We start from the raw sequence: 55216 nt of genomic DNA on the forward strand, positions 1-55216 counted from the left end.
CAAGGATTGGAGGCGCGTGGCGACACGCTACGACCGTTGTCCCAAGGTATTCCTATCAGCCATCGCACTCGCGGCAACCGTTATGTACTGGTTATGAATCCTGACCCTAAATCGACAAAGCATTGCTTTTACTTGGGAAAAGTGGTGCCCGGGGGCGGAATCGAACCACCGACACGAGGATTTTCAATCCACTGCTCTACCCCTGAGCTACCCGGGCACGGGAACGGCGTTTGCCGTTGGGTGCAGGCCTTCTATGACTTGCCAAACGCGGTGTCCAGAGGCTTTTTCAGATTTTTTCAGTGCGGGCGATCCTTGATTTCGACAGCATCCTGAATCTCATCATCAAGGTCATCCTCGCGCTGCGACGGAACCGCATAGGAGCCGTTCAGCCACTTGGCCAGATCGATATCGGCGCAGCGTTTCGAGCAAAACGGACGAAACTGTTTGACCGTATCTTCTCCGCAGATCGGGCAGCTCATCTTAGGACCTCCGACAATGGGATACGGCCGCGTTTTCGCTGCAATTCGAAATGCCCCAGCGGCGTCCAGCCGGCGAGGATCGTTTCTTCGCTGTCAGCCCTGAAGGCAGCGCGGAGTGCGGATTCGAATCCGCGCCGGTCTTTTTTGGGCATCGGCGCAAGGTCGAGCGTGATCTGCCCGCCCAGCCCGCGCACGCGCAGGGCGCGCGGCAGTTCCTTGGCGCAGGCGAAATTGGCCTTTGTTCCCGCAGCCAGCGAGCCATCCGAACCAGTGTTCACATCCACGGCCACCAACGCCCGGGTGGGTTCGATATACATATGCGCCCCACCCGCCAAAGGATGGGATGCGCCACGTGCGGCGTCCAGCGCCTCGAGCACGCCATGGTCCGCGAACCCGCCCGCCTGGGTCGAGACCTCGGCCGGCTCCACCCATTCGCGCCAGGCGAGAACATGCGGTCCGTCGCCCTCGGACAGCGTTTCCGGTGCGTCTCCGGTGTCGTTCACGACCTGCTCGGCCAGCGCCCGCATGGCGGCGATGTCTTCGGCAATTTCATCGGCATCCGCGCCCCAGCAACCGGAGCGCAGGATCAGACCGAAGGGGCTGCCGTCCATCTGCTCATGGGCAATCACCAGCAGCCGGTCGCGCTCCTCGTCATCGCGGATCGAGCGGGAGATGTTCAGCCCGGGCGCGTCCGGCGTGACGATGGCATAGCGGCTTTTGAACAGGATGCGGTTCGTCACTGGCAGGGCTTTGCCCGGTTCGGCATAACCCGTGACCTGCACCAACAGCATCTCACCCTGCGCCAACCCTTTGACCTGCCGAAGGAAAGCCGGACCATCCGGCGTTGTCAGGAACATCCCGCCCTGCCCCTTGATCGCCCGCTCGGCCCGGGCCCGGTAGATGGTTCCGGGGGCGGGCGCATCGGCAGAGATCAGGAAATCATCCAGTTTGCCATCCACCATCAGGGCCGCGGCTTCGCGGCCTTGAATGTGATCCAGAATGATCGTTCGACCTTTCATGATGCCTCGCGATACAGGGGGTAACCGATGCCTTGCAACAGTCCTGCGGTTTCAGACAAAGGCAGCCCGACGATACCGGTGAACGAGCCCGAGATCCACGGAATGAAGGCGCCCGCGGGCCCTTGGATGGCATAGGCACCGGCTTTGCCCTGCCAATCGCCGGTAGCGAGATAGGCGTTGATTTCCACGTCCGAAAGTCGCTTGACCTTAACCTGGCTGACCACGTCACGCTGCAACATCCGATCGCCGCGACGCACCGCGACCGAGGTGATCACACGGTGGCGACGTCCTGAAAGGGCATGCAGAAATTCGGCTGCCTGTCCCGCACCCTCGGGCTTGCCCAATATGCGTCGACCCAGCGCAACCGTCGTGTCGGCGCACAGGACGATATCGTTCGGGGCCGCCTTCACGGCATGCACCTTCTCGCGGGCAATGCGCGCGCAATACGGCAGCGGAAGCTCGCCCCTTTGGGGGTCTTCGTCAATGTCAGGGGCAGAAATGGCGTCGGGCTGCACGCCAAGCTGAGCCAGCAGGTCCAGCCGTCTGGGGCTGCCCGATCCTAGAATGAACGCCATTGCGGCAGGCGTTACTTGAAGCGGTAGTTGATCCGACCCTTGGTCAGATCATAAGGGGTCATCTCGACCTGAACCTTGTCGCCGGCCAGAACACGGATGCGGTTTTTGCGCATCTTGCCTGCCGTATGTGCGATGATCTCATGGCCGTTTTCCAGCTCGACCCGAAACGTCGCATTAGGCAGGAGTTCCTTCACGACACCGGGAAATTCGAGCGTATCTTCCTTGGCCATGTTGTCTCCATCTTTGCGTTGCCCTGCAGAATCCGCAGGTGGCGCTTAAATGAGCCTATTTCGGCCTTATTTCAAGGGTGGAATCACTTAAAGACGCGACATTGTGACCGATTCGACTCGGGGCGTCTGCTCGGTCCAGTGGGATCGGTTCAGGACATGGCCATCCGCCCGAACTTCGGCGATCGCCGACAGATCGACGTCTGCGTAGGTCCAGCCGGGCTGGTTGAGCACGCCTTCCGACAGCACGCCGGTTTGTGGAAAGCCCTTGTCCGGCGGGCCGAAAACGCCTCCGGTCCCAGTGTTTGCGTCCACGGACTGGGACCATTCATTGTTACCCACCAGCGAAGCCATCACCGTAACGCATTGATTCTCCAATGCACGCGCCATCGCGCCGATACGGACCCGCCAATAGCCCGACAGGGCCTCGGTGCAGGACGGCACAAGAATCACGTCGGCCTCTGACAGGGCACGGCCCAGCAGGGGAAACTCGCTGTCATAGCATATCAGAACGCCGATCCGACCCAGCGCCGTCTCGAAGATCTTTAGCGGTCCGCCCGGTGCGATGTCCCAATCTTCGCGCTCGAACCGGGTCATGATCTGCTTGTCCTGATGATCCTGCGCGCCTGAGGGGGCGTAGAATTCGGCGCGGTTCACCGGGCGAACTGGGCCGGCCTGAACCGGGGCGGACGCACCCAGAATGTACACATTGTATGCGGCCGAGAGGCGCCGATGCAGGATTTGTACATCTTCCATCCGCTCGAATACCGCCTGGATCGAGCGTTCGAGATCCCCCGCAACCTCGGCCCCGGCCAGCGTCGAAAGCTCCATCGCGCCGTACTCGGGAAACACCAGCAGTTCAGCCCCCTGCCCAGCGGCCTGCGAAACCCAAGCGTCCAGCTTGTCTTCGTACTGCGCCCAACTGTCCAGCCAGTCGAGATTGTAGGCGGCGGTGGCGATTTTCATGATGCGGGTTCCAATGCTGTTCTTGCGAAAAAGTAAATAGCGGTTGTTGCCCGGTGTACAGGCCAATCGGGCTGTGCCCTGCAACAGAAACTTTTGGCTCGATGCTTAGCCTTTCAAAGCAAGGGTCCGGGCCGGGTGCGCGCCGGACCCGCACCCGATCTGGACATTGCCGATCGTCCATGCGCACTGTGACCCATGTCGCTGATCGATGACCTGGAGCTCATTCTGGAGACTGTCCTGCCAAACGACCCCAGTTTTCGGCGGATCGAAAGGGCGGCGATAGACAGCTGTGTCAGCGACAGTCGGCGATACGCACTTGAGGGCTCGGTCGAAGCATTTCTGCTGTCGGCGATGCGCCTTCTGGCACTTCCCAACAACGGGCACACAAGGCTGATCCCGAATGATGCAATCTCGGTGTTGCCTCTGCGGTTCGTGAGCGTGGGGCGTTCCGTCCAAGTCCTTGGGTCGGCATCAAGGGTGATCGCCCCACAAGGCAAGCTGCTGGCAGTCAATGGCGCAGCTGTAAGCGAAATCGAGGCCGCGGCGGACAAATTTCTGGCGGGAACGCGCCAGAGGAAGCGGGTCATCGGTCCGATTATCCTGGCTTGGCCGCACGCGTTGGAACGGCTGGGATTTTCGTCCGACGACGGTATGACCGAGTATCACGTGCAGGACGAAAACGGGCAGACAACCAATCTGAAAGTAGCAAATGGAAACACCGTTCCTGCGTCGACGCTCTACCCGAGAAACGAGCACGGCAAAGCCGATCCAGCATGGGAACCCGAGAGCTTTGTGGAGATTGAGGATTGGCAGGCACTTGGGCTTTCAATTCAACTGCCGAGCTTCTTTGACCCAGGCAAAGATGCGCTGCGCAAAGCCATATCCGAGGCAGCGGATCGCGTGCGCGCTTGCTCTGACAAAACACTCTTTATTGACGTTCGCGGAAACACCGGCGGTGATTTTCTTCTGACGATGCCTTTGATCGACGCAATCGCGCAAAGCGCAAATCAGCGGGTCGTCGTGCTTGTCGACAAATTCACGTTTTCAGCAGCGATCGTGTTTGTCGCCATCCTCAAGCATCGCTTGGGTGACAGCCTCAAACTCATCGGGGAAGAAATGGGAGACGGACTGACGTTCTTTGCCGAGGGCGGGTTGCTTGACTTGCCAGCGAGCGGAGCGGTCGTTCGATACTCCTCTGCCTTTCACGATTGGAAGACGGGAACGTCTGACGAAACGACACCGCCCGAAATCGCGCGGCAAATCGTGCCCGCAGGAAATTTGATTTTGGATTGGGAATGGGTCGCAGGGACCTCGGGTCATGCTTCACGAGGCGCGTTTCATAGGCAAGTCCTCAAAGGTTTGCGCGACTAGGCGAACGACCGGTGGGTTCGGACACCGATCGAAGATCGGCGTACAGGCGAGCAAACGCAATCGCATGGCAAGCGCGTCACAGATCCCGGATCCAGAACTGCAGCGGTTTGAGGGTTTCCGTCTCCTCGCCCAGATCTTTCCAAGAGAACTGGGCGATCACTCCGGGCAGAGGCGCATAACCGCGGGCGCGCCAGAAATCATCCAGCGGGCGGTAGGTCGCGGGCCGCATCGGGTGGCCGGCCGGGCGCTGAACGCCGCAAAAGGCGCATTGGGCAAAGCCCAGCGCCCGCGCGTGCCCCTCGCGCAGGTCAAAGAACGCATGTCCGACGCCTTGTCCGCGATAGTCGGGCAGCAAAACGGATTCGGCGCAATAGAAGATCTGCGACAAGTCCAGCCCGGTGCCGTCGAAAGCGGCGGCGAAATCCTCGGCATGGTCGGCCAGCGGCGCGCCGGTCGCGGCCCCTACCAGCCGCTCGCCGTCAAAGGCGCCAACCACGATCGCCCGGTCGCTGTCGCGGTAGGATTGCAGGTATCCGCGCTCATAGTCCAGATCGCCGTCATAGAGATAGGGCCAGTCGCGGAACACCGCGATGCGCAGGCGCGCCACGTCGTCCAGCGCCGCCGACAGGGCCTCGCCGGTCAGGGCGCGGACGGCCGTGACCTCAGCCACCCGACACCTGTTTCACCCAGTCAGCCAGATTGTAATAAGTGGTCACGCGGGTGATCTTGCCGTCTTTGAGGTCAAAGAACGAGCCGGCGGGCAGGCGATAGGTTTGACCCGAGGCCACGGGCAGGCCGGCATCGGTTTCCAGATAGGTGCCGTTGACGATGTATTCGGCGGCCGCGCGGGTGCTGCCCTCGGCCTCGAAGATCACCATGTCGGTCAGGGTCTCGCGATAGCAGCGGTTCATATGCGCGCAGAATTCGGCGAATTTCTCTTTGCCGACGCGGATCTTGCCTTCGTTCACGTGATGGGCCACGTCGTCGGACAGGCAGGCCAGCATGCCGGCCACATCACCGGCGTTGAAGGCATCGAAATAGGCTTGGATGGTCTGGGTCATGCGATCTCCGTAGGTTCCCCCCAGCGATCCTTCAGGTGTTTTATGATCTGATCGCGGGTCTGACGGTAGTGGTGTAGCTTTTCCTCGCGCGTCTCGCCCAGTCCGGTAGGGTCCATTATTGGCCAATAATCGACATCGAGGTGAAAAACCCGCGTCAGCTCCAGCGCCTTGCGCTGGCTGGCAGGCGACAGGGCCACGATCAGGTCGAATGATCCCAGGTCATCCCCCCATTCCTGCATCTCGTCGAACGACCGCGACCGGTGGCGTGACAGTTCCACGTCGATCTCTTGGCAGACGGCGATGCTGAACCCGTCGATTTCCAGGTCGTTGTGTACCCCGGCCGACTGCACATATGTGCCCGTGCCGTAGAATTTCTTCATGATGCCTTCGGCCATGGGCGAGCGCACCGCGTTGTGGTCGCAGCAGAACAGGACCGAATGCGGCAGAGGCTTCACCCGTCAGCCTCCGAAATGAAGCACGCAGATCAGCGTGAACAGGCGGCGGGCGGTGTCTGTGTCGATCTCGGCCTTGCCCTCGAGCCGTTCCTGCAGAACCCGGCTGCCTTCGTTATGGATGCCGCGCCGGGCCATATCGATGGTTTCGATCTGGCTGGGCGGCAGGGTCTTGACCGCATCGAAATAGCTTTCGCAGATCTGGAAGTAGTCCTTGACCACCTGCCGGAACGGACCCAGTGACAGGTGGAACTCGGCGGCTTTCTGACTGTCTTCGGTGGTGACGTCGAACACCAGCCGCTTGTCGCGGATCGACAGTTGCACATGATAGGGGCCGTCGGGCACCAGCCGGTCGTCACGTTTGGGCAGGGCAAACGAGTTTTCCTCGAGCAGGTCATAGATCGCAACCTTGCGCTCCTGCTCGATCTCGGGCGTGGGCGGTGGCAGGTTTCGATCGTCCAGTTCGATATGCGAAATGCGGGTCATGGTCATTGACTTCCGTTCAGGTCAGGCCAGACCTAGCGCACCTATGCCCGCGGGACAACGCGGGAAACGGGCCGGACGCAAGGTCAGATGGGGTACTCGTTGGGGTCGATCCCGTGCTTGCGCAGCAAGGTGTCAACAAGCGAACCGGGATTGATATCGCGATCTTTGAAGATTCTGCGAAACCACGAGCCGTAGAAATGGATCGAGGTTTTGGCACGCCAGTTCAAGAAATCCAGCTTCGAAAGGTCAGGGTCGTTCCAAAGCGCACGATGTCGCGGCGGTATGGCGTAGATTTCAGTGCGCTCAACAGCCATCTGCCGTTCCGTCCCTTTGTAGACGAAATGATACAACATCGGCGGGCCCAGACTGAACAGTGGCAGGCTCCAATAGGTCGATCTGCCAAAGATTTTCAGATAGGCGCGCTGCTGCTCTTCAGGCCACCAGGGTGGAACCAGATCACTGTTAAAGGCAAAATCGCACATTTCGGCCAAGGCGGGGCTGTCGCTGGGAAAGGCCAGCACTCCATTCATCATGCGCCGGGTCTTCCGGTTTCCGAGCGGAAACAGGTACCCTTGTTCAGTTTGAAACGGCCGCAGGGCATAGGCATCCGCATCCACCCATATCTGATCGGTTTGTTGAAGAAGCTTCAGGCGGAACAGGTCCGCATGTACTGCGACCGACCGCGTGATCGGATCGCGGTAGATTTCGGGCGCGTCGAATACTTCGCGCGCATCGCGGGCCTCGACATAGCCCGGAATGTCCTGCAGATCGCCATAGTGATAGACGATCGGCTTCTGATCCAAATCCGCAAAGGATTTCAGGCACAGATGCTCCAGAAAGCTGAAGCGCTCCCCGATCCAGAGGGTTGCGACACGTTCCAAATTCGGCTCCGGGTTTGTCCTAAGACGTCACCGGTTAAAACGCACGGGTCAGACGACCACCGCAAGTGGTTTTGCACGCGCCGCGGCAGTCCCAAGCCGGATGTGACCCCGCCGCCATGATGCCAAGGTCAACCGTTCAGCCGCTTGAGCCGAGCACCCACGGATAGCCCGTGCGCCTCCAGGCTTTCCGACCGCGCCAGTTGCTCGGCCGCCGGGCCGATGGCGCGCAGAGCCTCGGGGGTCATGTGGCTGAGCGTGGTGCGTTTGAGGAAATCCATCACGCTGAGCCCCGACGAAAACCGGGCCGAGCGTGCGGTGGGCAGAACATGGTTCGGTCCGCCGACATAGTCGCCGATGGCCTCTGGCGTATACTGACCCAGGAAAATTGCGCCGGCGTGGATGGTCTTGCGGCTCAGCGCCACCGGATCGGCCACGCACAGTTCCAGGTGTTCCGGAGCGATGCGGTTAGACAGCGCGGCGGCCTCGTCCAGATCGCGCACGGTGATTACCGCACCATAGTCGCGCCAGCTCGCCCCGGCGATCGCGCGTCGTTCGAGCGTCTCCAGCCGTTTTTCCACCGCCTCGGCCACCGCGCAGCCGAAAGCGGCGTTGTCAGTGATCAGGATCGACTGGGCGCTTTCGTCATGCTCGGCCTGGCTGAGCAGGTCCAGCGCGATCCAGTCGGGGTCGTTGTCCTTGTCCGCGATCACCAGAATTTCGGAGGGGCCGGCGATCATATCGATGCCCACCTTGCCGAACACCCGCCGTTTGGCCGCCGCCACGAAGGCGTTGCCGGGCCCGGTGATCTTGTCCACCGGCGCGATGGTTTCCGTGCCATAGGCCAGCGCCGCAATCGCCTGCGCGCCGCCGATACGATAGATCTCGTCGACGCCCGACAGGCGCGCGGCCAGCAGCACCAGCGGGTTGACCTGCCCGTCCGGCGTGGGCACCACGATGGCCAGCCGCTCGACCCCGGCCACCTTGGCGGGAATGGCATTCATCAGCACCGAGGACGGATAGGAAGCCAGCCCGCCGGGAACGTAAAGCCCCGCGGCAGAGACCGCCGACCAGCGCCAGCCCAGCGTGGCGCCCGCCTCGTCGGTCCATTCCTGATCCTGCGGCATCTGGCGCTCGTGATAGGCGCGGATGCGCGCGGCGGCCAGTTCCAGCGCCGCGCGGTCATCGTCGCTGACGGTCGCGATGGCCTGCGTCACCTCGTCGGCGCTGAAGGCCAGCGTGTCCGGCGTCAGCTGCAACCGGTCGAATTTCGCCGTCAACTCGATCACCGCAGCATCGCCGCGCGACCGCACGTCGGCGATGATCTGCGCCACGACGGCGTCGACATCGGGGCTGTCTTCGCGTTTGGCGGACAGAAGGGCTTGGAAACCGGTTTCGAAATCGGCGGATGTCGTGTCGAGGAAAACGGGCATTTGCGTACTCCGGGGCGTTTGAACGGGTCTTATCGCCCGCCGGGGCGGGCCTCAACCCTCAGCCCGGGGGGTGCAGCGATTTGCGCAGGGGGAATTGGGGCATACCGTTCCAGTCCGCGGGCTCCCCTGCAGCGACCCAGCCATACCGGCGATAGAAGCCCAACGCGGTCCGGGTGGACATCAAATGGGCCACGGGGGCCCCTGATGTGGCCAGTTCGGCCTCGAGCCGGGACAGCAACGCGGCACCGACCCCCTGCCCTGCGTGGCCCGGATCGACATAAAGCAGCGAAATCTCGGCCGGTGCGCGCAGCCCACCGACGGCGGCCACATGCCCGTTCCGCTCGGCCAGCCAGATCTGGGCGCCCGACGTGATCCAGTTGCGAACGGTCTGCGGGTCCTTGTTGGCAGTCCACGCTGCGATCTTGTCTGGTCGATTTCCGTGGTCGGCCTCACACAGTCGGGTGATGGAGCGGACCAGAACCTGACTCAACCCGAACACGTCGAACACGGTGGCCCGGCGCAGCGACACGCCGGCCTGCCCCGGAGACAGCGCCTGCGAAATGCCACGCTTGTTCTGCATGTCAGTCCGGGTGCCGAGGCGCCTTGCCCGAAGGCGCACGATAGGGGCGGGTCACATCCTTGAGCGTTGCCTCAACCGCTTCCACCGTCAAACGGATCACGCCATCCCCGGCCAGCACAAGCAGCACCTCGCCTGTGCCATCTTCCGAAGGGTGGAACTCGATATCAAGAACCGAGAGGATCAGGTCCTTGTCGGATCGATCAACCCCCTGGCTGGACACCGACAGGACCGAGTCGAATACCAGCAGCGACTGCACCCGCTCGAATTCCCGACCACGGCGCTCGGCTGCTTCCTTGTCCTCCCACCGGAACCGGTTGAGCAGCAAGGCAAAGCGGCGGCGAGCTGGTTGCCAGGTCATTTCGCTGACCGGAAAAACCGCGTCCTGCGTCAGCGTTGCGATCACCTTGAGGTCCTCGGCATCCAATGCGCCAAGGTTCAGCGGCGCCTCGCGCCCGTCTTCGAATGTTGCGTCTGCCATCAGCCCTTGATCCGTTCTATTTTCGCGCCCACACCTTCCAGCTTGCGGACCACATGCTCATATCCGCGGTCCAGATGATAGACCCGGCTGACGGTTGTTTCGCCCTCGGCCGCCAACCCGGCCAGGATCAGCGAGACCGAGGCCCGCAGATCGGTGGCCATGACTGGCGCACCCTTAAGACGCTCGACCCCGGTCACCGTCGCGGTGCCGCCATGCACCTCGATCTGCGCGCCCATGCGCACCAGTTCAGGGGCGTGCATGAAGCGGTTCTCGAAAATCCGTTCCTCCAGCACCGAGGTTCCCTCGGCCGTGCACATCAGCGCCATCATTTGCGCCTGCAGATCGGTAGGAAAGCCCGGGAACGGCTCGGTGACCACGTCCACGGCGCGCACCCGGCCATTCTTGCGAGAGACCTTCAGACCCTTTTTCGTCTCGGCGACATCCACCCCGGCGGCCGTCAGCTTCTCGACGAAGGATTCGACCAGTGACAGGCGGCCGCCCAGCAGTTCGACCTCACCGCCGCAAACGGCGGGGGCCAGCATGTAGGTACCCAGTTCGATCCGATCGGTGACCACCTGGTGCGTGGCCCCGTGCAGGCGGTCGACACCCTGGATCTCAATGGTCGAGGTGCCCTCGCCGTCAATCTGCGCGCCCATGCTGCGCAGGCATTGAACCAGATCCACGATCTCGGGCTCGCGTGCGGCGTTTTTCAGAACCGTGGTGCCCTTGGCCAGCGTCGCGGCCATGACGATGTTCTCGGTGGCACCCACTGAGGCAAAGCGCATTTCATGCACCGCGCCCTTCAATCCACCTGGCGCCTTGGCGTGCAGGTAGCCGTCCTTCAACTCGATTTCGGCACCCAGTGCTTCCAGCCCCTCGACATGCAGGTCCATCGGCCGCGCCCCGATGGCACAGCCGCCCGGCAGCGAAACCACGGCCTGCCCGAAACGCGCCAATAGCGGCCCCAGAACAAGGTTCGAGGCCCGCATTTTGCGCACGATCTCGTAATCGGCCGTGTGACTGGTCAGATCATGGCTGGACATCGCCAGAACCTGCCCGTCCTGCAGGGCCGACACCTCGGCCCCCAGCGACTGCAGCAGCGCGGTCATGGTCTTGATGTCACTCAGACGCGGCGCGTTGGTCAGCGTCAGCGGATCTTCGCTGAGCAACGTGGCCGGCATCAGCGTCAGACAGGCATTCTTGGCCCCCGCGATCGGAATTTGGCCGTGAAGCGGCCCGTTGCCCGTTACCAGAATCGAATCCATCTGCTCTTAGTCCTTGTGCTGTCCCGGCCGGTCATCCTGTGCGCTGCGCGCCTTGGCCTGCGCCTTGCGCCGCGCCAGGTTTGCCTTGAGGGCAGCCTTGAGCCGATCTTCGCGCGCGGATCCGGATTGTCCGTGTTTTTTGGGTGATTTTTTCTCTGCCATGATCTTTCTCTACAGGAGGCGAAAAAAACCGTCCAGAGACCCTTGCGCCCCGTTTCGTTTGAGTCTAATCACCCGCCCACAGCGCTGCTGTAGCTCAGAGGTAGAGCACTCCCTTGGTAAGGGAGAGGTCGAGAGTTCAATTCTCTCCAGCAGCACCATCTTCCAGTTTTTACCCGGATTCCGCTGCACGACGCCTCGATATCTTTGCAGGCGCAACTTCCCCGACGTCAACCACGCATGGCCGGAAATCACACACATCTGACACCTTCCCGCAATACTAATGCCAATATTGCAATACATAGCGGATCAATCCTGCCGATCCGTTTGATGGTGTTTTTTTTAACGAGGGGGTACTTCGGTAGGACCAGGGGTGAGGCCGAAGCGCCGAATTCAAGACCGGGGCTTCCGGTCCTCCCCCGCCGATTTCACGGGGCTACCCGCCCCGCAACCTCTGCATCAGATAGACTTCGGCACCTTCGGGAATGGGTTCGGACAGACCCGCTGCAATGATCCGGCCATTGACGGCAACGGACACGCCCGCGTCGATCGGCGCCTGCAGTTGCGGATGAAGGCGCACCAGTTCGCGCAGCAGCTCGCCGGTTGTCGCAGCCTGAACCTGCACCACTTCCTGGCCCCCGGTCAGCGACCGGAGACCGGACCAGAGATGGACCTCAACCATTGCCCTTGAGGGCGGCCAGAATGCGCGGCGGCGACATCGGCAGTTGTCGCATCCGCACGCCCGCCGCGTTCGAGACCGCGTTCGCGATGGCTGCCAATGGCGGCACGATGCCGGTTTCACCCACGCCACGCACGCCGAACGGGTGGCCCGGGTTGGGCACCTCGACGATCACCGTGTCGATCATCGGCAGGTCGCTGGCCACAGGGATACGGTAGTCGAGGAACACCGGATTCTGCAGCCGGCCATCTTCGCCGTAGATGTATTCCTCGTTCAGCGCCCAGCCGATGCCCTGCGCCGCGCCGCCCTGGAACTGGCCCTCGACATAAGCCGGGTGGATCGCCTTGCCTGCGTCCTGGATGACCGTGTAGCGGGTGATCGAGGTCTTGCCGGTTTCGGGATCGACCTCGGCATCGACGATATGGGTGCCGAAGGACACGCCGGCGCCTTCGGGGGTCGCCTCGAAATGGCCCGAGATCGGCCCACCTGTGCGCCCCATGTCGGCGGTGATCTCGGCCAGCGGCAGCGGGTCGAAATCGCCCGCGTTGGGGCCGGACGGCACCGCGCAGCCGTTTTCCCATTTCACCGCGTCCACGGGGATGCCCCATTTGGCCGCCGCGCGTTCGCACAGTTTCTCAACCGCGTGCTGCGCCGCCTTGATCGTGGCCAGACCGCTGGCATAGGTCACGCGCGAGCCGTGGCTGACGTCGTTGTAACCCAGCGTGGCGGTGTCGGCGATGGTCACGCGGATGTTCTCGTACGGAATACCCAGCACCTCGGCCGCCATCAGCGCCATCGACGCGCGCGAGCCGCCGATATCGGGCGTGCCGACCATCAGCTGCGCCGAGCCGTCCTCGGACAGGGCCAGCGACACCGAGGTCTCGCCCCCGTGGTTGAACCAGAACCCGCAGGCAACGCCCCGCCCCTGTCCCGGCTTCAGCGGCGCGGAATAATGCGGGTGGGCCTTGGCGGCTTCGAGCGTCTCGACCAGGCCGATCCGGTCATAGGTGGGGCCATAGCTGGCCTTGGTGCCCTCGCGCGCGGCGTTCTTCAGGCGCACATCGACCGGGTCGAGACCCAGTTTCTTGCACAGCTCGTCGATGACCGATTCTACCGCAAACGCCCCCATCGGCGCGCCGGGCGCGCGATAGGCGGCCTGTTTCGGGCGGTTGGACATGACGTCATACCCCACCTGCCGCACGTTGGTCAGGTTGTAGGGCGCAAAGGCGCACATCGCGGTCATGTCGCCCGGCGCGCCCGGAAAGGCACCGCCCTGCAGGCGGAACACGCCCTGGGCGGCGGTGATGGTGCCGTCTTTCTTCATGCCGATCTTGACGTCCATCGAGGCCGAGGCGGTCGGCCCCGTGGCCCGCAGAACCTCGGACCGGGACATCACGATCTTGACCGGACGGTTGGCCTTGCGCGACAGCGCCAGCGCCACCGGTTCGATGAACACGGTGGTCTTGCCGCCGAATCCGCCACCGATTTCCGATGCGGTCACGCGCAGCTGCGCGGTTTCGATCCCCAGCAATGCCGCGCAGGTCTTCTGCACGATCCAGTGGCCCTGGGTGCAGCACCATAGCTCGCCCTTGCCGTCAGCGCCCAGCGAGGCAAGGCAGGCGTGCGGTTCGATATAGCCCTGGTGGGTGGCCTCGGTGACGAAGTGATCCTCGATCACCAGATCGGCCTCGGCAAAACCCGCCTCGACATCGCCATGCCCGCTTTCGTGATAGCGCACGACGTTGGGGTGCATCCCCTCGGGCACCGAATAGTCGGCCGCGCCCTCGCGGATCACCGGAGCGTCGGGCGCCATCGCCTTGTCCACGTCGGTGACATGAGGCAGCACCTCGTATTCGACCTCGATCAGCTTGAGCGCATCCCGCGCCGCCAGCGCCGAGCTGGCCGCAACCGCCGCCACCGCGTGCCCGTCATAGAGCGCCTTTTCCCCGGCCATGACGTTTTCCAGAACGTTCCAGAATTCGCCCTCGAGCCCCGGCTTGAACGGGACATCGGCGAAATCGGCGCGGGTGACCACGGCTTTCACGTCCCGATGCGCCTCGGCCTTCGAGGTGTCGATCCGAACGATCCGCGCATGGGCATGGGGCGAGCGCAGGATGGCGCCGAACAGCATGCCCGGCGCGGTCACGTCGGCCCCGAACCGGGCGCGGCCGGTGACCTTGTCCAGCCCGTCGGGGCGGTTCGGGCGGGTGCCCACGAAGGTGAAATGCGACTTGCGATCGTCGAGTGCCATTACGAAGCCTCCCGCAGCTCGGCGGCCGTGTCCAGAACGGCGCGGATGATCTTGTCATAACCCGTGCAGCGGCACAGGTTGCCGGCCAGCCAATAGCGGGCCTCTTCCTCGGTCGGGTCGGGGTTCTTTTCCAGCAGCGCCTTGGCGGCGACCAGAACGCCCGGTGTGCAGACCCCGCATTGCAGCGCGGCATGGTCGATGAACTTGCGCTGCAACGGGTGCAGGGTTTCGCCCCGGGCCATGCCTTCGATGGTTTCGATCTTCTTGCCCTCGGCCTCGACCCCCAGCACCAGGCAGGAACAGACGAGCCGCCCGTCCAGCGTGACCGAGCAGGCCCCGCAATCGCCGGTGCCGCAGCCTTCCTTGGCGCCGGTCAGGTTTAGCTTGTCGCGCAGACAGTCCAGCAGGGTTTCGCGCGCGTCGCACAGGTATTCGACCGTGTCGCCGTTGACGGTGGTGGTGACGTGATGCTTGGTCATGCGGTCTCTCCCTTGGCGCGGGCATAGGCGATTTTCGCGGCGCGTTTTGCCAGAACGCCGGCCACTTCGGTGCGGAATTCGATCGTGCCGCGCTTGTCGTCGATGGGTTTACAGGCGGCCGAAGCGGCGGCGGCCAGCGCCGCCAGCGCGGCATCGTCCAGCGTGGTGCCGATGATGGCCTTTGCGCAGTCTTCGACCAGCAGGACGGTGGGCGCCACGGCCCCCAGCACAACGCGGGCCTCGGTGATCGTGTCACCATCGACGAGCAGGTTCACGCCCACGCCGACCACGGCGATGTCCATCTCGGTGCGCGGAATGAAGCGCAGATAGGCGTCGCCGCCACTCGCGCCCCGCGCCGGGATGTGCAGAGCCGAGATCAGCTCGCCCTGCGCCAGAGAGGTCTTGCCGGGGCCGGTCGGGATGTCCTCGACCGCCACGACCCGATCGCCCGCGGGGCCGGTCACCGTCGCCGTAACCCCTGCGGCCACCATGGCCGGAACCGAGTCGGCTGCGGGCGAGCCGTTGCACAAGTTGCCCGTCAGCGTGGCACGGCCCTGAACCTGGGTCGAACCGATCAGGTCCATCGCCTCGACCACACCGGGCCACTCGCGGCCCAGTTGGGGATGTTCGCTCATCTCGGCGCCGGTGACGGCCACGCCCAGCGTCCAGCTGCCGTCGGCGTGGCGGGTGATGTCGCGCACCCCGTCGATGGCCTTGATGTCGATCAGGGTGTCGGGGGTCACGATCTCGGACCGCAGTTGCACCAGAACGTCGGTGCCGCCGGCCAGAAACCGCGTGATGCCCGTAGCATGGGCAGCCAGATCCGAAGCTTCGGCAAAGCTGGCGGGGCGGTGATATTGCATGATTGTACCTCGCGCCTGTTGGTCAGGGTTCACTGGGTTTGGGGCGACGTTAGAGCAGCCGCGCGGCGGCGTCCATGGCCCGCGCGACCTATTTTTTCGCCTGAAAATGTCGCTTTCCGACCGGGGTCAGAGGTCGATCTCGACCACCCCGCCCGGCTCGGCCGCGCGGCTCTGGCACAGAATCAGTGCCGATTCCCGCTGTTTGCGCGACAGGACGAAATCGCGATGCTCGACCTCGCCCGCAATCAGCCCGCATTTGCAGACGCCGCAGATGCCGTCGGCGCATTTCACGTCGACATGGATGCCGGCCTCGTTCAGCACCTGTGCCGCGTCTTTGTCGACGGGCACCTCAAGGTCACGCCCTGACCGTGCCAGCCGCAGGGTGAACGGGTGGTTTTCAAAATCGGGCTGCTCGGGCACCGAGAAATACTCCAGATGCCGGGCCTCCTCGGGCCAGCCCTGACATTCGGCAGCCTGCATCACCGCCTCCATGTAGCGGTCCGGGCCGCAGGTATAGACATGCCAGCCGTCGCGATAGCCCGCCAGGATCGCGCCCAGATCGGCGCGGGTGCCCTCGTCCGAGACATGCAAATGCACGCGGTCCGCCCAGGGCGCTGCGGCCAGATCGGCCAGATACCCGGCCTTTTCCCGTGAGGGGATGGAATAGTGCAGGTCGAAATCACGGCCCAGCGCGTGCAGGCGTTGCGCGAAGGCGATCATCGGGGTAATCCCGATGCCGCCGCCCATCAACAGAGTGCGGGAGGCGGTCTCATCCAGTTCGAAATGGTTGATCGGCTTTGACACGAACACCTTGCGGCCCAGCGTGAAGATCCGGTGCAGCAGGGCCGATCCGCCGCGGCCCTGATCCTCGCGCAGGACCCCGATCTGATAGGTCATGCGGTCGGCCGGGTCTCCGGACATCGAGTATTGCCGCAGGAATTCCGGCGCCACCAGCACATCCAGATGCGCGCCGGCCGTCCAATCCGGCAAGGGCGTACTATCTGGTGTGGAGAACTCGTATTTGGTGACGTCTGCCGTCATCTTCTCGACCTTCGACAGCACCAGCTGCATCACCGGCGCATCGCCCGAGATCGTGTAGCGGTGGATAACCGACATGTCTCCGGCGGCCAGACGGGTCTTGTACTCCTCGGCCGTGACCATCGCCTGATAGGCGGCGATCCCGGCCTCGCGGTCCATCGCAAAAGGATAGGGCCAGGGGTGCGGCGCCAGCGGCGCGGGATAGACGGCCAGCGTCTGATCCTCGTATTTCAGATCCAGATCCTTTTGCAGATCGCGCCGGTTCAGCGGGTGCGCGGTGGGGCGATAGGCGCCGTCGGGCTGTAGCTCCAGATCCCACCACCATTTCTTGGTGTCGTTCAGCCCGCCATTGCCCAGCGCATCGTCCAGTTTCGCCAGCGCGGGCGCAGCGGCGGGAATGGTCATCGCAGCCCAGCGGTAGGGGCGTTCGGCGAACAGCCCTTCCAGGTTCCAGGGGCAGGTCTTCATGCAGCGCCCGCACATCGCCCCGCCGGGCGTGGTGATCCGGTAGGTGGCGCATTTCTGGCTGTCGGATTTCCAGATCTCGTAGCCGTTGAACATCAGCTTGGGCCCGGCGGTGATCGCCCCCGAGGGGCATTCGCGAGCACATTTGTTGCAGCTTTCGCAGAACCGCTGCAGGCCAAAGTCGATGGGCTTGTCGTGGGTCATGGGCATGTCGGTGGTCACCACACCCGATTTCAGGCGCGGGCCCAGGAACGGGTTCAGAATGACCTCGCCGATGCGGCTGACCTCGCCCAGCCCCGACAGCAGCAGCAGCGGCGGCTGCAGCACTTCGCCATCCATCACCGTATGCGCCTTGGCCTTGTAGCCCAGATTGCGGATCTGACGGGCCAATACCCCACCCAGCAGCGAGAACCGCAGATAGGCGCGCATCGACTGGGCGACGCTGATCCAGTCATCGCCGGATGCGCCCTCCATCGTCTCATAACCCTGGTCGACGATCATGCTAACGGCCTGATCGTGGGGCGGCACGATTTCCTCGCCGGTAGCGTCGTGGGAATACCACGCCCATTCGGGGCAGCGGCAGAGGCCCACGGCATCGACGCTCAGGAAATAGCTGGCCGCCTTGATGTTCGCCGCGTTGCGCTCGGCATCGGTGGGGCTGGCGACCTCGGCGCTGTCGCCGTCCTGCAGCAGGACGAAGGCCCCCAGCGCGCGCCGTTGGGCAAAGCTGGGCGCGGATTTTCGGACGTAGTGCCCACCCTTCGCCGCGTCCTGCAGCGGTTTGCCCATGTCGCCGAACTGCGCCCGCGCAAACATGTCGGCGCGTTTGGGCACGCGGGCCACGTTCGCTTCGTCGATATAGGTGGTCGGGCTGTCCACGCGTTTGAGCGTCTCGAACGGGTGCGCGCCATCGACATAGCGGCGGCGGGCGAAAGGGTCGCGGTTCAGCGCGCTTTTGGCAAAACCCGCGCCCAGCCACCACGCGGGGCCTTGGGTGCGGAACCACGGCTGCCGGTCGCGCGGGGCCAGCGGTCGATCATGGGCGATTTCCATCTCGGTGGTCACGGCGGCCAGCCCGAACCGGCGCCCCAGCCAAGGGGCCACGGCGGTGCCATCCTCGGCCCAGACCAGCCCGGCTGCGGCGGCAAGGCGCGGCAGGTCCACGTCCGAGGACATCACCGAATGCGCCCGCGCGTCATACCCCAAAAGCCGGATGTAATTGGCGATCACCACCGCGTTTTCGGTGGCCAGCAGGCAGGCGCGGTGGTCCTGCGCATCCAGGATCCACTCGGCGCCGGGCTCGGCCGGATCGGGGTCGCGATGATGTTCGTACAGGAACACGATGGCATGGCGATGGGCGGTGATCGGCCCCGGCTGGGCCGCGACGCTGTCGCGCAGGTCGGCCATGATCACGTCGATCCCCGAGGCCAGGGTCTTCGTCTGCCGGGTCTGCAGCGCATGGGCCAACCGGTCGATATCAGGGTTGCGCCGGGGCTGGTCCAGCAGCGCCTGCGGCGGCAGAGGCCCGCAGCCCATCATCGATGCATCGTTGAAATAGCCGAATGCCTTCAGGTGGTTGGCGCGTTCAGCCGGATCGTGAGGCATCTCGGCCCGGGCCGGATTGACGAAACCATCGCGGATGGTGTCCAGCATCGCCTGAAACTCGCCCATTGCGTTGACGATGCTGTGGGGCTTTTCGGGGCGGTCGAAACTCAGCACCGGCATGGGCGCCAGCGCCGACAGATCGGGCAGCGCATCCTGTCGCCGCAGCCGCTCAAGCGGATAAGGACCCATGTGAACGGGTCGGTTCTTGTCCGAGAAAAAGCGGATCCCCATCGCGTGCCTCCTGTTGCCAAGCTTCCCCTAGCGCGGCATGAACAGCAACACCATTCATGGCGGATCATAAACGGTATGAAGAAAATTGATTTCACGGATCTGGACGGCAAGGTCCTGCGCACCTTCCTGACGATCCTCGAGGAAAACTCGGTGTCCAAGGCCGCCGACCGGCTGGGTGTCACGCAATCGGCCATCAGCCACACGTTGGCCAAACTGCGGCAGGTGCTGGGCGATCCGCTGTTCGTGCGGTCGGGCCAGGGGCTGCGCGCGACCGAGCGGGCGCTGGCGCTGAAAGACCCGGTGCAGAGGGTGCTGGACGGGATGCGCGCCCTGACCGATGAGCGGCCCTTTGACCCGCTGTCAGAAGAGATCACCGTCCAGATCGCCACCAACGACATGCCGCGCGAGCTGATCTTTCCGCAGTTGCTGCGCAGGGCGCGGGCCGATGGGGTGCGGCTGCGGCTGGAGTTCATGCCCTCGGGCGTGCCCGACCCTGAACTGCTGCGCAGCGACCGGTGCCAGCTGATGCTGACCCCGCTGCCGCCGGACGGCCCCGACATCTTTCAAAAGCTGCTGGTGAGCAGCCCCCTGATGGTGTTCTACGACGCCGAACGCCGCGACCCGCCCGCCGACTGGGCCGCCTATTGCACCTCGGACCATGTCGAGGTGCGGTTTCCCGACGGGCGCAACGCGCGGGCGGTGATGCGCGGCGTGGATCAAAGCCAGATCCGCCCGCCCACCGTGACGCTGCCGCATTTCAACGCGATCCCGGCCTTCGTGAAGGGCAGCGACCTGATCTCGACCGACACGGCGCTGATGAAACAGGGGCCTTTGGCGGCACTGGACTGTGCGCCCCTGCCCTTCGATTGTCAGCCGGTGTCGATCTACATGGTCTGGCACCAGCGGTTCGCCAACGATCCCGCCCATCGCTGGCTGCGGGGCCAGATCGCGGCGATTGCCGCCACGCTTCAGGCCTGAGCCCGCAGCCAGTCGCGCATCAGCGCCACCAGATCCGGCTGCCGTGGCTTGCGCGGGGTGACGATATGGAACCCCAGATCATCCAGCAGCACCTGCGCCAGCGGTTGCACCAACCGTCGCGCCGTCAGCTCGGCCGCGACCAGTGGCGCATTGGCCAGCGCAAAGCCCTGCCCGGCCACGGCGGCGTCGATGGCCAGGCTGGTCTGGCTGAAATTCATCATCCTCGGGCGCCCCTGAACGCCGGCGCGTTCCAGAAACAGGGGCCACAGGCCGTGTGAATCGCTCAGCATTACATGCGCCAGCAGGTCCTGCGCCGATGTCACTTGCGCGGCCAGGTCAGGGCTGCCGACGACGACGAATTCGGTGGGGAACAGCGGCTCGGCCACCAGACCGTCGCCAAATGGCGCGCGGCCCTGCCGCACCGCGATGTCCACCCCGTCCGTCTGGAAATCGGCCAGCCGCTCGCGCGCATCGACCTGCACCGAGACATCCGGGTGGTGCGCGGTGAAATCGCCCAGCCGCGGCACCAGCCATTTCGAAGCAAAGCTGGGTGTGACCGACAGGGTGATCTGACGCTGGCCGGACAGGTCTTCGACCGCCTCTTCGATCAGACGGAAAGCGCGGCGCAGGGGCGCGTGGAACCGCCGACCGGCCTCGGTCAGGCGCAGGCCGCGTGGCAGACGGTCGAACAACAGGGTGCCCAGCCGCGCCTCAAGGCCGCGGACCTGCTGCGCCACAGCCCCTTGGGTGACACCCAGTTCCTGCGCCGCCAGCCTGAAGTTCAGGTGACGGGCCGACGCCTCGAAGGCGCGCAGGGCGTTCAGCGGAGGAAGGGCAGCCATGACGCTCACACAATAGATTTTCTACAGCCATAGGGCAGAAGAACTGATTGGTCAAACGGCCGGCCACGCTTCATCTTGGCGGCAGATGGAAACGGAGAACGAAGATGACAGAAAAAGTGGCTCTGATCACCGCCGGCGGCAGCGGCATGGGCGCGGATGCGGCGCGGCGTCTGGCGGCGGACGGGTTCAAGGTGGGCATCCTGTCCTCGTCGGGCAAGGGCGAGGCGCTGGCGGCCGAACTGGGCGGCGTGGGCGTGACCGGCTCGAACCAGTCGAATGACGACCTGCAGAGGCTGGTCGATGCGGCGATGGCCCATTGGGGGCGGATCGACGTGCTGGTGAACTCGGCCGGTCACGGACCCCGCGCGCCGGTGCTGGAGCTGACCGACGAGGACTGGCACCGCGGCATGGAGGTCTATTTCCTGAACGCCGTGCGCCCCACAAGGCTGGTCACCCCGATCATGCAGACGCAGGGGGGCGGGTCGATCATCAACATCTCGACCTTCGCGGCGTTTGAGCCGGACCCGGTCTTTCCGACCTCGGGCGTATTCCGGGCAGGGCTTGCGGCGTTCACCAAGCTGTTCGCCGACAGATATGCCGCCGAGAACATCCGCATGAACAACGTCCTGCCCGGCTTCATCGACAGCCTGCCCGAGAAAGAGGAGTTCAAGGCCAAAATCCCCATGGGCCGCTACGGGCGCAGCTATGACGAAATCGCCTCGGTCATCGCGTTCCTGGCCTCCGAGGGCGGCGGTTACATCACCGGGCAGAACATCCGGGTGGATGGCGGGATCACCCGCTCGGTCTGATCGGTCAGACCCTTGCCTTGATCAGATGGGTCAGCGCCGCGCCGGTCTCGAAAAAGGCGCGGCGCAGGCCTGTCCAGCTTTCGCTGTGCTCAGGCACCGGCGGCAGCGGCAAGCGGGCGGGGTCGCCCGCCAGCAGGCTGTCGGCCATCATGCGGCCGAACACCGTGCCCGGCCCGATCCCGCGCCCGGAATAGCCATGCGCCGACAGCGCGTTTGGCCCGATCTGCACCAGCTTCGGGATATGGTCCGAGGTTATGGCGATGCGCCCATGCCAGCCGTCCTTCAGCGGCTGATCGGCCAGAGCGGGGAAGATCTGCGCCAGTTTGCGCGTGATCCAGCCGCGATGAGCGAAACTGCCCGCGTGGCCCAGATCGCCCATCGCCCCGATCACCAGCCGCCCGGCCTGATCCATGCGGAACGAGGTCATGATCAGCCCGGTATCCCAACAGCCCTCGCCCCCCGGCAGCAGGGTGGCGCAGATGTCCTCGGGCAGCGGGTCGGTGGCGTATTGGAAGTAGTAGACCGGTACATAGGCCTGTCGGGTGTCGGGCAGCCCCGCGTGATAGGCGTTGGTGGCTTGGATCAGCGCCTTGGCGCGCACAGAACCCAGCGGTGTGTCCAGATGCCAGACATCGCCATCATGGCGCAGGGTCTGCACCGGGCTGTTGGCGTGGATCGCGGCCCCGGCCTGCCGCGCGGCGCGGGCGAGGCCCTGCACATAGGCCAGAGGCTGGATCGTCCCGGCGCGCGGGTCGAAGATGGCGCCGTGAAAGGCCTCGCTGCCGGTGCGGCGGGCGGTTTCCTGCGCCGACAGCAGTTCGACCGGCGCGCCGTCGGCTGACAACTGTTGGCGGCGGGTTTGGAGGTCGCGCAGGCCCTTGGGCGAATGGGCCAGGTGCAGGGTTCCGGCCTGCACCGGCTCGCAATCGATGGCGTGGTCACGGATCAGGCGGAACACTTCGGCCGGGGCCTGCGCCAGCAGGGTGATCAGCCGGTCGCCGGCCTCGTGGCCCAGGTGGGCGCGGATCTCGGCCGGGGACAGCCACAGCCCGGCATTGGCCAGCCCGACATTGCGGCCCGACCCGCCATGGCCGATCTCAAGCGCCTCGAGCAGGCAGACCGAAGCCCCCGCCTGCGCCGCGTGCAGCGCCGCCGAGCAGCCCGTATAGCCGCCGCCGATCACGGCAAGGTCCACCGTGACAGGCCCGGTCAGGGGCGGGGCATCCACCCGCTCGCGGCTGGTCTTGGTCCACAGGCTGATTTCCGGGTCGGTGGTCATGGGCGGGATGTCCTTGAATGCGCGCGCAGATTCCCCGAGCGCTTAGCCGATGGCAAGAGGTCTTTGATCCTCGCGCCCCAAAGCGATCAGGAACGGGTCCTGCGCCTGCAGGGCCTGAAAGCTCTCTTTGTCGGACATGCCGCGCCAGTTGGCCAGCACCAGCGATTGCGCCACCGCGCCGCCTAATGTCGCGCCAGGGCCGGTGACGATGAACAGATCGGGTGCGAATTCACGGGCGGCGGTCTGCACCGCGCGGGTGAAATCGTAGGGCTCGGTCACCTGATGGCCCAGCGTGTAATCCCACAGCGCGCCCGTGTCGGTTGCCCCCGGCCACCAGATCTTGCCGCGCCCGTCGATCATCGGCAGGTCGGGCTGGGTGAACAGCGTGGCGGGCAGTTGGCGGCGACCCTCCTGCGCCACGGGGGCCTGCAGGCGCGTGTGAAAGGCCGCGTGATTGGCCAGCCGCATCGGGAACCGTTGCTGCACCACGGGCTGCGCGGCCTCGAACGCCTTGAGCCCGGCCTCATTGCCGGCCAGAACCAGCATCCCGCCCAGGTCGATCGACAGGGCGAGGTCATGTTCCGGCAGAGAGTCGATGCGCGCCACCTCGGCCAAGAGCTCGGCCTTTCGGGCCGGGTCGTCGCGCCAGTCGTCACCGGTGAAGGGATAGACCAGTTGCCCGCCGATCAGGTGGGTCTGCATCAGCGCGCCCATGGTGTTGACCACCCGGAACCCGTTTTCCGGCGACAGCGCGCCAGCAGCGGCCAGCGCGATATACCAGCCCATCGAGTTGCCGGTGACGGCCACCACCTCGATATCCTCGGCCAGCGCCTGCGCATCGGCCAGCGCCGCGGCGTAGATCAGCGGCGAGGCCACGTCGCCGCGGGAATACTTGCTGACCGAGAATCGCGACGCGCCGTCCAGTGCGGTCACCGCCTCCTGGCCCGTCTCGGCGCGGATCGCGTCGAATTCGCGGAACAGTTCCATGCGGTTCGAATGGTGACGGTGCAGATAGCCCAGCTCGGGCTTGTTGTAGGTGCCCCGGCCGGGGCAGATCACGACGGCGGTGCGGGTCATTTTGCGGCTCCGGTCAGGGTCAGGGCGGCGGCCACGATGCCATCCTTCGAGGGCAGCGGCGCGGCATAGGCGGGGCCGGTGGCGATGAAGCAATCCTCGGCCACCACGCGGGCCGTGGGCAGGTCGGTCTGTTCGGCAAAGAGCGTCATCAGCGCCTCGGACTGGCTGCCGGTGCGGCGGCATTCATCGACGATCAGGACGTGTTTGCAGCCCTTGGTGGCCTCCAGCAGCGCCTGTTCCGGCAGCGGCGCCATCCAGCGCATGTCGATGATGCGGGTCTTGAGGCCCGCCGCTGCCAGTTCGGGCAGCGCCTGTTTCGACAGGTAATGGCCGTTGCCGTAAGTCACGATCGCCAGATCGGTGCCATCGCCATGCACGCCCACCTCGCCCAGCGCGATCCGTTCGCCGGGCGCGGGATAGCAGGTCATCCACGCGCCGTCCTGCGCCTGATGCAGGTCGCGCATCGGGTAGAGCGCGATGGGTTCCAGGAACACCACCACCCGCTGCTCCTCGCGCGCAAGGCGCACGCATTCGCGCAGCATCCGCGCCGCGTCCGCCCCGGTCGAGGGGCAGGCGACGATGACGCCCGGAATGTCGCGCAGCACCGCCAGCGAGTTGTCGTTGTGGAAATGCCCGCCAAAGCCTTTCTGGTAGCCCAGCCCCGCGATCCGCACGACCATCGGGTTGGTGAACTGCCCGTTCGAGAAGAAGGGCAGCGTGGCGGCCTCGCCCCGGATCTGGTCCTCGGCATTGTGCAGATAGGCGAGGAACTGGATCTCGGGGATCGGCACGAAACCGTTGTGGGCCATGCCGATGGCAAGGCCAAGGATGGACTGTTCGTCCAGCAGCGTGTCGATCACCCGGTCGGGGCCGAAACGCGCCTGCAGCTTCTGCGTCACGCCATAGACGCCGCCCTTGCGGCCCACGTCCTCGCCCATGCAGACGATCTCGCCATGTTCCAGCATCAAGTCGGTCAGCGCCCAGTTGATCAGGCGCGCCATCGGCTGCGGGTCGTCCATCGCGCGCAGGTCGCTGCCGAAGGCGGCGGCGCGGGCCTCGGCGCTGGGGCCGTTGGTAGGTTTGCAGGGGCGCTTGGGCGGGATGAGGCTGGCCGCGACCTCGGCGGCGGTGGCCAGATGTGGGCGGGTGGCAGCCTGCGCCGCGATGCGGTCGGTGCGGGCGCAGGTCTGTTCATAGATATTCAGCGCCTGTTCGGGCGACAGCGCCCCGGCCTGATCCAGCAGGCGCACCGAATGCAGTAGCGGGTCGTTGGCCTCGTCGGCCTCGACCTCGGCGCGGCTGAGATAGGTGGTGGGCACATCCGCCCCCGCATGGCCATACAGCCGCACGGTTTTCAGGTGCAGGAAGGCCGGCTTGCGCCGGGTGCGGACGTATTCGGCCGCTTGCTGCGCCACCGCGAAGGTTTCATAGATGTCCAACCCGTTGGCCTGGAAATACCTGATGCCCGGACGATACTCCATCGAAGCCTGAATCCAGCCCTTGGGCGTCTTGACCGAGATGCCGATGCCGTTGTCCTCGCAGACAAAGAGCAGCGGCAGCGGGATCGACTGCACGCTGGTCCAGCCGGCGGTGTTGATCGCCCCCTGCGCGGTGGAGTGGTTGGCCGAAGCGTCGCCAAAGGAGCACATCGCGATGCCGTCCTCGGGCAGTTGCCGGTGTTCGGGGTCATGCCGCCGCGCCGCACCCAGGCTATAGGCCGCCCCCACCGCCTTGGGCAGGTGGCTGGCGATGGTCGAGGTCTGCGGCGGGATCATCAGCGCCTTGGAGCCCAGCACCTTGTGCCGCCCGCCCGAGGTCGGGTCCTCCTTGGAACAGGCGAAACTCAGCAGCATGTCCCAGGCGATCTGCTGGCCGGGCACCTGCTCGGCCCGGGCGATCTGAAAGGCGGCGTCGCGATAGTGCAGAAAGGCGATGTCGGTCGGGCGCAGGGCATGGGCCACGGCGGCCATGCCTTCGTGCCCCGACGAGCCGATGGTGTAGAACCCCTGCCCCGCCTTCTGCATCGCCCGGCTGGTGCGGTCCAGCGCGCGGCTGAGGACCTGAGAGCGGAACAGCGAGACCACCTCGGGCGCAGTCAGGCCCGGGCGCGGCGGCGCGCCCGCGGGCAGGTCGCGGTTGGCAACGCGGGTCAGGAAGTTTTCGTGAACGATCTGGGCGCGATCCATCTGGGTTCCCCGGTCAGGTCAGAGTTTGGCCGTGGCGTCGGCAATCCGGCGCAGGCCTTGGGTCAGGCTATCGGGGTCATAGGCAAAGGAAAGCCGAAAATGCCCCGGCATGCCGAAGGCCCGCCCCGGCACCACCGCGATGCCCGCCTGATCCAGCAGATGACGGCAGAACTCGGGGTCCGACGGCATCGCGGCAGGCGTCTGCGGAAAGACGTAGAAGGCGCCGCAGGGCACTGGGCAGTCCAAACCGGCGGCCTTCAGGCCATCCACGACCAGATCGCGGCGCGCACGCATCGCCTCGCGGCGTTCGGCCAACAGATCCTGCGGGCCGGTCAGCGCGGCCTGCGCTGCCGCCTGCGCGATGGAACAGGCACCCGAGGTGATCTGCCCCTGTACCGCCGCCATCGCCTTGATCAGCGGCGCGGGGCCGATCCCCCAGCCGATGCGCCAGCCGGTCATCGAATAGGCCTTGGACACGCCATTCACCGTCAGCGTGCGGTCGGCCAGCGCCGGAACCGCCTGGGTAAAGGGCGTGAAGGGCACATAGGCGAGGTGCCGATAGATCTCGTCCGAGGTTACCCAGACCTGCGGGTGCTGTTCCAACACAGCGCCCAGCGCCTGCAATTCGGCCTCAGAGTAAACCGCCCCGGTCGGGTTCGACGGTGTGTTCAACAGCAGCCAGCGGGTACGCGGGGTGATCGCCCTCTCCAGCTGTTCTGGGGTCAGCTTGAAGCCCTGTTCGCGCGGACAATCCAGCACGACCGGCACGCCGCCCGCCAGTTTCACCATGTCTGCATAGCTGGTCCAGAAAGGCGCGGTGGTGATGACCTCATCGCCCGGATCGAGCGACGCGAGGAACGCGCCGGCCAGCACCTGCTTGGCCCCGGTCGAGACGACGACCTGCGCCGGCTCGACCCCGGCCTGTTCTGCGATAGCGGCACGCAGGGCCGGCGTTCCGGCGGTGGCGGGGTATCGGGTCTGCCCTTCCAGCGCCGCCTTGTGGGCGGCCTCGACCACGTGCGGCGGCGTGGGAAAGTCGGGCTCGCCGGTGCTGAGCGCGATCACGTCCACACCCTGCGCACGCAACAGCGCGGCCCGTTCCGAAATTTGGACGATCTCGGACAATTCGATCCCGTCGAGTCTCCCTGCCCGCCGAAATCCGCTCGAACTGTTCTGAATGGTCATGATCGCCCCGCTGCACTTTTCTACCGCTGCGCCTTTTTGCTATTGGGTTGGAGGATCCACCAGTGATATTCCCTCCAAAAGCCATGAGGAAAAATCATATGCTGGCGCCGCGTCGATTTCTGCCGTCTATTTCTTCCCTGTTGGCGCTCGAAGCCGTCGACCGCCTGGGCAGCGCCTCGGCAGCTGCCGATGAGCTCTCGCTGACCCAAAGCGCGGTCAGTCGCCAGTTGAAGGCCGTCGAAGAACAGCTGGGCGTCGCACTGATCCAACGCGACCGAATGCGCCTGCAACTCACACCCGCTGGCAAGGAATACGTGGAAACTGCCCGAACGGCGCTGCAGCAACTGGCGCAGGCCTCACTGAAGCTGAAGGCCAACCCTTCCGGCGGCTCTTTGCAACTGTCGATCCTGCCCGCCTTCGGTATGCACTGGCTGGCGCCACGGCTTCAGGATTTCGCGCAACGCCACCCCGAAGTGACGATGAACCTCAGCACACGGCTCAAGCCATTCGACTTCGGCACCGAACCCTTCGACGCAGCCATCCACTTCGGCCAGCGCGACTGGGCTGGGGTGAACTATCTGCCGATCATGTGCGAAGAGGTTCTGCCGATCTGCGCGCCAGCCCTGCTGCCAGCCGAAGCCCCGAACGCTGAATGGCTGGTCGACGCACCACTGCTGCATCTGGATACCCGGCCCGATGCGTGGGAACGCTGGTTCGCCGCGCAAAGCACCCCTGTCGAGGGCGTCCGAGGCATGCTGTTCGACCAGTTCTCGACCATGATCCAGGCTACGATCCATGGGTTGGGCGTAGCACTGCTGCCCAGCTACCTGATTTCAGCCGAGCTCGAGGCCGGCCGGTTGGTTCCGGCCTGTGCAGCTCCGCCGGTCAGCCTGGGCGACTACTATCTTGTCTGGCCGCAAAATCGCACGGAACCGGCCCCTCTTGTCTCGTTCCGCGCATGGCTGCAGGGGCAGCTGCCTTAGCCGATCCGCCTCCGCCGCAGCCGAGCATCGCTCGGGCGCGGCCGGGCCCAACCGGAGGAGGCGGCCCGCAAGGGCCGTTGACGACGGGCGGGAGCGCCCGGTCAGACGTCGATCGAGCGGGCGATGAGTTCCTTCATCACCTCGTTGGTGCCGCCATAGATCATCTGCACCCGCGCATCCGCGTAAAGCCGCGCGATCGGGTATTCCATCATGAAGCCATAGCCGCCGAACAGCTGCAGGCATTCGTGCATGATCTCGTTTTGCACCTCGGAGCCCCAGTATTTCACCATCGAGGCGGTGGCCGCATCCAGCTGACCGGACTCCAGCTTGGCGATGCAGTCATTGACGAAGCTGCGCAGCACCTCGGCCTTGGTCTTGCATTCCGCCAGCTTGAAGCGAGTGTTCTGGAAGTCCATCACCCGTTGGCCGAACGCTTTGCGCTCTTGGGTGTATTTGACCGTCTCGGCGATGGCGAAGTCGATCGCGCCCAGCGCCATGATGCCGATGGTCAGACGTTCCCACGGCAGTTGCTTCATCAGCTGATAGAAACCCTGACCTTCTTCGGAACCCAGCAGGTTGGTCATCGGCACCTTCACGTCCTCGAAGAACAGCTCGGCGGTGTCATTGGCCTTCATCCCCAGCTTCTTGAGGTTGCGCCCCCGGCGGAAGCCCTCGGCCCCTTCGGTCTCGACCGCGATCAGCGACACGCCCTTGGCGCCCAGCGACTTGTCGGTTTTGGCGGCCACGATGATCAGGTCGGCGGTCTGGCCGTTGGTGATGAAGATCTTGGACCCGTTCATCCGGTAGGAATTGCCATCCTTTTCGGCTGTGGTGCGGATCGCCTGGACGTCCGAGCCGGTGCCCGGTTCGGTCATGGCCAGCGCGCCGACCATCTCGCCCGAGGCCAGTTTGGGCAGCCATTTGCTCTTTTGATCCTCGCTGCCATAGGCGGTGATGTAGTGGGTCACGATCGACTGGATGCCATAGCCCCAGCCCGCATCCCCGCGCGAGGTCTGCTCATAGATCGTGACCGCATCAAAACCCATGCCGCCGCCGACGCCACCGAATTCCTCGGGGATGGCCCCGGCCATCAGCCCGGTTTCCCCGGCCTTCCGCCAGAAGTCGCGATCGACCACGCCCTGCTCGGCCCAGGCTTCGATGTTGGGCACCAGCTCATCATCCATGAACCGTCCGGCCATTTCGGCAAACATGCGGTGTTCGTCAGTGACCCAGGAAGCGGTCGAAGTAAAAAGCGACATGATTGGTTCTCCGGAATTCTGTTGGCGAAAAGGGTAGCTTTTGCCGCCGATTCCGCCAATCCGGGTGACGCCGCGTCGGTTTGCGCTGCTACGCAACGTCCTTTGGCGTCAATGCCCTACGCGGTGCCGGGCGCCGGGCGGCGGCGGCGTTTCCGGGGCGCCGGCGAAACACTGGGCGATGGCCATCCACTCCTGCGCGACCTGCCCCTGCACCGACAGGCCGGTATCCGCCACGTTTCGGGTCTGGGTCACAACGCGGGCGAAATCGACGGCCGGCCCCTCAATCTCGTCGGCGCCGGGCGTACCGAACTCCCACAGCGCCCCCGACGGCGCGATCAGGCGCAGATGGGGTGCCACCGGCGGCACCGGGCGGCCATGCACCGTGTAGGTCCAGCCAAAGGTGTTCACCCCCAGCACGACGATGTTGCGGATCCGGTCGGTCTCGGGCCGGGTCAGGCCAAGAATGTCGAATACCTCCTGTCCATGCGCCCAGGTCTCCATCTGCCGGGCGGTCATCGAGGACCGCACCGACATGTCCGGCCCCACCCATTTGACCCGCGACTTGGGGTCCAGCCCCGACCAGTCGCGGCCCATTCGGCTGCATAGATCAGACCATGCGGCGCGCAGATCATGTCCTCGTTCGGTGATTGCAGCGTTTTCCGTCGCGCGAAATCCCTCGGCCTGGATACGCGGCATCACCTGCTGCACCCGGGCTTGGAACGCATCCGGGTCGCGTTGTGACAGGTCGGCCATTTGGTTCCAGAAATGCAGGTGCACCAACACGTCGTCGATCGTCCAGTCTTTGAACTGGGTCACGATCTGCCAGTCCGCGGCACCCAGCCCCGTCAGTGCGTCATCAAGAACCTGACATTCTTCCAGAAAATCCGAAGCCTGCTGCATATACCCCCCTTTTACCTGCTTCAGGGACTAAAGCGGGTTTTCATGGGTCAAGCCAGCGCGTTTTTCAGCAAGACGACAGCCGCCTCCTTGGCGTCGCGCGCGGGATCGCCGTTGCGAAGCAGCACGGCGGTGACGATCGCGCCCTCTTTCAGCAGCAGCAGCTGGCAGGCCAGCTTGTCCGGGTCCCGCGCGCCAGCCTTGCGACACAGGTCGGTGAAATATTCCAGCAGCAGGCGCTTGTGCTCGCCCGCCTGCACATGGATCGGGTGGTCGGGATCCTGGTATTCGGCCCCCGCCTTGATGAACATGCAGCCGCGGAAATTGTCCTCGCGGAACCATTCGCCCAGCGCATCGAACGCGGCCAGCAGTTGATCGGCGGGGGTGTCGGCCAGCTCCTCGATCCGGCGCACGAACCAGTTGCGGAAATTCTCGTCCCGCAGGCGCAGCACCGCCAGGATCAGCTCCTCCTTGGTGCGGAAATGCTTGTACATCGAGGTCTTGGACACGCCGGTTTCGACCACCAGCCGGTCCATTCCGGTGGCGTGAAACCCGTCGCGGTAAAACACCTGCAGTGCTTTGCGGACCAGCTCGTCCCGTTTGTTCGGACGCATGATTCGGCTCCCTCATGTACAGATCAGTACATAATGCCTTTGCCGCGCAGGTGCAATTCACACCGGTGAAGCCACTGTTTTTAGGTATTATTTTCCATGACGGAGGCCAGAACGAAAAACTTTTTTTGACCCAAGGGTTGAAATAGTTGACCGATCTGTACACTTTCTCAGCACAGTTTACTGATCTGTACACCCAAAGGATTTGACCGATGCGACGCCGCGCCAGCCCATTTCCCGCAAGCTATGTTCCCTTCCTTCTGACCGTGGCCCTACTGGCCGCCACCCTCGCCTGAAGGCCCTGACCATGCCGCGCCCTCCCCTGCCCCCGTTCACGACGCAGACCGCCATCGAAAAGGTTCGCAAGGCCGAAGACGCCTGGAACAGCCGCAACCCCGACATCGTGACCCCGGCCTATACCGAGGACAGCCAGTGGCGGAACCGGTCCGAGTTCCTGACCGGCCACGCCCAGATCCACGCCTTTCTGACCCGCAAATGGCGCACGGAACTGGACTATCGCCTGATCAAGGAGCTGTGGGCCTGTGACGGGAACCGCATCGCGGTGCGCTATGCCTATGAGTGGCATGACGACAGCGACCAGTGGTTCCGCTCCTACGGTAACGAGAACTGGGAGTTCGCCGCCGATGGCCGGATGGCCCAGCGACATACGTCCTTGAACGATCTGCCGATCACCGACGCCCAGCGCCTGTTTCACTGGCCCCTGGGGCCACGGCCCGCCGACCATCCCGGCCTGTCCGATCTGAACCTGTGAAAGGAGGCACCCCATGCCCCGCGCCTTTTCCGAACTGACCTTCACTCCCGCCGTCCGCGCCCATCAAGAGCGGATGGGGTCCGCCGCCTCCTACGCCAAGTTCATCGACGGCGGCCCGCAGCAGGGTCACCTGATCGGCCCCACCGAGCAGGCCTTCATCGAGGCGCGCGACGGGTTCTATCAATCCACCGTGTCCGAGACCGGATGGCCCTATGTCCAGTATCGCGGCGGCCCGGCGGGGTTTCTGAAGGTGCTGGACGACCGGACCATCGGCTATGCCGATTTCACGGGCAACAAACAGTATATCTCGCGCGGGAATCTGGACGGCAATGACCGGATCGCGCTGATCCTTATGGACTATGCCAACCAGCGCAGGCTCAAGATCCTGGGCCGCGTGGACTTTCGCGAAGGGGCCGAGGCCGCGCGCGACCTTTTCCCTGACGCGGCCGAGGCCGAACGCGCGGCGATCATCCAGGTCGCGGCGCTGGACTGGAACTGCCCGCGCCACATCACTCCCCGCTTCACCGAGGCCGAGCTGCGCCCGCATCTGAACGCGCTTGGCCGCCAATTGGCCCAGCTGCAGGCCGAGAACGACCAACTGAAGCAGGCCCTGGCCCGGAAAGCCTGAGCCACCCCCAAGACCCCGAACCCGTCAGCAACAGGAGTATCAATGCCATGCTACGCGCGATTACCAACACCCTCGCCACCCTGACCGCCGGATCGGTCTTTGCCGTTTCGGTCGTGACCGTCGGCTTCTACCTCTCGCCCGAGGCCGTGCGCGCCGCCGAGCCCGACCCGTTTCAGACCCAGTTCCGGGCACAGACCATCGAAGCGATGCAGAGCGCTTATCCCGTGCTCACCCCCTACACAGAATCCAAGGCGCAACCAAAGCCCGAGTCTTCACCCAAGCTGCCGACAAATTGACAATTGAGGACCGAGATCTTGAATCCCCGCGCGTCTCGGGCACCGCCCGCGCTATCGACTGAGCCGAGCGCGGCCCGAGTGCACCATTGCCTCGATCCCCGCGGCGCAGAATTCGACCAATTGGTCGATCCCGGACAGATCGCCCCCCTGTGACAGTGCCTGCACCCGCCAGGCGCTGTTGAGATGCGCCAGCATCGCCGAGACCGAATAGACCTGGCCAGTGGCCAAAAGCGCCGGGTCGGCCTGCGGATACAGTGCGGCGATCTCACGGATGAAGAGCTGAGCGGTGGGGTCGAAACACTCGGCCGCAATATGGCGCCAGCGCGGATCGACCGACACATGCGCCACCAGCCGCCCGTAGGCCATCCAGCCCGGGCCGCCGGATTCGGCAAGACTGACATAGGGGCGGATGAAACAGTCCAAAATACCTCGCAGGGTCAGCGGGCCTTGCGCACGCTGATCCTCCAGCGCCTGCATCCGGATCCGGGCAAGCTCGTCGGCTCGGCGTGCGACGGTCTGGAAGAACAGCTCTTCCTTGCCGCCGCCATGGTGGTGGACCAAACCCACCTGCACCCCGGCGCGCGTGGCGATGTCGCGGATCGAGGCGCCCTCGAATCCCCGTTCGGCAAACAGCGCCTCGGCCGCGTCCAAAATCCGCGCCTTGGTTTCCAGCGACCGGGCCGACGGCGCCCTTTGCCTTTGTTTTTCAATGTATTTCGCGCTCATGTTTTTCATCTTGCCTTATTTTGGACGATCGTTCAAGTTAAGCGCCACGAGCAGGGGAGGGTTCATGACACAAGCGCGCAAGGCATATGCCTTGATCGGCGCAGGTCCGATGGGGCTGGCGGCGGCCAAGGTGCTGAAGGAACAGGGCATCCCGTTCCAGGGGTTCGAGCTGCATTCCGATGTGGGCGGGTTGTGGGATATCGATGCGCCACGGTCGACCATGTACGAATCCGCGCATCTGATCTCATCCAAGTCGATGACCGAATTTGCCGATTTCCCGATGGGCGACGACGTGGCCGAATACCCCTCGCACCGGCAGATGCGCGACTATTTTCGGGCCTTTGCCGATCATTTCGGACTGCGCGATCACTACAGGTTCAATGCCGAGGTGATCGACGCGTCGCCGCTGGGTGCGCCGGGCGATGGTTGGCGGCTGACCTGGCGGGACGACCAGGGAACGCATAGCGGTGAGTTTGCCGGGGTGCTGATCGCGAACGGTACCCTGTCGGAGCCCAACATGCCCGATTTTCCCGGCAAGTTCGACGGCGAGTTGATCCACGCCTCGCAGTACCGCTATCCCAGCCAGTTCGACGGCAAGCGGGTGCTGGTCGTGGGCGCGGGCAATTCCGGGTGCGACATTGCGGTGGACGCCATCCATCACGCCGCGCAGTGCGACCTTTCGATGCGGCGGGGATACTATTTCGTGCCGAAATACGTCTTTGGCAAACCCGCCGACACGCTGGGCGGGATGATCCGCCTGCCCATGTGGCTAAAGCGCCGGATCGACGGGATGATCCTGCGCTGGTTCGTGGGCGACCCGCAGAAATACGGCTTTCCCAAGCCTGACTACAAACTGTACGAAAGCCACCCGGTGGTGAATTCGCTGGTCCTGTACCACGCAGGCCACGGCGACCTGCGCATTCGCCCCGATATCGACCGGATCGAGGGCCGCACCGTTCACTTCAAGGACGGCAGCGCCAGCGACTATGACATGATCCTGGCCGCGACCGGGTACAAGCTGCATTACCCGTTCATCGACCCCAACCTGCTGAACTGGCAGGGCGACGCGCCGCATCTGTACCTGAACGCCATGCATCCCGAACGCGACGACCTGTTCGTGCTGGGCATGATCGAGGCCACCGGGCTGGGCTGGCAAGGTCGCCACGAGCAGGCCGAAATGGTGGCGCGCTATATCAAGGGTCTTCAGTCCGGCTGCCCCGTGGCCGCGGCGCTGAAGGCGGAAAAACTAGAAGACTATCAGCGCGCCACCGGAGGCATGCAGTACCTGAACCTGCCCCGCATGGCCTATTACGTCGACAAGGCGACCTATCGCAAGGCGGTGACGGATTGGATCGCGCGGTTCCGGAAAGCCCGCGCATGACCGGCATCGACGAGATCACGCTGAATTTCAGCCCCGGCTCGCTGACCCTGCTGAACGCGATTCTGGCGATCGTGATGTTCTCGATCGCCATCGACCTGTCGCCACGCGACTTCGACCGGCTGCGGCGCGCGCCCAAGCCAGTGGTGGTGGGACTGGCCTCGCAATTCCTGGTGCTGCCGGCGCTGACCTTCCTGCTGGTCTGGCTGACCGAGCCGCGCCCGTCGATCGCCTTGGGGCTGATCCTGGTCGCGGCCTGCCCGGGGGGCAACATCTCGAATTTCATCACCCATCGGGCGGGCGGAAACGCGGCGCTTTCGGTGTCGATGACCGCCTTCGCCACCATCGGGGCCATCGTGATGACCCCGTTCAACATCGCGCTGTGGGGCGGGCTGTATCCGCCGAGCCGCGCCATTCTGCAGCAGACCCAGATCGACCCGGTGCAAATCGCCATCATCGTCGGGCTGATGCTGATCCTGCCGCTGGTTCTGGGGGTGACCCTGAACCAGAAGCGCCCCGCCCTGACGGCGCGGCTGCGCGGGCCGCTGCAGATCCTGTCCATGGCCATTTTCGTGGCTTTCATCGTGCTCGCCCTGGCGGCCAACTGGAGTTTCTTCCTAGGCTACGCCGGGGCGGTCGCCGGGCTTGTGATCCTTCACAACGCACTGGCACTGGGGGGCGGTTGGGTTGTGGCCACTCTGACCCGGCTGTCCCCCTTTGACCGGCGTGCAATCACGATCGAGACCGGCATCCAGAATTCGGGCCTTGGACTGGTGCTGATCTTCGCCTTTTTCAACGGCTTGGGCGGCATGGCCGTGGTGGCCGCCTTCTGGGGGATCTGGCATGCCATCTCGGGGCTGGCTCTGGCGCAGTTGATGGCCCGGACCGAGGCTGCCCGATGACCCGCATTCTGATCACCGGCGCTGCGGGGCTGGTCGGCCGCGCCCTGCTGAACGAGCTGAGCGACCATGAGGTGTTTGCCACCGACCTGCGCCGCCCGGACATGCTGCCGGACGAGGTTCCGTTTCTACGCATGGATGTCACCACGGGCGACCCGGCCCGGGTGATCGCCAAGGTGAAGCCCGAGGTGGTCGTGCATCTGGCCTCGATCGTCACGCCTCCGCCCGGCATGTCGCGGGCCGAGGCCCATGCGGTGGATGTGGGGGGCACGCGCAAGGTGGTCGATGCCGCGCTGGCCCATGGCGTGCGGCGGCTGGTCGTCACCTCGTCGGGAGCGGCCTATGGCTATCACGCGGACAACCCGGTGCCGCTGCGCGAAACCGATCCGGTGCGCGGCAACCCCGAGTTTCCCTATTCCGACCACAAGCGGCAGGTCGAGGAATTGCTGGCCGAGGCCCGAACCGCCGCGCCGCAGCTGGAGCAGGTGGTGCTGCGGGTGGGCACGGTGCTGGGCGACGGCACCGACAACCAGATCACCGCCCTGTTCCGCAAACCCCGCCTGCTGGCGGTGGCGGGCAGCGACAGCCCCTTCGTGTTCATCTGGACCCGCGATCTGGCCCGCATCCTGAAACGCGCAGCCACCGATGGGCCGCCCGGGGTGTACAACGTGGCCGGGGACGGCGCGCTGGGCGTCGACGATCTGGCTCGCGCGCTGGACAAACCCGTGCTGCGCCTGCCGGCGTGGGCGCTCAAGGCGGCGCTGGCCGTGGCCCGCCCTCTGGGCCTGTCGCGCTATGGACCTGAACAGGTGCGGTTCCTGCAATACCGACCGGTTCTGGACAATACGGCGCTGAAGACCGTGTTCGGCTATGTCCCGCAGAAGACCAGCGCCGAGGTGTTCGACCTTTGGAAAAGGAGTGTGGGCCTATGAAAACCGCAGTGATCTCGGGCGGGGCCGGCGGGCTGGGTCAGGCGCTCTCGGCCGCGCTGCAAGAGCGTGGATGGCGCGTGGTCCTGCTGGATCTGAAGGTGGATGGGGTGCAGGACACCGCTACGCAAATGGCGATTGCCTGCGATCTGACCGATCCGGCGCAACTGGCGCGCGCCGTGAACGATACGCTTGCGCATTGCGGCAGCATCGACCTGGTCATCTACAACGCCGGGATCACCCAGATCTGCGGGTTCGATCAGTCCGACGACGCCAGCCACCGCAAGGTGTTCGAGATCAACTATTTTTCGGCCGTCTCGATGGCCCGCGCCTTTCTGCCCGCGCTGCGCCGGTCGCGAGGTGCGCATCTGGCGATCTCGTCGGTGGCGGGATTTGCGCCGCTGTATCACCGCACGGCCTATGCGGCCTCGAAACACGCGCTGGAAGGTTTCTTCAAATCGCTGCGGTCCGAAGAACGCCCCCATGGCGTGCGGGTGCATATCGCGGCGCCATCATTCGTGGCGACCAACCCGGGCCGGGCTGATCGGCAGCCGGATGGCACCGCACGCCCCGGATCTGCCAGCGACGGCATGGACGAGATGACCCCCGAGGCGGCCGCCCGCGTGATCCTGCAAGGGATGGATCGCGGGCGGCCCGTCATCCCGGTGGGCCGGGTGGCGCGGCTGGCGTGGTGGCTGAACCGGCTGGCCCCACGCCTGTACCAACGCCTAATGGAGCGCAATATCAGCGGCGCGTGACGCACGGCCATTATTTGCGGCCTGTCTCCCGGTGCGGGGTTGCCCTTTGGCCGCGGCTTTGCTTTGTCTCTGGCAAGCATTCCGGCCATTGGACGTTTCATGTCCCGGACCGGTCACAGGGAGGATCTCGAAAATGGCGAAAGTTGCATTCCTTGGCCTGGGCGTCATGGGCTATCCGATGGCCGGGCATCTGCAGGCGGCCGGGCATGACGTGACCGTCTACAACCGCACCGCGGCCAAGGCGGAGAAATGGGTGTCGCAGCATGGTGGCCAGATGGCGACCACGCCGCGCGGTGCCGCCGAGGGGGCCGAGTTCGTGATGGCCTGCGTCGGCAACGACGACGATCTGCGCATGGTCTGCACCGGCGAGGACGGCGCGTTCGGCGGCATGGCGGAAGGCTCGGTTTTCGTTGACCACACCACCGTTTCGGCCAAGGTCACGCGTGAGCTGTACGCGGCCGCCAAGGCGCGCGGGATCTCTTTTGTCGATGCGCCGATCTCGGGCGGTCAGGCCGGGGCCGAGAACGGGGTTCTGTCGATCATGTGCGGCGGCGATCAGGCCGCCTATGACCGGGCCGAGCCGGTGATGCAGGTCTATGCCAAAATCTGCCGCCGCATCGGAGACAGCGGCGCGGGCCAGATGACCAAGATGTGTAACCAGATCGCCATCGCAGGGCTGGTTCAGGGCCTGAGCGAAGCGCTGCATTTCGCCGAGAAGGCCGGGCTGGACGGGCGCGCGGTGGTCGAGGTGATCAGCCAGGGGGCCGCCGGCAGCTGGCAGATGTCGAACCGGTACGAGACCATGCTGGACGACCATTTCGACCACGGCTTTGCGGTGGGCTGGATGCGCAAGGACCTGGGTATCTGTTTGGACACGGCGGACGAGACCGGGGCATCGCTGCCGGTGACCGCGCTGGTCGATCAGTTCTACAAGGATGTGCAGAAGATGGGCGGTGACCGCTGGGACACTTCGTCGTTGATCAAGCGCCTGCGGGCGATGGGGTAAGGCCGGGGGCTTTCTGCCCCCATCGCGCCAAGGCGCGATTCCCCCCGAGGATATTTTTGGCCAGATGAAGAGGGCCCCGGCGCGCACGGGGCGGATGTTTGAATGAATGATGTCAGTGCTTTTTGGGCGGCCGCGCTGCGGCGGGTCTGGGGGCTGGACGCCCGGCTGTCGCGACTGGATGGCGAATATGACCTGAATTTCCTGGTGCAGGCCACCAATGGGCAGGACTACGTTCTGAAGGTCATGCGGGCCGGGTGCGACCCGCAATTGGTGGATCTGCAGATCAAGGCGTTGGAGCATATCGCGGCCGAGGCCCCCGGGCTGCCGTTTCCCAAGGTGATCCCCGGGCTGGACGGCGGTTTGCTGCCGCAGATCGACGACGACGCGGGACGGCCGCGGCTGGCGTGGCTGTTGGAGCGGCTGCCGGGCCGGTGCTATGCCAAGGCTGCGCCGAAATCCGAGGACCTGATCCTGAAACTGGGCCGGGTATTGGGGGCGACCGATCGGGCGCTGGAGCGGTTTTCGCATCCCGGCCTGGAGCGGCCGGAGTTCAAATGGGAGCTGACCCAGGCCGGCTGGATCGCTGACAAGCTGGATGCCGTTGCCGACCAGGATCGTGCGGCCCTTCTGCGCGAGATCTGTGCGCAGTTCGATGCCGTCTCGAACATGCTGGCCGAGCTGCCCCGGCAGGCCATCCACAATGACGTGAATGACTACAACATCCTGATCGAAGGAGAGCTGTCGGAGCGCCGGCAGGTTTCGGGCCTGATCGACCTGGGCGACATGTGCGCCGGGCCGCGGATGTGTGAACTGGCGATCGCCGGGGCGTATGTGGTGCTGGATCACCCACACCCCGAGCGGGCGCTGGCCGCGCTGGTGCGGGGCTATCACGCCGCAAACCGGCTGCGCCCGCAGGAAGTGGACCTGATCTGGCCTCTGCTGCGGATGCGGCTGGCGGTGTCGGTCGTCAACTCCACGCTGATGGCCGCCGAAAACCCGGACGACCCCTATGTGACCATCAGCCAGGCTCCGGCGTGGCGGTTTCTCGAGGATGGTTCGGTCAATGGCGAGCTGATGTCGGCGCGGCTGCGGGCGGTCTGCGGGCTGCCCGTCACCGACGGGGCCGAGCGCATTCACGCGTACCTGTCAGAACATCGCGGGCAGTTTGCGCAGTTGTTGGGACAGGACCTGTCGGACGTTCCGATGGGTTCGCTGTCGGTCGAAAACTCGACCTGGCCGCAGAACCCGTTTCACATGCCGCTGGAGGAAGCCGCGCGGGTGGGCGCGGAATTCGGCGACGGGTTGTGGCTGGGCTATTACAACGAACCGCGCCTGATCTATGCCGAGCCTGCCTTCCGCAAGGGTCCGTGGAAAGCGTCGGACCGGCGCACGGTGCATCTGGCGGTGGATGTGTTCGCGCCGGCGGGGACGCCTTTGCTGGCGCCGCTGAGCGGTCGGGTCGAGGCGGTCGAGAACCGGGCGAACCATCTGGACTATGGCGGCGTGGTGATCCTGCATCACGAAACCCCCGAGGGTGACGCGTTCTATACGCTGTACGGGCATCTGGACCCCGAGGTCTGTGACCGGTTGAAACCCGGAGACCCGGTGGCGCAGGGGGCGGCATTCGCCCGGCTGGGCGATGCCGGCCAGAACGGCGGCTGGGCGCCGCATGTGCATTTCCAGCTGGCCCTGACCACGGCCGGCATGCAGGCCGACTGGCCCGGCGTCGCCGACCCGGACGAGCTGGACCTGTGGCATGCGGTCTGCCCGAACCCGGCGGCCCTGCTGAACCTGCCGGACGAGAAGGTCTATTATCGCCCGACCGACAAGGCCGAGATCCTGAACAAACGGCGGGCGCATTTCGGCGGCAACCTGAGCCTGACCTATGACGACCCGGTGATGCTGGTGCGTGGGTGGAAACATCACCTGTTCGACGAATGGGGGCGGCCCTATCTGGACGCCTACAACAACGTGCCGCATGTGGGGCACGCGCATCCGCGCATTCAGGCCGTGGCGGCGGATCAGTTGAAGCGGATGAATTCGAACACCCGCTATCTGCATCCGGCGCAGGTGGAGTTTGCCGACAAGCTGCTGTCGAAACTGCCCGAACACCTGCAGGTGTGCTTCTTCGTCAACTCGGGCACCGAGGCCAACGAGCTGGCCCTGCGCCTGGCGCGGGCGCATAGCGGGGCCAAGGGCATGGTGACGCCCGATCACGGCTATCACGGCAACACCAACGCGGCGGTGGCCATTTCCGCCTACAAATTCAACAAGCCCGGCGGCGTGGGCCAGGCCGATTGGGTCGAACTGGTCGAGGTCGCCGACGATTATCGCGGCCGGTTCAAACGTGACGACCCCGACCGGGCGCAGAAATATGCCGACTTGGTCGACGACGCGATTGCAACCCTGCAGCGCAAGGGGCATGGGGTGGCCGGTTTCATCGCCGAGACCTTCCCCTCGGTCGGAGGGCAGATCATCCCGCCAAAAGGCTATCTGCCAGCGGTTTACGAAAAGATCCGCGCCGCCGGCGGCGTCTGCATCGCCGACGAGGTGCAGACGGGCCTGGGCCGGCTGGGCGAGTACTATTTCGGCTTCGAACATCAGGGCGCGTCCCCCGATATCGTGGTTCTGGGCAAACCCATCGGCAACGGCCACCCCCTGGGCGTGCTGGTCACCACGCGCGAGATCGCCGACAGTTTCGACAACGGGATCGAGTTTTTCTCGACCTTCGGCGGCTCGACCCTGTCCTGCCGGATCGGCAAAGAGGTGCTGGACATCGTCGATGACGAGGGCCTGCAGGAGAATGCCCGCGTGATGGGCGCACGGCTGATGGATGGTCTGCGCGCGATCGAAGCCGAGTTCGCCTGTGTGGGCGACGTGCGGGGCATGGGCCTGTTTCTGGGGGTCGAACTGATCAACCCCGACGGCTCGGAAGGCACCGAGATCTGCCGATACGTCAAGAACCGGATGCGCGACCACCGCATCCTGATCGGCAGCGAGGGGCCGAAGGACAACATCCTGAAGATCCGCCCGCCTTTGACCATCGAGGCCGAAGATGTGGACATGATCCTGTGGGCGCTGCGGTCTGTGTTGGCCGAGGTGGGCGACTATGCCCCTGCCCCGGTGTGCGACCACAGCCATCACCATGACGGGTGCGGCTGCTGCTGAGAAACGCCCCGGCCGAATTCGGCCAGGGCACTGAACCGCGCTGTCAGTGCAGCACGGCCGAGGGGGTCTGATGGCCGGTGGTCGGCAGTGGAACGGCGGAGGTCATGCGCCGCAGGGCCAGCCCGAACTCTTCGGACAGTGACGCCAGCGCGGGCGCGAAATCGGGGCGTACGATCAAGGCGGCCAGCATCATCGCATCCTCGCGCGCCCCTTCCGAGGCCGCGGCGATCATCTGCGCGAAACAGCTTTCGTCCGCGCCCAGACAGGCGCAGCCCAGCCCGTGCCGGATCAAGGGGCGGCGGGCGTGATGGGCGCACAGGCTGCACAGACGATCCAGCGCCAGCATGGCCAGCTGCCCATGATCGGCGCCCAGCGCGATGTCGAAGTCATGTGCGGCGTCGGCACGGCCGGCGGCCCCGTCACTCCACATCCGCAGGTACATGACGGCGCCAGCCTCGATCGGGGTCAGATCGGCCAGCCGTCCGACCGGGGCGCCGCCCCGGGTCGATGCGCCGCTCATTTTGTCAGGATCAATTTACCCGCGCGGGTGATGCGCAGGGTATACAGCTGGTCGCCCAGTTCGATATGGGCCAGGTTGCCGCCCTGCGTCAGGTCCTCGGCCTTGTGGGCCGGCAGCATCGAAACGGCATAGGCTTGGGTCGGATTCGGGTTCTGCGCGTTCATCGGGTCATCTCCGGTTGTGTTCAGGCAAAGCGCCTTTTCCGTTCAACTTTCATGGATCTGGCTGGCCCGGAACCGGGTTGGCTGCGTGTCTTCATGCTTAATCTGATAAAAATACTAAGGTATGTCAAGTGCCGGTTTCCTGCTATTCGCACACCGAACCATTGCGCCCTTGCGGCAGGCCCGTTAGGCCGGGTCTCGGCACTTAGAGACGGGAGCGGAGATGACGGCGGCAATCGTGTTTGATCTGGATGGCACGCTGGTGGACAGCCTGGCCGACATTGCGGCAGCAGCGAACCGGATGCTGGCCGATCAGGGCTATGCGCCCCTGCCCGAAGAAACGATCCGGGGATTCGTCGGCAATGGTCTGCCAAAACTGGTTGAGCGCGTGATCCTCCACTGCGGACTGAGCATTGAGCGCCATTCCGAACTGACACAGGTCACGCTGAACCATTACAGCCAGGCATCAAGTGCGATCACCAGGCCTTATCCAGGTGTCAAAGACGCTCTGCGACGACTGCGGGCTGCAAATATCGCGCTAGGGGTCTGCACCAACAAACCGGAAGCGCCCGCGCAGCATATCCTTGAGGTTCTGGATCTGGCGCAGTTCTTCGACGTGGTAATCGGCGGAGATACAGTAAAATCCCGCAAACCCGACCCCGCCCACCTGACCGCCACGTTCGAAGCACTGGGCACAAACGACGCGCGAGTCTTTGTGGGCGACAGCGAAGTGGACGCAGAAACCGCCCAACGTGCCCAAGTCCCATTTATTCTGTATTCGGAAGGGTATCGAAAGTCGCCGGTCTCGGAACTTCCCCATTTGGCCAGCTTCGACGACTTTGCGCGCCTCCCCGATCTGGCAATGCGCATCACAGGCTTATCTGGCACCGGGCTCTAAGGCTTTGGCTGCCGGGGGATTCAACTGATTTTCTGGGGTTTTTGAGGGGCCAGCTGAGGGGGTAGGTAGCCAGCCCCTCTTCGGGGAAAGTGGTAGGCCAAGTTTGACCTTGGTTAACCAGACAATAGCCCAGCCCACCTATGCCCGAAATTGGGGGTTTCCCGTAGAGAGACATTTTTTGCGAAAAATTCGCAGGATTTCCTTCGCTGACGTCCAGCGCCTGATCACTCAAGCCCCGAACCATCGGCCGGGGGCGGCGCTGTTGGGCTCGCTTTGTCCAATAGCGTCTCGTACATGTGCGGATAGACGAAGCGAGCAGCCGCACGGGCGATCACCAGTTCCTCGTTGGTGGGGATGACCATGACCTGAACCCGGGACAGCGGTGTCGAGATAATCCGGGCGTGGTCCGTATTGGCATCATGGTCCAGTTCAATCCCCAACCACCCCATATTGACGCAAATCCTTTCGCGCACCAGCGCAGAATTCTCGCCGATCCCACCCGTGAACACCACCGCATCCAGCCCGCCCAGCACAGCCGCAAGGGCACCGAGTTCACGCCGCGCACGGAAATTGAAATAGCTGATGGCCCGGCGCGCGCTGCCGCTGTCGGACTTTTCCAGAGTTCGCATGTCGCTGGACAGACCGGACAGACCCAGCAGACCGGATTTGCGATACAGAAGTTCGGTGATCTCATCCACGCTTATGCCCTTCTGGTCCATGAGGTAGAGGACGACACCGGGATCCAACTGGCCGCATCGGGTTCCCATAGGCAGACCGTCTATGGCCGAGAACCCCATGCTGGACCCGACCGAGCGGCCGTGGATCATACCGCACATCGACGCGCCGTTGCCCAGATGCGCCACGATGACCCGGCCGCCATGCAGCAGCGGCGCGGTCTTGGCCAGATGGCCCGAGATGTATTCGTAGCTGAGGCCGTGAAACCCATAACGGCGAACGCCCTTGTCATAATACTCGGTCGGCAAGGCAAACGTATCGTTGACCCAAGGGTGACTGCGATGAAAGGCGGTGTCGAAACAGGCAACCTGCACCGCATCGGGGAACCGCTCGACCGAGGCACGAACGCCGCTGAGGTTGTAGGGCTGGTGCAACGGCGCGAACGGCGAGAGTTCGTCAAGCGCTGCAAGGCTTTCAGGTGTCAGCAAGATCGGTTGATCGTGGTCAGGACCACCGTGAACGATGCGGTGGCCGACGGCTGCAATATTGGCCGCGGGAAATTGCTGGACGATCAGGTCCAGAACATGGTTCAGGGCCTCGTTATGATCGGCAATCCCGTCTGCCACATCACCGCCCAACGTGCGGCCATCCGACGTTTTGGCGCGGATGGTCGCGCCAGCGGCGCTGATGCGGTCCACGATTCCGGTGCAGATTGCAACCGGGTCATCGGATGGCAACGAAAACAGCCCGAACTTCAGAGACGACGAGCCTGCGTTCAGCGTGATGACATGGCTCATGACCGCCCCCCGGCAATGCGGGCGGCGTGCAGGGCAGCCACGGCGCAGGATGCCAAACGCGCCTTGTCGTCATCCGCGCGGCTGTTCAGGATGATCGGCACCTTCGCCCCCAGAACCACCCCTGCCGCTTCGGCGTTGGCGATATATGTCAGCTGTTTGGCCAGCATGTTGCCCGCATCCAGGTTCGGAACCACAAGTATGTCGGCCTGTCCGGCCACTGGCGAGACGATCCCCTTGATCCGTGCTGCGGCCATGCTGACCGCATTGTCCATGGCCAGCGGACCGTCGACCAAGCCTCCTATGATCTGGCCCCGTTCAGCCATTTTGGACAGCAACGCCGCGTCGATCGAGGACCGAATGGCCGGGTTCACCGTCTCGACCGCCGACAGAACGCCGACCTTGGGCGTTTCCATCCCGATCGAGATCGCCAGATCAATCGCGTTCTGGGTAATGTCGATCTTGGTTTGCAGATCGGGCTCGATATTGATCGCGGCGTCGGTCACCAGCAGCGGATGCGGTTGCCCGGGCACGTCCATGACGAAAACATGGGTAAAGCGCCGGCCCGCGCGCAATCCCTGATCCTTCCGCAATGCGGCCCTCAGCAGATCATCGGTGTGCAGATGCCCCTTCATCAGCGCCCCGGCCCGGCCTTCGACCACAAGGTCGACGGCGATGCGGGCGGCTTCGCTGTGCTCTTCCGCGGCGACAATTTCGAAACCATCCAGCTTTTCGCCCAGTTCCTGCGCCGCCTGCCCGATCAAGTCCGGGCGACCGACAAGTATCGGCTCAATGATCGTTTCCCGCGCAGCCAGGATCGCGCCGCCCAGCGAGTTCGGGTCCTCCGGCGCGACGACGGCGGTCGGGATGGGATCCAGCGGCCGGGATTTCTCCAGCAACGCGTCGAAGTGACGGTGCCGCTGAACGATCAGGCCGGGAACCTCGATTTCGCGGAACGACAGGGCGCGGTCCGGCGCTATTACCACGGCTTTGCCGCTGACGATGACCGCACCATCCCTGCATCGGGTGACGGTGGTATCCAGGACCACCTCGCGGTTTGCACGCTTTTCCGTGACGACCACGCGCGCCAAAAGCTCGTCCCCGGCCATGGCACGGCCCACGAAGTCGAACTGTTGCGATTTGTAAAGCGTCCCGGCCCCGGGAAGGATGTTTCCCAGAACCGCCGAGATCAGCGCGCCCACGAACAGCGATGGCGCCACCGCCTCGGGCCGGTCGTCTCCATCCCCGTCCTCATGGGCCAGGTGCAGCGGGTTGTGATTGCCCGAATTCGCGGCGAAGGCATAAAAGTCATCCTCGGTGCACAGACGTTTCAGTTCGGCCGTGTCCCCGATGTTGAGCTGATCGTAAGGTTTGTTGTGATACTGCATCTGGTTCAACCTGCGAATGCTGCGCGCCGAACGCGGCCATGGCTGGGCCGAGCGACCGGAGCTGTGTTGCCCGGAACCTGATGGATTACACGCGAAATGTCCAACTCATACCCCAGCACGTCACGTCATTTTGGCGCGCAGGAAGACCTTGCACGAGCGATGCAACAAGACGTTGACAGCCACCCGGTTTTTTTGACGCGCCCGCCATCTGGCTTGGGAAAAGGCGATGGAACGCGGCACAACCAAGCGCCAGAGTTGAACGGGATACCGCTGATTGGTAAATCTGAGCGACCTTGGATGCCGGTACACATACCATGATCGCCCCTCAGCGATTGAACCCCCACCAGCGGCGTCCCGACGAGCACTAGCGAGGCCGAACCGTTCCCTTGACGACCGAGTTGCAGAATACGTTGATCCTGTCCGCGGTCGTGGTGGTCTTGGCCATTCTGGTTTGGCCACGTGTCGCCAATTCCCGGATGTGGAGAGCCTCGATCACCCCGCTGGCGTCGATCATCGGCAGCGGGTTCCTTGTTCTTGGTCCAATCCTGGACGTCAGTTTTGGCGATCTGGCGCCGCTTGCCATGCTGGGCCTCTGCGCCGCGGCCTGGGGGTTTGGAAGCGCAATTCGATACAACATCCGCGACATTGCGCACAGATCCGACCGGGGTGCCGGTATCGAGCGGGCCGAAAGGGTCGCGTCGGCAAGCCTGTCTTTTGCCTACTTCATTTCGGTCGCCTACTACCTGAACCTGTTCGGCTCGTTTGGCGTGAGCTTGACCCAGGTGGATGACGCGTTTCATGCCCGCCTTGTGACCTCGGGCGTGCTTGTGCTGATCCTTTTCGTTGGCTGCACCCGGGGGTTTTCCGCGCTGGAACGGTTGGAGCAGATTTCAGTCGGCCTGAAACTGGCAATCATCGCCGGGCTGCTTGTCGGACTTGCCACGTATTTCGCCGAGCAATACAGCCACGATGCGCTTGTCTTTGACCCGCCGGCCGAGCGCGGCTCGCACGCGTTCATGTTGTTGGCGGGCCTGATCGTAACAGTGCAGGGATTTGAAACCTCGCGTTACCTCGGCCACGCCTATGATGCGGAAACCCGCATTCGCTCCATGCGGTGGGCCCAGTTGATCGCAAGCGCGGTTTACCTGGCCTATATCGGCCTGTTGACCTATTCGGTCGAACCGGGCGGCTTGGTTCTGGACGAAACGGCGATCATTGACCTGATGCAGGTCGTCGCCCCGATACTGCCTGTTCTTCTGGTTATTGCGGCCCTGTCGGCCCAGTTCAGCGCCGCCGTCGCGGATACCAGCGGGTCCGGTGGACTGCTGTCCGAGATTTCAGGCGGGCGCATCTCTGAACGGACCGCCTATACCGTTCTGGTTGGCGTCGGGTTGATACTGACCTGGACATCGAATGTCTTTGAAATCATCAGCTATGCGTCGCGCGCCTTTGCAGTCTATTACGCGCTGCAGGCCGGCATCGCGGCCCGGTCGGCGTCTCAGCAAAATCTGCCCTTCCGCGCGTTGGTGTTTGCACTGTTCTGCATTCTTGGTGCAGCAATCGCGGTATTCGGATTGCCCGTCGAATGACGCTCTGACCTTACCCAGCCAAAAACCGACCCACAGACTCCCTGTCAGCCGCGTCCCGCGATCAGATCGCTGGCTTTCTCGCCGATCATGATGGCGGGCGCATTGGTGTTTCCGCTGACGATTTCCGGCATGATCGAGCAATCTGCAACGCGCAACCCCTCGATCCCCTTCACCTTCAAATCAGGTCCGACGACGGCCGCGTCGGTCGCGCCCATCGCGCAGGTTCCGGTCGGATGATAGATCGACACTGAATTCGAACGCGCCCAGTCCAACGTACCTTCATAGTCGTCACAGGACAGATCGGCCGTCGGTCGGTACTCCTCGGAGATCTTTGAGGCCAACGGATTATGGCGCGCAATGTTGCGAGCGATGTTGACGCCCGCGACAATCGTACGGCAATCGGTCTCTGTCGACAGATAATTCGGGATGATTTTGACATAGCTGGCAGGGTCCGGTCCATCCAACCGCAACTCTCCACGGCTTTCCGGCCTGAGTTGGCAGACCGACATCGTGAAGGCCGAAAACGGGTGCACGCCTTCGCCAGGGCTGTCCGCCGACCAGGGCTGGACGTGAAATTGGATGTCCGGGGTTTGAACATCGGGACGGGTCTTCATGAAACCAGTTGCCAGACTGGCCGCCATGGTCATGGGACCGGCCCGGAACAACGCGTATTTCAGCGCGATGCGGGCCTGGTTGAACAGGCTTCGCACTTCATCGTTCAGGGTCGGCTCGTTGCACTTGAATACCAGGCGCGCCTGCAGGTGATCCTGCAGCCCCTTGCCGACGTTCGGTAAGGCGTGAACGGGCTCGATTCCGTTTGCCTTCAGATGATCCGGGTCACCGATACCTGACAACATCAGGATCTGCGGAGAGTTGATTGCCCCCCCGGACAGGATGACCTCGCGCCGGGCTTTCACCGTTTTGGTTTCGCCCGACCGATCGCGGTAAACGACGCCTGTTGCGCGCTTGCCGTCCATGGCAACCCGCGTCACCAGCGCGCGCGTGATGATCGTCAGGTTCTGCCGGTTGCGGATGGGCTTGAGATAGGCGACGGCCGCACTGCAACGACGACCGTTGCGCGTAGTCAGCTGAAAATACCCGACGCCCTCCTGGTTGGCACCGTTGTAGTCGGGATTGAACGGATAGCCTGCGGCCTGCGCCGCGGCGACCCAGGCATCGCAGATCGGGCGCTGTATGCGCATATTGGAGACGGACAGCGGGCCACCTACGCCGTGATACTCATCCTCTCCACGCTCTTGGTCTTCGCTGCGTTTGAACAGGGGCAAAACATCGTCCCAGCCCCACCCGACGTTTCCCATCTGGCGCCAGCGGTCATAGTCCTCTTTCTGCCCGCGAACATAGAGAAGCCCGTTCAACGAGGACGACCCGCCCAACACTTTTCCGCGCGGCCAATCAATGGAACGCCCATTCAGGCCCGGGTCAGGCTCGGTGCGATAACACCAATCGACCGAGGGGTTGTGCATGGTCTTGAAGTACCCGACCGGGATGTGAATCCACGGGTTGGTGTCCGGTCCGCCCGCCTCGATCAATGCAACTTTGGTTTGGGGATCAGCACTAAGCCGATTGGCGATGACACATCCCGCAGAACCGGCACCGACAATCACATAGTCCACTTCCATGATCGGCTCCTCCCGAAGTTGCTAAAAAAACCCTATGCAAGATGCATGAATTAAGCTAGCATTTTTTGATACAAAACGTCTCAATAATTGCGAAACGGGAGGATAGCAATGGAGATCGGACGAAAGTTAAGTGGCATTTCACGGCGGGACTTTTTCCGCGTTGCCGGACGCTATGGCATGAGTTCCACTCTGCTGGCAGCAGGGGGTTTCGGTGGGGCCATGAGCCTTGCCAATCTCGCGCAGGCGGCTGAATCCACGTATGAAAAACGGTTCTCGAAAGAGCCCAAGCACACGCTGAAATTCGGTGCGGCAGGTTTCAACACGCGCAACCTTCTCATCGAACGGGCCGGAGCCATCGAGTTCGCCCGCGACCTCGAAGAGCGCACGGACGGTGAGATTCGCATCGAGTTCATCGGCGACAACCAGATCTGTGGTCAGCTGAGCTGTGTCGAGAAAACCCAGCAGGGCATCGTGGACATTTACGCGGCCTCGACCCAGAACTCGGCCGGTGGCGCACCCTATCTGAACGTGTTGGACTATGCCTACATGTTCCCAAGCCGCGCGGCGCAATATCATTTCTTCTACAGCCCCGCCAGCCAGCGCATCCTGCGCGACCCGCTTGAAAAGCGCCACGGGCTGAAATTCCTGTTCACTCACTGCGAATTGCGCGGACTGCAGATGGGGTCGACCTTTGCGGACAAGCCCACTGTCACCAAACTGGAAGAGCTGTTTGGCACCAAGAACCGCGTGACCGGCACTCAGCTGGGTCGGATCGCGATGCAGCTGCTGAACCTGAACCCGGTTCCGGTGGCGTGGGAAGAAACGCTGGATGCGCTGAAGACCGGTCTGATCGATGGTGCCGAAACCTGGGCATCGGCTGTGGCCTATGCGAATATGGCACCGGTCGTTTCCCAGTCGGTCAACCTCAAGTTCTTCTGCGGTACCGAACACACGTCGATGTCGGCCAAGGTCTTCGATAGCCTGGGCGGCGAGCTGCAGGATGCGGTCATGGAATCGTCCTACTTCACGCAGGCCCTGATCCAGGGTGCAAACGAAGCCGCGCTGCTGAACACGGTCGGCTTCTCGGATCCGCAGCTGCCCAACACGATCTTCGCCGAGAACGGTGTGCGTGCGGCCTTCCTGCCGGACGACCAGATCAAGCTGGCCGAGGAAATGTGTGCCCCGAACTTCAACCCGGAACCCTGGGCAGAATGGCGCGAGCGCCTGAACAAGTGGGCCGGCGGCATCGACACCTATCAGGAGATCTACGACATCGCGCGCGAGATCCCGGCAGACACCCTGCCGGAAAATGTCGAGCCGCGCCGTTGGTGGATGGGCCAAGCCTGATAAACTGATTTGAACCGGCCCCGCGTGGGCCGGTTCAACCGAAGACCGACTGGGAGGACGGGGTTCATGTCATTTTGGGCAGACATCGGCGCGATATTCAGCGCCTTTCTCAGCCAGGATTCCTTTGAAATTCAATCAGCGTTGGAGTCCGACGCAGCGTGGGTTGTCGGCGCCGTCGTCGCTGCGCTGGGTGGGCTTCTGGTCATGCTGATCTATCGCAAGGTTCCCTTCATCGAGCGCCATCTGGAACGATCCGTGATGGTGTATTCCTATCTCGCCATTGCGCTGATCATCTTCTGGGGCGTGATCGACAGGTTCGTCTTCAATGACCAGGAACCCTGGTCCACAACGATTCCACCCTTGCTGTTCATGGTGATGGCGTGGTTTGGGGCCTCCTACAACGTGCGCCTCAGAACGCATCTGAGCTTCAGCGAATTCCGGACCGCGATGCCACGTGGCGGGCAGTTGGCCTGCCTGATCCTGGACGCGGTGCTATGGTTCATCTTCGCGGTCATAGTCATCGTGACCACGTCGCGGCTGGTGGCCTTGTCAGCGTCCAACTTCCAGATCGTTCTGGGCACGGACAACATCATGCAGTGGTGGTTCCTGCTGGCTGCACCTTTGTCTTTCTTTCTTATGGTCGGCCGAGTGTTCCAGAACCTGGCGGACGATCTGCGCAACTTCAAAACAGGCGAGCCGCTGATCAAGCAGGCCGTGATCGGGGCAGACTGATGGCAGACGGAACTTGGGTTACTTTGATTTCGCTCGGCGTGACATTCCTGTTCATGTTGGGCGTACCGGTCCTTCTGGTCATCGGCTACTGGGTGATCGGCTGCTCGTTTGTTCTGGGCCTGACGCTCGACAACATGGGCGCCGAGCTTTTGAACGTGTTCAACAAGGGCTTCGCGCTGCTGGCCATGCCCCTGTTCATCCTGACCGGAGACCTGATCAACAAGTCGGGTATCGCCCGAAGGCTCAGCGATTTCGCCTATGCCTGTCTCGGCTGGATACGCGGCGGTCTGGCGATGGCTTCGCTTGGGGCCTGCGGGTTGTTCGCGGCGATCTCGGGGTCGAACTCGGCCACGACAGCCACGATCGGATCGATGCTGCACCCCGAGATGGTCAAAGGCGGCTATGACGAACGCTTCAGCGCCGCCACCGCCGCGGCAGGCGGCACAGTCGGCATCATCATCCCGCCGTCGATCATCTTCATCGTCTACGGTTTCCTGATGAACCTGCCGATTTCCGAACTGTTCGTGGCCGGCATCCTGCCCGGCGCGCTGATGGTGATCGGGATGCAGTTTGCCTGCTGGATCATCTGCCGCATGAACGGCTGGGGTCACCTGATCCCGCTGCAACTGAACCGAGTTCTGAAAACCGCCTTCGGCGCGTGGCTGGGCTTTTTTGCCATCGGGCTTGTGCTGTGGGGCATCTACACCGGCAAGTTCTCTCCGACCGAGGCCGCCGGGGTCACCGTTGGCTTCTGCGTCATCGCCGGGCTGGTGAGTTATCCGATCAACCGGATCATGGGTGCCCGCGACGATGTTTCCCCAACGGACAAGAGCTTTGCCGAAATGCTGGTGGTCGAGGGATTCACGATCCCCGAGATCCCGTCAATCGTCATCCGTTCGGCACAGATAACCGGGATCCTGGCGCCTCTGATTGCCATCTCGGTGGTAATGCAGCAGATCCTTTCCCTGCTGGGGGCCCAGGAAACGATCGGCAATTTCGTGACCTCGATGGGGGGTTACCATGCTGTTCTGTTCACCTCGATGGTGATCGTGTTTTTCTCGGGCATGGTTCTGGAAAGCCTGCCGGTGACCATCATTCTGGCCCCGATTCTGGCGCCGATCGCAGCTTCGGTCGGGATTGATCCGATCCACTTCTCGGTGATCTTCCTTGTCGGAGCATCCATTGGCTTCATCACGCCGCCATACGGGCTGAACCTGTATGTCGCCTCGGGAGTTACAGGCGTGCCGTATTTCCGGCTTCTGCGGTATACGGTGCCTTATCTGGCGGCGTTGCTCTCGGTCTGGATTCTGGTGTCACTGGTGCCTGATCTGGCCTTGATACTACTGCCGAAAAACTAGACTGTAGCCGGATGACCGCGACGGACACACAAGACAAGGACACCCAGATTCCAACGAACCTGCGCCTGTTGCTGATCTTGGAAGAGGTCGCGCGGCGCGGGGTCGCGGTCAAACCGGCAGATCTGATCGAAGCGTTGGGTCTGGCAAAGCCGACGGTCCACCGGCTGCTGCAGACGGCCGAGGCCGAAGGGTTCCTTCAACGAGATCTGGACGGCCGGTCCTATGGGCCCGGCCCCCGGTTGCGGCAGATGTCCGTGAACACCGTGTCGTCCGAACATCTCCGCACGGCCCGCCTGGCCATTCTGCGCGGAGTAGCCGACGAAATTGGTGAGACCTGCAACCTTGCCATCCCCGACCGCGAGGGGATGATCTATCTCGACCGGGTCGAGACCAAATGGCCACTGAGAATCCAGCTGCCGATTGGGACCCAGGTGCCATTCCACTGCACCGCCAGCGGAAAGATGTACCTCTCGACCCTGCGCCGAAACACCTTGGATGGGTTTCTCTCGGCCCGCGGGCTGACCGCTAACACCGAGAAAACCATTACCGACCCCACGGCCATGCGTGCCGAGATCGCCAAAATCGCCCAGAACGGTTACTCGACCGACGACGAGGAGTTCATGCCCGGCATGGCCGCGGTCGCGGTTCCGGTCTTTGACGAGAATGACCGGCTTGCGGCCACTCTGTCCGTGCACGCCCCCACGCAGCGGCACGATCTGACAAGCCTGAAGCAATTCCTGCCACTGCTGCAGTCCGGGGCACTCAAACTGTCGGGTCTGCTTGCTTCATAGGGTGGCGAACACGGAACCGAGCCGAGCGGAGGCGAGTAGTGATCTCGCCCAACCGACTTGAGCAGACACAGAATTGACGCGTAAACTCCGACAAAAAATCAGTTGCCTGCCCGGGCTTCCGCCTCGGTACGTTGGCGTTGAATCGCGCGTTCGCGTTCGGGCCAACTGTCCTTGATGAACGCGAGGATGTCCCAGATATCCTGATCGGACAGGCTGTCGGCAAATCCCGGCATTCCGCTTTGGACCCCCGAGACTCCCATTCGCTTGAGCATCTCCTCGCCGCCCAACTTGGTATAGTCGAACAATAGGCCATCGCCATGATGCCAGGTGTGCCCGGTTCGATCATGCGGCGGGGCTGGCAGGACGCCGTCCGCATCAGGCGTTTGCCAATCGGCTTGACCCTCCAGCTTGGCCCCGTGACACGACGCACAGTTCTCGGCATAAAGCGCCGCCCCACGTAGCGGATCGGCGGATGCACCGTCAGGCACCCCTTTTGACATCCACCATTGAGCGCTGGCTACACCGATGATCACAACGGCCACCGGTGTACCCCATTTCATCATTGGCGAGATCGCTCGGCGCGGCGGCTCCACCTTTTTACCCTTCGTCATGGGCATCGAGCAGATAGGTGGCCATGGCGCGGTGGTCTTCTTCGGTCAGGAAGCGGGTGCCGTAGGTCACGACCTCGCCCATTGCGCCGCCGAATACGTCACCGTCGGGCATGATGCCTGTGCGCAGGGCATAGGCCAGGCTGTCGACCGTCCAGCCCCGCCTCTCCAGGGTTGCAGAGTCGATGGCTGGCGCCTTGTCGCCGCCCGGCAATGCATCACTGCCCCTGAAGCGCTCGGAATCCGATTTGCGGGCACCCAGCAGATTGCGCCCGGTGTGGCAGGCGGCGCAATGGGTGACGCCTTCGACCAGCAGCCGGCCGCGGTTCCACACATCACCTTTGCCGGGGACCGGATCGGTGCGCGGAGGATCAAGGAAAGCCGCGCGCCACAGTTTCAGCCCCCAGCGCTGGTTGAAGGGAAAGGCCATCTCTTGCGCGCGGGACGGCGTGGCCGCCGGGGGCACGGTCTGGAACGCCGCCCACAGGTCGGCGATGTCCTGATCGGTGAATTCGGCGTAGAACGGGTACGGGAAGGCCGGGTAATAGGGCTGCCCGTCCGGCGCCACGCCTTGGCGTACGGCCTTGGCGAATTCCTCGATCGACCAACCTCCGATGCCGTGGTCCGGGTCGGTGGTCAGGTTCGGGGAATACAGCGTGCCAAAGGGTGTCTCGAGCCTGACGCCGCCGGCCAGGGGCGCGCCGCCCTCGGCGAAGTTGGTGTGGCAGGCGATGCAACCGCCTGCCCGCGCCAGGTAGGCCCCGCGGTCAACCTCGCCCGTCAGGTCGGGCAGTTGCGGCGTCAGTCCGATCGGCCACGCGACCACGGCGGCCACCCCCGCCGCGGCCAGAACGGCAGAGGCAAGGCCCAGACGATAGATGCGTTTCATCGTGGCACCCTATTCCGACCGAAACCGCGTGTGACAGGCCGAGCAGGTCTGGCCCAGCATCAGGAACACGCCATCGGCGGGCATCTCGGACAGCTCCGCGCGCCCGTGGGTTCCGCCCGT

56 protein-coding genes, 2 tRNA genes and 1 pseudogene (1 of these 59 cut by a window edge) are annotated in these 55216 nt (G+C 64.0%); 21 read left to right on the forward strand and 38 right to left on the reverse strand.

Annotated elements, in window-relative coordinates; genetic code table 11:
* Nucleotides 1-97: pseudogene (locus tag AC2FML_RS18385) on the forward strand (IS5/IS1182 family transposase); the annotation flags it as partial.
* Nucleotides 98-142: 45 nt separating this feature from the next.
* Here AC2FML_RS18385 and AC2FML_RS18390 read toward each other — a convergent pair.
* The 6 genes from AC2FML_RS18390 to AC2FML_RS18415 form a co-directional block, all read right to left on the reverse strand.
* Nucleotides 143-217: transfer RNA gene (locus AC2FML_RS18390), tRNA-Phe, on the reverse strand.
* A 79-nt stretch (nt 218-296) separates the two neighbouring features.
* Nucleotides 297-479, reverse strand: a complete 183-nt coding sequence (locus AC2FML_RS18395; RefSeq protein ID WP_170337460.1) for a DNA gyrase inhibitor YacG — start codon at nt 477-479, stop codon at nt 297-299.
* Nucleotides 476-1498 (reverse strand): ribonuclease E/G, encoded by a 1023-nt coding sequence (locus tag AC2FML_RS18400; RefSeq protein ID WP_480633493.1) that lies wholly within the window; start codon nt 1496-1498, stop codon nt 476-478. The genes AC2FML_RS18395 and AC2FML_RS18400 overlap by 4 nt, the downstream gene beginning before the upstream one ends.
* A complete protein-coding gene (locus AC2FML_RS18405) occupies nt 1495-2073 on the reverse strand; it encodes a Maf family protein (RefSeq protein WP_496784032.1) in 579 nt (192 codons plus the stop codon). The genes AC2FML_RS18400 and AC2FML_RS18405 overlap by 4 nt, the downstream gene beginning before the upstream one ends.
* Before the next feature lie 11 nt (nt 2074-2084).
* A complete protein-coding gene (gene infA / locus AC2FML_RS18410) occupies nt 2085-2303 on the reverse strand; it encodes a translation initiation factor IF-1 (protein WP_005978431.1) in 219 nt (72 codons plus the stop codon).
* A gap of 87 nt (nt 2304-2390) precedes the next feature.
* The gene (locus AC2FML_RS18415) at nt 2391-3266 is read right to left on the reverse strand and encodes a carbon-nitrogen hydrolase family protein (protein ID WP_170366711.1); all 876 of its coding nucleotides are present in this window, start codon (nt 3264-3266) and stop codon (nt 2391-2393) included.
* Nucleotides 3267-3617: 351 nt separating this feature from the next.
* On the opposite strand from AC2FML_RS18415, the gene AC2FML_RS18420 reads away from it, so the two are divergent.
* On the forward strand, nt 3618-4637 hold the full coding sequence (locus AC2FML_RS18420) for a S41 family peptidase (protein WP_496784033.1): 1020 nt from the start codon (nt 3618-3620) through the stop codon (nt 4635-4637).
* Nucleotides 4638-4713: 76 nt separating this feature from the next.
* Here AC2FML_RS18420 and AC2FML_RS18425 read toward each other — a convergent pair whose 3' ends face one another.
* From AC2FML_RS18425 to AC2FML_RS18470, 10 genes are all read right to left on the reverse strand, one after another.
* Entirely contained in the window at nt 4714-5307 is a 594-nt protein-coding gene (locus AC2FML_RS18425) for a GNAT family N-acetyltransferase (protein WP_170373407.1), read from the reverse strand.
* Entirely contained in the window at nt 5300-5698 is a 399-nt protein-coding gene (locus AC2FML_RS18430; protein WP_170443646.1) for a ketosteroid isomerase-related protein, read from the reverse strand. The genes AC2FML_RS18425 and AC2FML_RS18430 overlap by 8 nt, the downstream gene beginning before the upstream one ends.
* Nucleotides 5695-6153 carry an arsenate-mycothiol transferase ArsC gene (locus tag AC2FML_RS18435; protein WP_170358064.1) on the reverse strand — a complete coding sequence of 153 codons (459 nt, stop codon included), beginning with the start codon at nt 6151-6153 and terminating at the stop codon, nt 5695-5697. The genes AC2FML_RS18430 and AC2FML_RS18435 overlap by 4 nt, the downstream gene beginning before the upstream one ends.
* Before the next feature lie 3 nt (nt 6154-6156).
* Nucleotides 6157-6636, reverse strand: coding sequence for a UPF0262 family protein (locus AC2FML_RS18440; protein WP_093962859.1), 480 nt, complete (start codon nt 6634-6636; stop codon nt 6157-6159).
* An 83-nt stretch (nt 6637-6719) separates the two neighbouring features.
* On the reverse strand, nt 6720-7517 hold the full coding sequence (locus AC2FML_RS18445) for a glycosyltransferase family 32 protein (protein ID WP_170337708.1): 798 nt from the start codon (nt 7515-7517) through the stop codon (nt 6720-6722).
* 128 nt (nt 7518-7645) lie between these two features.
* Entirely contained in the window at nt 7646-8947 is a 1302-nt protein-coding gene (hisD, locus tag AC2FML_RS18450) for a histidinol dehydrogenase (protein WP_496736591.1), read from the reverse strand.
* Between the two features lie 58 nt (nt 8948-9005).
* Entirely contained in the window at nt 9006-9527 is a 522-nt protein-coding gene (locus AC2FML_RS18455; protein ID WP_496736593.1) for a GNAT family N-acetyltransferase, read from the reverse strand.
* A gap of 1 nt (nt 9528) precedes the next feature.
* On the reverse strand, nt 9529-10005 hold the full coding sequence (locus AC2FML_RS18460) for a DUF2948 family protein (RefSeq protein ID WP_496784034.1): 477 nt from the start codon (nt 10003-10005) through the stop codon (nt 9529-9531).
* Nucleotides 10005-11270, reverse strand: a complete 1266-nt coding sequence (gene murA / locus AC2FML_RS18465) for a UDP-N-acetylglucosamine 1-carboxyvinyltransferase (protein ID WP_496784035.1) — start codon at nt 11268-11270, stop codon at nt 10005-10007. The genes AC2FML_RS18460 and murA overlap by 1 nt, the downstream gene beginning before the upstream one ends.
* A gap of 6 nt (nt 11271-11276) precedes the next feature.
* The gene (locus AC2FML_RS18470) at nt 11277-11432 is read right to left on the reverse strand and encodes a hypothetical protein (protein WP_170337448.1); all 156 of its coding nucleotides are present in this window, start codon (nt 11430-11432) and stop codon (nt 11277-11279) included.
* Nucleotides 11433-11515: 83 nt separating this feature from the next.
* On the opposite strand from AC2FML_RS18470, the gene AC2FML_RS18475 reads away from it, so the two are divergent.
* Nucleotides 11516-11590, forward strand: a tRNA-Thr gene (locus AC2FML_RS18475).
* Between the two features lie 275 nt (nt 11591-11865).
* On the opposite strand, the gene AC2FML_RS18480 is transcribed toward AC2FML_RS18475, so the two are convergent.
* From AC2FML_RS18480 to AC2FML_RS18500, 5 genes are all read right to left on the reverse strand, one after another.
* Nucleotides 11866-12111: a MoaD/ThiS family protein gene (locus AC2FML_RS18480; RefSeq protein ID WP_040633350.1), complete on the reverse strand. Its 246-nt coding sequence runs from the start codon at nt 12109-12111 to the stop codon at nt 11866-11868.
* On the reverse strand, nt 12104-14359 hold the full coding sequence (locus AC2FML_RS18485) for a xanthine dehydrogenase family protein molybdopterin-binding subunit (protein WP_496784036.1): 2256 nt from the start codon (nt 14357-14359) through the stop codon (nt 12104-12106). Before AC2FML_RS18485 ends, AC2FML_RS18480 begins: the two co-directional genes overlap by 8 nt.
* A complete protein-coding gene (locus AC2FML_RS18490; protein ID WP_496784037.1) occupies nt 14359-14838 on the reverse strand; it encodes a (2Fe-2S)-binding protein in 480 nt (159 codons plus the stop codon). The genes AC2FML_RS18485 and AC2FML_RS18490 overlap by 1 nt, the downstream gene beginning before the upstream one ends.
* Entirely contained in the window at nt 14835-15701 is an 867-nt protein-coding gene (locus tag AC2FML_RS18495; RefSeq protein ID WP_496784038.1) for an FAD binding domain-containing protein, read from the reverse strand. The genes AC2FML_RS18490 and AC2FML_RS18495 overlap by 4 nt, the downstream gene beginning before the upstream one ends.
* A gap of 126 nt (nt 15702-15827) precedes the next feature.
* Nucleotides 15828-19040: a reductive dehalogenase gene (locus tag AC2FML_RS18500; protein ID WP_496784039.1), complete on the reverse strand. Its 3213-nt coding sequence runs from the start codon at nt 19038-19040 to the stop codon at nt 15828-15830.
* A gap of 75 nt (nt 19041-19115) precedes the next feature.
* Between AC2FML_RS18500 and AC2FML_RS18505 the strand changes: the two genes are divergently transcribed.
* Nucleotides 19116-20018 carry a LysR family transcriptional regulator gene (locus AC2FML_RS18505; RefSeq protein WP_170435421.1) on the forward strand — a complete coding sequence of 301 codons (903 nt, stop codon included), beginning with the start codon at nt 19116-19118 and terminating at the stop codon, nt 20016-20018.
* Here AC2FML_RS18505 and AC2FML_RS18510 read toward each other — a convergent pair.
* The gene (locus tag AC2FML_RS18510; RefSeq protein WP_170358040.1) at nt 20009-20860 is read right to left on the reverse strand and encodes a LysR substrate-binding domain-containing protein; all 852 of its coding nucleotides are present in this window, start codon (nt 20858-20860) and stop codon (nt 20009-20011) included. The two genes, AC2FML_RS18505 and AC2FML_RS18510, sit on opposite strands and share 10 nt — an antisense overlap.
* A 104-nt stretch (nt 20861-20964) precedes the next feature.
* Here AC2FML_RS18510 and AC2FML_RS18515 point away from each other — a divergent pair, with 104 nt between their 5' ends.
* Nucleotides 20965-21669, forward strand: a complete 705-nt coding sequence (locus tag AC2FML_RS18515) for an SDR family oxidoreductase (RefSeq protein ID WP_170443664.1) — start codon at nt 20965-20967, stop codon at nt 21667-21669.
* Between the two features lie 4 nt (nt 21670-21673).
* Here the strand turns inward: AC2FML_RS18515 and AC2FML_RS18520 are convergent, their stop codons facing one another.
* The 4 genes from AC2FML_RS18520 to AC2FML_RS18535 are packed head-to-tail and all read right to left on the reverse strand — an operon-like array spanning nt 21674 to nt 27396.
* Nucleotides 21674-22948: an NAD(P)/FAD-dependent oxidoreductase gene (locus tag AC2FML_RS18520; RefSeq protein WP_496784040.1), complete on the reverse strand. Its 1275-nt coding sequence runs from the start codon at nt 22946-22948 to the stop codon at nt 21674-21676.
* Between the two features lie 42 nt (nt 22949-22990).
* The gene (locus tag AC2FML_RS18525; RefSeq protein ID WP_170522514.1) at nt 22991-24025 is read right to left on the reverse strand and encodes an ACP S-malonyltransferase; all 1035 of its coding nucleotides are present in this window, start codon (nt 24023-24025) and stop codon (nt 22991-22993) included.
* Complete coding sequence (locus AC2FML_RS18530) at nt 24022-26211, reverse strand: dehydrogenase E1 component subunit alpha/beta (RefSeq protein WP_496784041.1); 2190 nt, start codon at nt 26209-26211, stop codon at nt 24022-24024. The genes AC2FML_RS18525 and AC2FML_RS18530 overlap by 4 nt, the downstream gene beginning before the upstream one ends.
* Before the next feature lie 18 nt (nt 26212-26229).
* Nucleotides 26230-27396 carry a pyridoxal phosphate-dependent aminotransferase gene (locus tag AC2FML_RS18535; RefSeq protein WP_496784042.1) on the reverse strand — a complete coding sequence of 389 codons (1167 nt, stop codon included), beginning with the start codon at nt 27394-27396 and terminating at the stop codon, nt 26230-26232.
* Nucleotides 27397-27494: 98 nt separating this feature from the next.
* Between AC2FML_RS18535 and AC2FML_RS18540 the strand changes: the two genes are divergently transcribed.
* Nucleotides 27495-28379, forward strand: a complete 885-nt coding sequence (locus AC2FML_RS18540) for a LysR substrate-binding domain-containing protein (RefSeq protein WP_496784043.1) — start codon at nt 27495-27497, stop codon at nt 28377-28379.
* 101 nt (nt 28380-28480) lie between these two features.
* Here AC2FML_RS18540 and AC2FML_RS18545 read toward each other — a convergent pair whose 3' ends face one another.
* The 3 genes from AC2FML_RS18545 to AC2FML_RS18555 all read right to left on the reverse strand — a co-directional run bounded on the left by AC2FML_RS18545 (nt 28481) and on the right by AC2FML_RS18555 (nt 31149).
* Nucleotides 28481-29638 carry an acyl-CoA dehydrogenase family protein gene (locus tag AC2FML_RS18545; protein ID WP_496784044.1) on the reverse strand — a complete coding sequence of 386 codons (1158 nt, stop codon included), beginning with the start codon at nt 29636-29638 and terminating at the stop codon, nt 28481-28483.
* Nucleotides 29639-29746: 108 nt separating this feature from the next.
* Nucleotides 29747-30538, reverse strand: coding sequence for a TIGR03084 family metal-binding protein (locus AC2FML_RS18550; protein ID WP_496784045.1), 792 nt, complete (start codon nt 30536-30538; stop codon nt 29747-29749).
* A gap of 47 nt (nt 30539-30585) precedes the next feature.
* Nucleotides 30586-31149, reverse strand: a complete 564-nt coding sequence (locus tag AC2FML_RS18555; RefSeq protein WP_170442315.1) for a TetR/AcrR family transcriptional regulator — start codon at nt 31147-31149, stop codon at nt 30586-30588.
* A 304-nt stretch (nt 31150-31453) separates the two neighbouring features.
* On the opposite strand from AC2FML_RS18555, the gene AC2FML_RS18560 reads away from it, so the two are divergent.
* Genes AC2FML_RS18560 through AC2FML_RS18570 form a run of 3 tightly spaced genes read left to right on the forward strand, consistent with a single transcriptional unit; the run spans nt 31454 to nt 32842 of the window.
* Entirely contained in the window at nt 31454-31918 is a 465-nt protein-coding gene (locus AC2FML_RS18560; RefSeq protein WP_170366733.1) for a nuclear transport factor 2 family protein, read from the forward strand.
* A 13-nt stretch (nt 31919-31931) separates the two neighbouring features.
* Complete coding sequence (locus AC2FML_RS18565) at nt 31932-32546, forward strand: pyridoxamine 5'-phosphate oxidase family protein (RefSeq protein WP_496735736.1); 615 nt, start codon at nt 31932-31934, stop codon at nt 32544-32546.
* A 47-nt stretch (nt 32547-32593) separates the two neighbouring features.
* Nucleotides 32594-32842, forward strand: coding sequence for a hypothetical protein (locus tag AC2FML_RS18570; protein ID WP_174819685.1), 249 nt, complete (start codon nt 32594-32596; stop codon nt 32840-32842).
* Between the two features lie 51 nt (nt 32843-32893).
* Here the strand turns inward: AC2FML_RS18570 and AC2FML_RS18575 are convergent, their stop codons facing one another.
* A complete protein-coding gene (locus tag AC2FML_RS18575; RefSeq protein ID WP_222457158.1) occupies nt 32894-33568 on the reverse strand; it encodes a TetR/AcrR family transcriptional regulator in 675 nt (224 codons plus the stop codon).
* 64 nt (nt 33569-33632) lie between these two features.
* On the opposite strand from AC2FML_RS18575, the gene AC2FML_RS18580 reads away from it, so the two are divergent.
* From AC2FML_RS18580 to AC2FML_RS18605, 6 genes are all read left to right on the forward strand, one after another.
* Nucleotides 33633-34949 (forward strand): flavin-containing monooxygenase, encoded by a 1317-nt coding sequence (locus tag AC2FML_RS18580; protein ID WP_496784046.1) that lies wholly within the window; start codon nt 33633-33635, stop codon nt 34947-34949.
* Nucleotides 34946-35848, forward strand: a complete 903-nt coding sequence (locus tag AC2FML_RS18585; RefSeq protein WP_496784047.1) for a bile acid:sodium symporter family protein — start codon at nt 34946-34948, stop codon at nt 35846-35848. The genes AC2FML_RS18580 and AC2FML_RS18585 overlap by 4 nt, the downstream gene beginning before the upstream one ends.
* Nucleotides 35845-36777, forward strand: a complete 933-nt coding sequence (locus tag AC2FML_RS18590; protein WP_496735741.1) for an SDR family oxidoreductase — start codon at nt 35845-35847, stop codon at nt 36775-36777. The genes AC2FML_RS18585 and AC2FML_RS18590 overlap by 4 nt, the downstream gene beginning before the upstream one ends.
* Nucleotides 36774-37532 carry an SDR family NAD(P)-dependent oxidoreductase gene (locus AC2FML_RS18595; RefSeq protein ID WP_170443690.1) on the forward strand — a complete coding sequence of 253 codons (759 nt, stop codon included), beginning with the start codon at nt 36774-36776 and terminating at the stop codon, nt 37530-37532. Before AC2FML_RS18590 ends, AC2FML_RS18595 begins: the two co-directional genes overlap by 4 nt.
* Before the next feature lie 133 nt (nt 37533-37665).
* The gene (locus tag AC2FML_RS18600; RefSeq protein ID WP_496735742.1) at nt 37666-38538 is read left to right on the forward strand and encodes an NAD(P)-dependent oxidoreductase; all 873 of its coding nucleotides are present in this window, start codon (nt 37666-37668) and stop codon (nt 38536-38538) included.
* Between the two features lie 102 nt (nt 38539-38640).
* Nucleotides 38641-41706, forward strand: a complete 3066-nt coding sequence (locus tag AC2FML_RS18605) for an aminotransferase class III-fold pyridoxal phosphate-dependent enzyme (RefSeq protein ID WP_496784048.1) — start codon at nt 38641-38643, stop codon at nt 41704-41706.
* A 43-nt stretch (nt 41707-41749) separates the two neighbouring features.
* On the opposite strand, the gene AC2FML_RS18610 is transcribed toward AC2FML_RS18605, so the two are convergent.
* Together AC2FML_RS18610 and hemP are read right to left on the reverse strand one after the other, a co-directional pair.
* A complete protein-coding gene (locus tag AC2FML_RS18610) occupies nt 41750-42226 on the reverse strand; it encodes a hypothetical protein (protein WP_170337651.1) in 477 nt (158 codons plus the stop codon).
* Nucleotides 42223-42390, reverse strand: a complete 168-nt coding sequence (hemP, locus tag AC2FML_RS18615) for a hemin uptake protein HemP (protein ID WP_005978533.1) — start codon at nt 42388-42390, stop codon at nt 42223-42225. Before hemP ends, AC2FML_RS18610 begins: the two co-directional genes overlap by 4 nt.
* 220 nt (nt 42391-42610) lie before the next feature.
* Here hemP and gph point away from each other — a divergent pair, with 220 nt between their 5' ends.
* Nucleotides 42611-43285 (forward strand): phosphoglycolate phosphatase, encoded by a 675-nt coding sequence (gene gph, locus AC2FML_RS18620; protein WP_170366743.1) that lies wholly within the window; start codon nt 42611-42613, stop codon nt 43283-43285.
* A gap of 224 nt (nt 43286-43509) precedes the next feature.
* Here the strand turns inward: gph and AC2FML_RS18625 are convergent, their stop codons facing one another.
* Both AC2FML_RS18625 and AC2FML_RS18630 read right to left on the reverse strand, forming a co-directional pair.
* A complete protein-coding gene (locus AC2FML_RS18625; RefSeq protein WP_496784049.1) occupies nt 43510-44757 on the reverse strand; it encodes an acetate/propionate family kinase in 1248 nt (415 codons plus the stop codon).
* On the reverse strand, nt 44754-46142 hold the full coding sequence (locus AC2FML_RS18630) for a bifunctional enoyl-CoA hydratase/phosphate acetyltransferase (RefSeq protein ID WP_496784050.1): 1389 nt from the start codon (nt 46140-46142) through the stop codon (nt 44754-44756). Before AC2FML_RS18630 ends, AC2FML_RS18625 begins: the two co-directional genes overlap by 4 nt.
* A 386-nt stretch (nt 46143-46528) precedes the next feature.
* Between AC2FML_RS18630 and AC2FML_RS18635 the strand changes: the two genes are divergently transcribed.
* Entirely contained in the window at nt 46529-47731 is a 1203-nt protein-coding gene (locus AC2FML_RS18635; RefSeq protein ID WP_496784051.1) for an Aq_097 family APC-type transporter, read from the forward strand.
* 44 nt (nt 47732-47775) lie between these two features.
* Here AC2FML_RS18635 and AC2FML_RS18640 read toward each other — a convergent pair whose 3' ends face one another.
* Nucleotides 47776-49371 carry a GMC family oxidoreductase gene (locus AC2FML_RS18640; RefSeq protein WP_496784052.1) on the reverse strand — a complete coding sequence of 532 codons (1596 nt, stop codon included), beginning with the start codon at nt 49369-49371 and terminating at the stop codon, nt 47776-47778.
* A gap of 108 nt (nt 49372-49479) precedes the next feature.
* Between AC2FML_RS18640 and AC2FML_RS18645 the strand changes: the two genes are divergently transcribed.
* From AC2FML_RS18645 to AC2FML_RS18660, 4 genes are all read left to right on the forward strand, one after another.
* Nucleotides 49480-50718: a TRAP transporter substrate-binding protein gene (locus tag AC2FML_RS18645; RefSeq protein WP_170357984.1), complete on the forward strand. Its 1239-nt coding sequence runs from the start codon at nt 49480-49482 to the stop codon at nt 50716-50718.
* Between the two features lie 66 nt (nt 50719-50784).
* Entirely contained in the window at nt 50785-51450 is a 666-nt protein-coding gene (locus AC2FML_RS18650; RefSeq protein ID WP_170357982.1) for a TRAP transporter small permease, read from the forward strand.
* Nucleotides 51450-52808, forward strand: coding sequence for a TRAP transporter large permease (locus tag AC2FML_RS18655; RefSeq protein ID WP_170462351.1), 1359 nt, complete (start codon nt 51450-51452; stop codon nt 52806-52808). Before AC2FML_RS18650 ends, AC2FML_RS18655 begins: the two co-directional genes overlap by 1 nt.
* An 11-nt stretch (nt 52809-52819) precedes the next feature.
* Nucleotides 52820-53599, forward strand: a complete 780-nt coding sequence (locus AC2FML_RS18660; RefSeq protein ID WP_170357980.1) for an IclR family transcriptional regulator — start codon at nt 52820-52822, stop codon at nt 53597-53599.
* A gap of 98 nt (nt 53600-53697) precedes the next feature.
* On the opposite strand, the gene AC2FML_RS18665 is transcribed toward AC2FML_RS18660, so the two are convergent.
* The 3 genes in view from AC2FML_RS18665 to AC2FML_RS18675 are tightly spaced (at most 37 nt apart) and all read right to left on the reverse strand, a layout consistent with a single transcriptional unit that may run on beyond the window.
* Nucleotides 53698-54159 (reverse strand): c-type cytochrome, encoded by a 462-nt coding sequence (locus tag AC2FML_RS18665; protein WP_170366788.1) that lies wholly within the window; start codon nt 54157-54159, stop codon nt 53698-53700.
* A gap of 37 nt (nt 54160-54196) precedes the next feature.
* Nucleotides 54197-55096 carry a c-type cytochrome gene (locus AC2FML_RS18670; protein ID WP_496737206.1) on the reverse strand — a complete coding sequence of 300 codons (900 nt, stop codon included), beginning with the start codon at nt 55094-55096 and terminating at the stop codon, nt 54197-54199.
* Between the two features lie 9 nt (nt 55097-55105).
* Nucleotides 55106-55216, reverse strand: partial view of a c-type cytochrome gene (locus AC2FML_RS18675; protein WP_496784053.1) — the end only. Its footprint extends 462 nt past the window's final position; only the last 111 of its 573 coding nucleotides appear in the window; its start codon lies off the right edge, out of view; the stop codon is at nt 55106-55108.

The sequence above is a fragment of the Ruegeria sp. BHSC029 genome (assembly GCF_059613085.1).

Coding starts and splice junctions, on each gene's coding strand:
- AC2FML_RS18660 (WP_170357980.1), top strand. CDS start 52,820: ATGACCGCGACGGACACACAAGACAAGGACACCCAGATTCCAACGAAC.
- AC2FML_RS18610 (WP_170337651.1), bottom strand. CDS start 42,226: ATGAGCGGCGCATCGACCCGGGGCGGCGCCCCGGTCGGACGGCTGGCC.
- AC2FML_RS18655 (WP_170462351.1), top strand. CDS start 51,450: ATGGCAGACGGAACTTGGGTTACTTTGATTTCGCTCGGCGTGACATTC.
- AC2FML_RS18640 (WP_496784052.1), bottom strand. CDS start 49,371: ATGGAAGTGGACTATGTGATTGTCGGTGCCGGTTCTGCGGGATGTGTC.
- AC2FML_RS18645 (WP_170357984.1), top strand. CDS start 49,480: ATGGAGATCGGACGAAAGTTAAGTGGCATTTCACGGCGGGACTTTTTC.
- AC2FML_RS18565 (WP_496735736.1), top strand. CDS start 31,932: ATGCCCCGCGCCTTTTCCGAACTGACCTTCACTCCCGCCGTCCGCGCC.
- infA (WP_005978431.1), bottom strand. CDS start 2,303: ATGGCCAAGGAAGATACGCTCGAATTTCCCGGTGTCGTGAAGGAACTC.
- AC2FML_RS18625 (WP_496784049.1), bottom strand. CDS start 44,757: ATGAGCCATGTCATCACGCTGAACGCAGGCTCGTCGTCTCTGAAGTTC.
- AC2FML_RS18510 (WP_170358040.1), bottom strand. CDS start 20,860: ATGGCTGCCCTTCCTCCGCTGAACGCCCTGCGCGCCTTCGAGGCGTCG.
- AC2FML_RS18400 (WP_480633493.1), bottom strand. CDS start 1,498: ATGAAAGGTCGAACGATCATTCTGGATCACATTCAAGGCCGCGAAGCC.
- murA (WP_496784035.1), bottom strand. CDS start 11,270: ATGGATTCGATTCTGGTAACGGGCAACGGGCCGCTTCACGGCCAAATT.
- AC2FML_RS18395 (WP_170337460.1), bottom strand. CDS start 479: ATGAGCTGCCCGATCTGCGGAGAAGATACGGTCAAACAGTTTCGTCCG.
- gph (WP_170366743.1), top strand. CDS start 42,611: ATGACGGCGGCAATCGTGTTTGATCTGGATGGCACGCTGGTGGACAGC.
- hemP (WP_005978533.1), bottom strand. CDS start 42,390: ATGAACGCGCAGAACCCGAATCCGACCCAAGCCTATGCCGTTTCGATG.
- AC2FML_RS18495 (WP_496784038.1), bottom strand. CDS start 15,701: ATGCAATATCACCGCCCCGCCAGCTTTGCCGAAGCTTCGGATCTGGCT.
- AC2FML_RS18630 (WP_496784050.1), bottom strand. CDS start 46,142: ATGCAGTATCACAACAAACCTTACGATCAGCTCAACATCGGGGACACG.
- AC2FML_RS18430 (WP_170443646.1), bottom strand. CDS start 5,698: ATGACCCAGACCATCCAAGCCTATTTCGATGCCTTCAACGCCGGTGAT.
- AC2FML_RS18600 (WP_496735742.1), top strand. CDS start 37,666: ATGGCGAAAGTTGCATTCCTTGGCCTGGGCGTCATGGGCTATCCGATG.
- AC2FML_RS18545 (WP_496784044.1), bottom strand. CDS start 29,638: ATGTCGCTTTTTACTTCGACCGCTTCCTGGGTCACTGACGAACACCGC.
- AC2FML_RS18585 (WP_496784047.1), top strand. CDS start 34,946: ATGACCGGCATCGACGAGATCACGCTGAATTTCAGCCCCGGCTCGCTG.
- AC2FML_RS18460 (WP_496784034.1), bottom strand. CDS start 10,005: ATGGCAGACGCAACATTCGAAGACGGGCGCGAGGCGCCGCTGAACCTT.
- AC2FML_RS18415 (WP_170366711.1), bottom strand. CDS start 3,266: ATGAAAATCGCCACCGCCGCCTACAATCTCGACTGGCTGGACAGTTGG.
- hisD (WP_496736591.1), bottom strand. CDS start 8,947: ATGCCCGTTTTCCTCGACACGACATCCGCCGATTTCGAAACCGGTTTC.
- AC2FML_RS18535 (WP_496784042.1), bottom strand. CDS start 27,396: ATGACCATTCAGAACAGTTCGAGCGGATTTCGGCGGGCAGGGAGACTC.
- AC2FML_RS18405 (WP_496784032.1), bottom strand. CDS start 2,073: ATGGCGTTCATTCTAGGATCGGGCAGCCCCAGACGGCTGGACCTGCTG.
- AC2FML_RS18500 (WP_496784039.1), bottom strand. CDS start 19,040: ATGGGGATCCGCTTTTTCTCGGACAAGAACCGACCCGTTCACATGGGT.
- AC2FML_RS18650 (WP_170357982.1), top strand. CDS start 50,785: ATGTCATTTTGGGCAGACATCGGCGCGATATTCAGCGCCTTTCTCAGC.
- AC2FML_RS18575 (WP_222457158.1), bottom strand. CDS start 33,568: ATGAGCGCGAAATACATTGAAAAACAAAGGCAAAGGGCGCCGTCGGCC.
- AC2FML_RS18420 (WP_496784033.1), top strand. CDS start 3,618: ATGCGCCTTCTGGCACTTCCCAACAACGGGCACACAAGGCTGATCCCG.
- AC2FML_RS18440 (WP_093962859.1), bottom strand. CDS start 6,636: ATGACCCGCATTTCGCATATCGAACTGGACGATCGAAACCTGCCACCG.
- AC2FML_RS18505 (WP_170435421.1), top strand. CDS start 19,116: ATGAAGAAAATTGATTTCACGGATCTGGACGGCAAGGTCCTGCGCACC.
- AC2FML_RS18490 (WP_496784037.1), bottom strand. CDS start 14,838: ATGACCAAGCATCACGTCACCACCACCGTCAACGGCGACACGGTCGAA.
- AC2FML_RS18470 (WP_170337448.1), bottom strand. CDS start 11,432: ATGGCAGAGAAAAAATCACCCAAAAAACACGGACAATCCGGATCCGCG.
- AC2FML_RS18485 (WP_496784036.1), bottom strand. CDS start 14,359: ATGGCACTCGACGATCGCAAGTCGCATTTCACCTTCGTGGGCACCCGC.
- AC2FML_RS18455 (WP_496736593.1), bottom strand. CDS start 9,527: ATGCAGAACAAGCGTGGCATTTCGCAGGCGCTGTCTCCGGGGCAGGCC.
- AC2FML_RS18480 (WP_040633350.1), bottom strand. CDS start 12,111: ATGGTTGAGGTCCATCTCTGGTCCGGTCTCCGGTCGCTGACCGGGGGC.
- AC2FML_RS18540 (WP_496784043.1), top strand. CDS start 27,495: ATGCTGGCGCCGCGTCGATTTCTGCCGTCTATTTCTTCCCTGTTGGCG.
- AC2FML_RS18590 (WP_496735741.1), top strand. CDS start 35,845: ATGACCCGCATTCTGATCACCGGCGCTGCGGGGCTGGTCGGCCGCGCC.
- AC2FML_RS18670 (WP_496737206.1), bottom strand. CDS start 55,096: ATGAAACGCATCTATCGTCTGGGCCTTGCCTCTGCCGTTCTGGCCGCG.
- AC2FML_RS18520 (WP_496784040.1), bottom strand. CDS start 22,948: ATGACCACCGACCCGGAAATCAGCCTGTGGACCAAGACCAGCCGCGAG.
- AC2FML_RS18550 (WP_496784045.1), bottom strand. CDS start 30,538: ATGCAGCAGGCTTCGGATTTTCTGGAAGAATGTCAGGTTCTTGATGAC.
- AC2FML_RS18580 (WP_496784046.1), top strand. CDS start 33,633: ATGACACAAGCGCGCAAGGCATATGCCTTGATCGGCGCAGGTCCGATG.
- AC2FML_RS18560 (WP_170366733.1), top strand. CDS start 31,454: ATGCCGCGCCCTCCCCTGCCCCCGTTCACGACGCAGACCGCCATCGAA.
- AC2FML_RS18605 (WP_496784048.1), top strand. CDS start 38,641: ATGAATGATGTCAGTGCTTTTTGGGCGGCCGCGCTGCGGCGGGTCTGG.
- AC2FML_RS18515 (WP_170443664.1), top strand. CDS start 20,965: ATGACAGAAAAAGTGGCTCTGATCACCGCCGGCGGCAGCGGCATGGGC.
- AC2FML_RS18525 (WP_170522514.1), bottom strand. CDS start 24,025: ATGACCCGCACCGCCGTCGTGATCTGCCCCGGCCGGGGCACCTACAAC.
- AC2FML_RS18555 (WP_170442315.1), bottom strand. CDS start 31,149: ATGCGTCCGAACAAACGGGACGAGCTGGTCCGCAAAGCACTGCAGGTG.
- AC2FML_RS18570 (WP_174819685.1), top strand. CDS start 32,594: ATGCTACGCGCGATTACCAACACCCTCGCCACCCTGACCGCCGGATCG.
- AC2FML_RS18665 (WP_170366788.1), bottom strand. CDS start 54,159: ATGAAATGGGGTACACCGGTGGCCGTTGTGATCATCGGTGTAGCCAGC.
- AC2FML_RS18595 (WP_170443690.1), top strand. CDS start 36,774: ATGAAAACCGCAGTGATCTCGGGCGGGGCCGGCGGGCTGGGTCAGGCG.
- AC2FML_RS18530 (WP_496784041.1), bottom strand. CDS start 26,211: ATGGATCGCGCCCAGATCGTTCACGAAAACTTCCTGACCCGCGTTGCC.